At 63.5% G+C, this 57,671-nt stretch carries 47 protein-coding genes (2 of these 47 running past the window's edge); 19 read left to right on the forward strand and 28 right to left on the reverse strand.

Annotated elements, in window-relative coordinates; all coding sequences use genetic code 11:
- The 6 genes in view from SPH52_RS08870 to dapA are tightly spaced (at most 36 nt apart) and all read right to left on the reverse strand, a layout consistent with a single transcriptional unit that may run on beyond the window.
- Window positions 1-558, reverse strand: the 5' portion of a protein-coding gene (locus SPH52_RS08870; protein ID WP_411794656.1) for an SDR family NAD(P)-dependent oxidoreductase. Its footprint begins 114 nt before the window's first position; only the first 558 of its 672 coding nucleotides appear in the window; its start codon is at window positions 556-558; its stop codon lies off the left edge, out of view.
- Between the two features lie 25 nt (window positions 559-583).
- Entirely contained in the window at window positions 584-1,375 is a 792-nt protein-coding gene (locus tag SPH52_RS08875; protein WP_411794657.1) for a DeoR/GlpR family DNA-binding transcription regulator, read from the reverse strand.
- Between the two features lie 35 nt (window positions 1,376-1,410).
- A complete protein-coding gene (locus SPH52_RS08880; RefSeq protein WP_411794658.1) occupies window positions 1,411-2,304 on the reverse strand; it encodes an NAD(P)-dependent oxidoreductase in 894 nt (297 codons plus the stop codon).
- A 31-nt stretch (window positions 2,305-2,335) separates the two neighbouring features.
- Window positions 2,336-3,340, reverse strand: coding sequence for a 4-hydroxythreonine-4-phosphate dehydrogenase PdxA (gene pdxA, locus SPH52_RS08885; RefSeq protein WP_411794659.1), 1,005 nt, complete (start codon window positions 3,338-3,340; stop codon window positions 2,336-2,338).
- A gap of 36 nt (window positions 3,341-3,376) precedes the next feature.
- Window positions 3,377-4,657, reverse strand: a complete 1,281-nt coding sequence (locus SPH52_RS08890; RefSeq protein WP_411794660.1) for a four-carbon acid sugar kinase family protein — start codon at window positions 4,655-4,657, stop codon at window positions 3,377-3,379.
- Window positions 4,657-5,532 carry a 4-hydroxy-tetrahydrodipicolinate synthase gene (gene dapA, locus SPH52_RS08895; RefSeq protein WP_411794661.1) on the reverse strand — a complete coding sequence of 292 codons (876 nt, stop codon included), beginning with the start codon at window positions 5,530-5,532 and terminating at the stop codon, window positions 4,657-4,659. Before dapA ends, SPH52_RS08890 begins: the two co-directional genes overlap by 1 nt.
- Before the next feature lie 389 nt (window positions 5,533-5,921).
- Between dapA and SPH52_RS08900 the strand changes: the two genes are divergently transcribed.
- From SPH52_RS08900 to SPH52_RS08915, 4 genes are all read left to right on the forward strand, one after another.
- Complete coding sequence (locus SPH52_RS08900) at window positions 5,922-6,866, forward strand: Bug family tripartite tricarboxylate transporter substrate binding protein (RefSeq protein ID WP_411794662.1); 945 nt, start codon at window positions 5,922-5,924, stop codon at window positions 6,864-6,866.
- A gap of 71 nt (window positions 6,867-6,937) precedes the next feature.
- The gene (locus tag SPH52_RS08905; protein WP_411794663.1) at window positions 6,938-8,206 is read left to right on the forward strand and encodes a tripartite tricarboxylate transporter TctB family protein; all 1,269 of its coding nucleotides are present in this window, start codon (window positions 6,938-6,940) and stop codon (window positions 8,204-8,206) included.
- A 10-nt stretch (window positions 8,207-8,216) separates the two neighbouring features.
- Window positions 8,217-9,713, forward strand: coding sequence for a tripartite tricarboxylate transporter permease (locus SPH52_RS08910; protein ID WP_411794664.1), 1,497 nt, complete (start codon window positions 8,217-8,219; stop codon window positions 9,711-9,713).
- 53 nt (window positions 9,714-9,766) lie between these two features.
- Window positions 9,767-10,939, forward strand: a complete 1,173-nt coding sequence (locus SPH52_RS08915) for a sialidase family protein (protein WP_411794665.1) — start codon at window positions 9,767-9,769, stop codon at window positions 10,937-10,939.
- A 66-nt stretch (window positions 10,940-11,005) separates the two neighbouring features.
- Here SPH52_RS08915 and leuA read toward each other — a convergent pair whose 3' ends face one another.
- The 4 genes from leuA to SPH52_RS08935 all read right to left on the reverse strand — a co-directional run bounded on the left by leuA (window position 11,006) and on the right by SPH52_RS08935 (window position 15,316).
- On the reverse strand, window positions 11,006-12,721 hold the full coding sequence (gene leuA, locus SPH52_RS08920) for a 2-isopropylmalate synthase (protein WP_411794666.1): 1,716 nt from the start codon (window positions 12,719-12,721) through the stop codon (window positions 11,006-11,008).
- 321 nt (window positions 12,722-13,042) lie between these two features.
- Window positions 13,043-13,378: a protealysin inhibitor emfourin gene (locus tag SPH52_RS08925; RefSeq protein WP_411794667.1), complete on the reverse strand. Its 336-nt coding sequence runs from the start codon at window positions 13,376-13,378 to the stop codon at window positions 13,043-13,045.
- On the reverse strand, window positions 13,375-14,415 hold the full coding sequence (locus SPH52_RS08930) for a M4 family metallopeptidase (protein WP_411794668.1): 1,041 nt from the start codon (window positions 14,413-14,415) through the stop codon (window positions 13,375-13,377). The genes SPH52_RS08925 and SPH52_RS08930 overlap by 4 nt, the downstream gene beginning before the upstream one ends.
- 70 nt (window positions 14,416-14,485) lie before the next feature.
- Window positions 14,486-15,316 carry an ion transporter gene (locus SPH52_RS08935; RefSeq protein WP_411794669.1) on the reverse strand — a complete coding sequence of 277 codons (831 nt, stop codon included), beginning with the start codon at window positions 15,314-15,316 and terminating at the stop codon, window positions 14,486-14,488.
- A 256-nt stretch (window positions 15,317-15,572) separates the two neighbouring features.
- Between SPH52_RS08935 and SPH52_RS08940 the strand changes: the two genes are divergently transcribed.
- On the forward strand, window positions 15,573-16,427 hold the full coding sequence (locus SPH52_RS08940) for an SDR family oxidoreductase (protein ID WP_411794670.1): 855 nt from the start codon (window positions 15,573-15,575) through the stop codon (window positions 16,425-16,427).
- Between the two features lie 89 nt (window positions 16,428-16,516).
- On the opposite strand, the gene SPH52_RS08945 is transcribed toward SPH52_RS08940, so the two are convergent.
- The 6 genes from SPH52_RS08945 to pgi form a co-directional block, all read right to left on the reverse strand.
- The gene (locus SPH52_RS08945; protein ID WP_411794671.1) at window positions 16,517-16,777 is read right to left on the reverse strand and encodes a TIGR02647 family protein; all 261 of its coding nucleotides are present in this window, start codon (window positions 16,775-16,777) and stop codon (window positions 16,517-16,519) included.
- 81 nt (window positions 16,778-16,858) lie between these two features.
- Window positions 16,859-18,079, reverse strand: a complete 1,221-nt coding sequence (gene serB / locus SPH52_RS08950) for a phosphoserine phosphatase SerB (protein ID WP_411794672.1) — start codon at window positions 18,077-18,079, stop codon at window positions 16,859-16,861.
- Window positions 18,076-20,328, reverse strand: coding sequence for a DNA topoisomerase IV subunit A (parC, locus tag SPH52_RS08955; protein WP_411794673.1), 2,253 nt, complete (start codon window positions 20,326-20,328; stop codon window positions 18,076-18,078). The genes serB and parC overlap by 4 nt, the downstream gene beginning before the upstream one ends.
- A 7-nt stretch (window positions 20,329-20,335) precedes the next feature.
- Complete coding sequence (gene parE / locus SPH52_RS08960; RefSeq protein ID WP_411794674.1) at window positions 20,336-22,216, reverse strand: DNA topoisomerase IV subunit B; 1,881 nt, start codon at window positions 22,214-22,216, stop codon at window positions 20,336-20,338.
- Between the two features lie 85 nt (window positions 22,217-22,301).
- Window positions 22,302-22,934 carry a YqiA/YcfP family alpha/beta fold hydrolase gene (locus tag SPH52_RS08965; RefSeq protein ID WP_411794675.1) on the reverse strand — a complete coding sequence of 211 codons (633 nt, stop codon included), beginning with the start codon at window positions 22,932-22,934 and terminating at the stop codon, window positions 22,302-22,304.
- 55 nt (window positions 22,935-22,989) lie between these two features.
- Window positions 22,990-24,669, reverse strand: a complete 1,680-nt coding sequence (pgi, locus tag SPH52_RS08970) for a glucose-6-phosphate isomerase (protein ID WP_411794676.1) — start codon at window positions 24,667-24,669, stop codon at window positions 22,990-22,992.
- A 242-nt stretch (window positions 24,670-24,911) separates the two neighbouring features.
- On the opposite strand from pgi, the gene cmoA reads away from it, so the two are divergent.
- Together cmoA and cmoB are read left to right on the forward strand one after the other, a co-directional pair.
- Window positions 24,912-25,655: a carboxy-S-adenosyl-L-methionine synthase CmoA gene (gene cmoA / locus SPH52_RS08975; protein WP_411794677.1), complete on the forward strand. Its 744-nt coding sequence runs from the start codon at window positions 24,912-24,914 to the stop codon at window positions 25,653-25,655.
- A 1-nt stretch (window position 25,656) separates the two neighbouring features.
- A complete protein-coding gene (gene cmoB / locus SPH52_RS08980; protein WP_411794678.1) occupies window positions 25,657-26,649 on the forward strand; it encodes a tRNA 5-methoxyuridine(34)/uridine 5-oxyacetic acid(34) synthase CmoB in 993 nt (330 codons plus the stop codon).
- Window positions 26,650-26,664: 15 nt separating this feature from the next.
- On the opposite strand, the gene cueR is transcribed toward cmoB, so the two are convergent.
- Entirely contained in the window at window positions 26,665-27,093 is a 429-nt protein-coding gene (cueR, locus tag SPH52_RS08985; protein ID WP_411794679.1) for a Cu(I)-responsive transcriptional regulator, read from the reverse strand.
- A 278-nt stretch (window positions 27,094-27,371) separates the two neighbouring features.
- On the opposite strand from cueR, the gene SPH52_RS08990 reads away from it, so the two are divergent.
- Entirely contained in the window at window positions 27,372-27,569 is a 198-nt protein-coding gene (locus SPH52_RS08990; RefSeq protein ID WP_411794680.1) for a heavy-metal-associated domain-containing protein, read from the forward strand.
- A gap of 130 nt (window positions 27,570-27,699) precedes the next feature.
- On the opposite strand, the gene SPH52_RS08995 is transcribed toward SPH52_RS08990, so the two are convergent.
- Complete coding sequence (locus tag SPH52_RS08995; protein WP_411794681.1) at window positions 27,700-29,154, reverse strand: aldehyde dehydrogenase family protein; 1,455 nt, start codon at window positions 29,152-29,154, stop codon at window positions 27,700-27,702.
- Between the two features lie 351 nt (window positions 29,155-29,505).
- Here SPH52_RS08995 and SPH52_RS09000 point away from each other — a divergent pair, with 351 nt between their 5' ends.
- From SPH52_RS09000 to SPH52_RS09010, 3 genes are all read left to right on the forward strand, one after another.
- Window positions 29,506-30,666 (forward strand): M20 aminoacylase family protein, encoded by a 1,161-nt coding sequence (locus SPH52_RS09000; protein WP_411794682.1) that lies wholly within the window; start codon window positions 29,506-29,508, stop codon window positions 30,664-30,666.
- A gap of 342 nt (window positions 30,667-31,008) precedes the next feature.
- Window positions 31,009-33,573 (forward strand): heavy metal translocating P-type ATPase, encoded by a 2,565-nt coding sequence (locus tag SPH52_RS09005; protein WP_411794683.1) that lies wholly within the window; start codon window positions 31,009-31,011, stop codon window positions 33,571-33,573.
- Window positions 33,574-33,939: 366 nt separating this feature from the next.
- The gene (locus SPH52_RS09010; protein WP_411794684.1) at window positions 33,940-34,611 is read left to right on the forward strand and encodes a haloacid dehalogenase type II; all 672 of its coding nucleotides are present in this window, start codon (window positions 33,940-33,942) and stop codon (window positions 34,609-34,611) included.
- A gap of 353 nt (window positions 34,612-34,964) precedes the next feature.
- Here the strand turns inward: SPH52_RS09010 and SPH52_RS09015 are convergent, their stop codons facing one another.
- The 9 genes from SPH52_RS09015 to SPH52_RS09055 form a co-directional block, all read right to left on the reverse strand.
- Window positions 34,965-35,891 carry a 2-hydroxyacid dehydrogenase gene (locus tag SPH52_RS09015; RefSeq protein ID WP_411794685.1) on the reverse strand — a complete coding sequence of 309 codons (927 nt, stop codon included), beginning with the start codon at window positions 35,889-35,891 and terminating at the stop codon, window positions 34,965-34,967.
- A 9-nt stretch (window positions 35,892-35,900) separates the two neighbouring features.
- Entirely contained in the window at window positions 35,901-37,658 is a 1,758-nt protein-coding gene (locus SPH52_RS09020) for a dihydroxy-acid dehydratase (RefSeq protein WP_411794686.1), read from the reverse strand.
- A gap of 216 nt (window positions 37,659-37,874) precedes the next feature.
- Window positions 37,875-38,867 (reverse strand): ornithine cyclodeaminase family protein, encoded by a 993-nt coding sequence (locus tag SPH52_RS09025; RefSeq protein ID WP_411794687.1) that lies wholly within the window; start codon window positions 38,865-38,867, stop codon window positions 37,875-37,877.
- Between the two features lie 19 nt (window positions 38,868-38,886).
- Complete coding sequence (locus SPH52_RS09030; RefSeq protein ID WP_411794688.1) at window positions 38,887-39,876, reverse strand: threonine/serine dehydratase; 990 nt, start codon at window positions 39,874-39,876, stop codon at window positions 38,887-38,889.
- Between the two features lie 27 nt (window positions 39,877-39,903).
- Complete coding sequence (locus SPH52_RS09035; RefSeq protein ID WP_411794689.1) at window positions 39,904-40,314, reverse strand: helix-turn-helix transcriptional regulator; 411 nt, start codon at window positions 40,312-40,314, stop codon at window positions 39,904-39,906.
- Between the two features lie 64 nt (window positions 40,315-40,378).
- Entirely contained in the window at window positions 40,379-42,202 is a 1,824-nt protein-coding gene (locus SPH52_RS09040) for an ABC transporter ATP-binding protein (protein ID WP_411794690.1), read from the reverse strand.
- Between the two features lies 1 nt (window position 42,203).
- Window positions 42,204-43,127, reverse strand: a complete 924-nt coding sequence (locus SPH52_RS09045) for an ABC transporter permease (protein ID WP_411794691.1) — start codon at window positions 43,125-43,127, stop codon at window positions 42,204-42,206.
- On the reverse strand, window positions 43,124-44,077 hold the full coding sequence (locus SPH52_RS09050) for an ABC transporter permease (RefSeq protein ID WP_234253820.1): 954 nt from the start codon (window positions 44,075-44,077) through the stop codon (window positions 43,124-43,126). The genes SPH52_RS09045 and SPH52_RS09050 overlap by 4 nt, the downstream gene beginning before the upstream one ends.
- 81 nt (window positions 44,078-44,158) lie before the next feature.
- The gene (locus SPH52_RS09055; RefSeq protein WP_411794692.1) at window positions 44,159-45,772 is read right to left on the reverse strand and encodes an ABC transporter substrate-binding protein; all 1,614 of its coding nucleotides are present in this window, start codon (window positions 45,770-45,772) and stop codon (window positions 44,159-44,161) included.
- Window positions 45,773-46,195: 423 nt separating this feature from the next.
- Between SPH52_RS09055 and SPH52_RS09060 the strand changes: the two genes are divergently transcribed.
- The 5 genes from SPH52_RS09060 (at window position 46,196) to SPH52_RS09080 (ending at window position 52,086) form a co-directional block, all read left to right on the forward strand.
- Window positions 46,196-47,077 (forward strand): GNAT family N-acetyltransferase, encoded by an 882-nt coding sequence (locus tag SPH52_RS09060; RefSeq protein WP_411794693.1) that lies wholly within the window; start codon window positions 46,196-46,198, stop codon window positions 47,075-47,077.
- Between the two features lie 297 nt (window positions 47,078-47,374).
- On the forward strand, window positions 47,375-48,235 hold the full coding sequence (locus SPH52_RS09065; protein ID WP_411794694.1) for a GNAT family N-acetyltransferase: 861 nt from the start codon (window positions 47,375-47,377) through the stop codon (window positions 48,233-48,235).
- 316 nt (window positions 48,236-48,551) lie between these two features.
- Window positions 48,552-49,862 carry an NAD(P)/FAD-dependent oxidoreductase gene (locus SPH52_RS09070; protein ID WP_411794695.1) on the forward strand — a complete coding sequence of 437 codons (1,311 nt, stop codon included), beginning with the start codon at window positions 48,552-48,554 and terminating at the stop codon, window positions 49,860-49,862.
- A 99-nt stretch (window positions 49,863-49,961) separates the two neighbouring features.
- Window positions 49,962-51,239, forward strand: coding sequence for an NAD(P)/FAD-dependent oxidoreductase (locus SPH52_RS09075; protein WP_411794696.1), 1,278 nt, complete (start codon window positions 49,962-49,964; stop codon window positions 51,237-51,239).
- An 88-nt stretch (window positions 51,240-51,327) separates the two neighbouring features.
- Window positions 51,328-52,086, forward strand: coding sequence for a cupin domain-containing protein (locus SPH52_RS09080; protein WP_411794697.1), 759 nt, complete (start codon window positions 51,328-51,330; stop codon window positions 52,084-52,086).
- A 126-nt stretch (window positions 52,087-52,212) separates the two neighbouring features.
- Here the strand turns inward: SPH52_RS09080 and SPH52_RS09085 are convergent, their stop codons facing one another.
- Window positions 52,213-53,832, reverse strand: a complete 1,620-nt coding sequence (locus SPH52_RS09085; RefSeq protein ID WP_411794698.1) for an ABC transporter substrate-binding protein — start codon at window positions 53,830-53,832, stop codon at window positions 52,213-52,215.
- Window positions 53,833-54,246: 414 nt separating this feature from the next.
- On the opposite strand from SPH52_RS09085, the gene SPH52_RS09090 reads away from it, so the two are divergent.
- From SPH52_RS09090 to SPH52_RS09100, 3 genes are all read left to right on the forward strand, one after another.
- On the forward strand, window positions 54,247-55,173 hold the full coding sequence (locus tag SPH52_RS09090) for a 2-hydroxyacid dehydrogenase (protein ID WP_411794699.1): 927 nt from the start codon (window positions 54,247-54,249) through the stop codon (window positions 55,171-55,173).
- Window positions 55,174-55,406: 233 nt separating this feature from the next.
- A complete protein-coding gene (locus tag SPH52_RS09095; RefSeq protein WP_411794700.1) occupies window positions 55,407-56,471 on the forward strand; it encodes a phosphotransferase in 1,065 nt (354 codons plus the stop codon).
- Window positions 56,468-57,671 carry the 5' portion of an aspartate aminotransferase family protein gene (locus SPH52_RS09100; protein ID WP_411794701.1) on the forward strand. 143 nt of this gene lie beyond the right edge of the window, so 1,204 of the gene's 1,347 nt are visible here — the first part of the coding sequence; the start codon lies at window positions 56,468-56,470; its stop codon lies beyond the right edge, outside the window. The genes SPH52_RS09095 and SPH52_RS09100 overlap by 4 nt, the downstream gene beginning before the upstream one ends.

The following is a 57,671-nucleotide window of genomic DNA, read 5'->3' on the forward strand; positions in this document are numbered from 1 at the left end:
CATGGGAGGCAGCCTGGGCGCTACTCTGGCCCTGGCGGGATCCTCCAGCATCGGCGTTCTCGTCGCACCGGGTGCGACGAGATTGACTGTGGTGCCCGATGTCACGAGCTCCATTGCCCACGAACGAATCAGGCCTTGCTGTGCCGCCTTGGAGGCCGCATAGGAGCTCTTGCCGACGGCGCCTTGCTGGGTGCGGCTACCGATCAGCACGATACGTTGCAGCGGTGCCTGCGCTTCAAGCAACGCCTTGAGCAGGAAGGAAGGCGCGGCAACATGCAGTGCCCACATGCGTGCGGCCAAGGCATCGTCGTAGTCCGCCACGGCGCCGGTGTACATGACGCCGGCGGCATGCACCAAGGCGTTGAAAGCGCATCCTTCGGTCAGCCAGGCCGCCGCAGCATCGGGAGCCCCAAGATCGGCTTGAAGCCAGTGAAACCGTTCAGCGTCGCAAGGCGGCGCTCTTCGCGATACGCCCGTCACCTCGTGCCCTTGTGCGAGCAGATGGTGTGCAATGGCCAACCCGATACCGGAGCTGCAGCCGGTCAAGAGTATGTGCATCGAACAGGCTCCCTGGTATTGCCATCTAGGCCAGGACCAGCCGCGGGCTGGCAGGCACCACTTCCAGCGTAACGGCGCGCCGCCGCTGGAACGTTTGCAACACATCGTCGGGCGCCTGGTCGTCGGTGATCAGCGTCCAGTGGCTCAGCAGGGGCGTCCAATGCTGCTGCCGCGCACGGCCCAGTTTGGTCGAATCCGCCATCACGATCACCTCCGAAGCACGCCGGATCATCATCTCCTTGAGATAGGCCTGTTCGGCACTGGCTTCGCACAGACCGAGATCGGCGACGACTCCATCGGCACTCAGGAACAGCTTGTCGACGGATAGACGTTCGAGGGCGGCCTGTGCCGCCACACCGTAAGTGGTCATGCTGGCGGAACGCAGGTCACCACCCAACAGGGTGACCCTGCTGTGGCTCAGCGCCGCCAGCACCGGCAGTGCCGCCAGGTTATTGGTAAAAATATGCAGGTCGCGGCGCTGGCCCAACAGCTTGGCCAGTTCCGCCGTAGTCGTTCCGCCGTCCAGCAGCAGGGTGTCGCCGTTCTCCACGTGCTCCAGGGCCGCCCGGGCCAGGCGCGCTTTGACATCTTCCTGCTCATGCTGGCGCTGGGCCAGGGACAGCTCGGGTTCCCGCTTGCCGATGATCGCCGCCGCCCCGCCGTAGGTCCGCACGATCAGCCCTTCGTCCGCCAGGGCCGAGAGATCGCGCCTGACCGTCGCCTCGGAGACATTGAAACGCTCGCATAACGCCTCGACGTCGGAGATCCCGCTCAACACGGCCTCCAGCATGGCATGACGGCGTCTGGCAACTTTCATGGCGACTCCTCAAAGCACAAGACGAAAGCGGGGCCTCAAGACGACAGAGAGACGCCATGACGCCGGGCAACGATGTCCGACAGTTGGGGCACGAAGCTCTCGCCCTCGCCTTCGGCGATGGCGCTGGCATACAGCTCCTTGACCGCCTTGGCGACATCGGCCTGGACCCCCAGGTTCTCGGCCAGCTCCGCCAGATAACGGGTATCCTTGCCGGCATTATCCAGGGTAAAGCGATGCGCATCGCGATCTCGCTCCAGCACGTACTGGAAGAAGGTACGGTAGAAGCCACTGTCCATGCGGCTGCCACGGATGACGCTATCGAACACTTGAGGCGTGATACCCGCCTTGGCACCGATGGTCAAGGCTTCCGAGAAGATCGCCCCGTAGCCCATGGCCAGGAAGTTGTTGAGCAGCTTCATGGTGTGGCCTGCCCCTACCGGCCCCACATGCAGCACCTTGCTCGCCCAGGTCGCCAACACCGGGCGAAGTCGCTCTAGGATTGCCTCATCGGCACCGACGATGGCCTGCAGCTCTCCCGCCTCGGCCTGGGTCGGGGTGCCGCCGAGCGCCGCATCGACGAAGGTCACGCCGAGCGGTGCCAGTTCGGCATGCAGACGACGTGTCAGCGCCGGGTCCGAGGTCGAACAGTCGACGATCATCAGGCCTTCATGGGCGCCGGCCACCAGGCCGTTCTCGCCCTCGACCAACGCCGCCACCTGGGGAGCCCCGGTCACACACAGGAACACGATATCACTGGATTGCGCCAGCATCCGAGGCGATTCGGCCTCCTGAGCCCCCTTGGCCAGCAAGGCCTCCAGGGCATCGCGGCGTCGATGCGCCAACGCCGTCAGGGGGTGGCCTGCCGCCAGGATGTTGCTCGCGATACCGGCCCCCATCAGGCCAAGTCCAGCAAAACCGATTCGTTGCATGTTGCTTGCCTCCACTTCACAGTTGATAGACTCAGGCCCTGGCCCGATGACTGGCGAGCTCGATGGCCTGCTTCAAGGCCTCCAGCATGCTGCGCTCGTCGGCAATTCCCTTGCCAGCGATATCGAAGGCGGTACCGTGATCCACCGAGGTGCGAATCACCGGCAGTCCAACGGTGACATTGACCCCCGCCTCCAGCCCCATCACCTTGACCGGGCCGTGTCCCTGGTCATGGTACATGGCCACCACCACATCGAAGTCGCCACGTCCGGCGCGGTAGAAAAGGGTGTCCGCCGGCAAGGGGCCTTCCACGTCCCAGCCTCGCGCCACCAGTAACTCGACCGCCGGCATGATCTTCTCTTCCTCTTCCCCGTAGCCGAAGAGTCCATTCTCGCCGGCATGGGGGTTGATCCCGCATACGCCTATCCGCGGCTGCTCGATGCCGGCACGCACCAAGGTGTCGTGGGCACGTTCGATGGTACGCTGCACCAACCCGGGCTCGATGCGCCGGATAGCATCGAGCAAGCCGATGTGGGTGGTCACATGGATGACCCGGAGGTTCGGCGCCACCAGCATCATCGACACTTCGTCGATGCCGGTCAGGTGGGCCAGCATCTCCGTATGGCCAGGGAAGACATGCCCCCCCGCATGCAGCGCCTCCTTGTTGAGCGGCGCCGTACAGATGGCATCGAGCTTTCCCTGACGGGTCAACTCCACGGTCCGGGCGATAAAGTGGTAAGCCGCATCGCCGGCGATCGGCGAGACACGGCCGTAGGGCAGGTCATCAGGGATCAGGCCCAGGTCGATGCACTCCACGCATCCTGCCGTGAACCGGGCTTCGTCGACGCTTGCGACGGCATGCACCTCGAGGCGAGTACCCACGAGCCGGCCCGCTTTCCGCAGGCGTCCGGCATCGCCAATCACCAAGGGTCGACAGCTGGCATAGACCTGTTCATGAGCCAGGGCCTTCATGATGACCTCGGGACCAATCCCGGCGGCATCGCCCATGGTGATACCTATGATTGGAAGATAACTCATCAGCCGCTTGCTCCTGTGAAAGAGATTCGAGAGAACTCAGCCGTGCCGGGAAGATGCAACGACAGGAGAGTGACGCTGGCGATCGAGGTATCGCCAGGCATTGCAAAGTGTCTCGGGACGGCCGAAGCCACCGGCCTTGGTCACCACCGGCAGGCGCAGACATTCCGCCACCGACAGCACCACGCCTGGCTCCACTTCTCCTACTACGTCGAGATCGGCAAGCTGGCCGGCATCGAGCAGGGCGCGTGCGGTTTCGCCACCGGTGGCCACTAGCCCGCCCAGTCGGGCGAGCCGATCTCCCAAGCAGCTTGCCAGGCGGCGGCACAGAGCCCGGCCATCAAGGCCGGGGATTGGCTCATTGGAGCCGAGCGCGACCAGCACATCCTTGCCGGCATCCAGGGCCTGCTCGACGTCGGGGAGCCTGAACTCGCCCTCACCGCCAGCCATCAGCTGTCTGAGATCGACTTCACACGAGACGATGGCGGGCGCCGACATGTTTTTCAGGGCCTCGACCTGACGGCGCGATACCTGCGACATGCTCCCCACCACCGTGAGGATGGGTCCCGAGACAGCCACCCGATCCGCCTTGGGTGCACTGGCTTCGGCAGCCAGTGCCAGTACCCCAAACAGCTGATGAGCGAGACCTGCCGAGCCCACCCAGAACACTTCCCGCAAGCCGGCACCGATGCGGGCCACTCGTCGAAGATCCCGGTCGGTCTCGCTGTCGCAGACGATCGCTCCGACGCCCTCGTCCTGCTGGGTCCGACACCACTCGACGAGACGCGCCTCCTCCCAGTTACGCAGCGCCTCCAGGGGCAGGAGACGCGTCTCGACGCCCCCTTGGCTCAGCATGGCGCAAAGATCCGCCTGGCCGGTGAGCCGATCGTGTCGCCAGGCCTCCGTCCGCTCTACCGGCACCCCATCGAGATATTGCCGTCCCTCTCGCGTAGCGCGCCCCATCGCCGGCAGTGCCGGCGCTACGAGTGCCATGCCGGCGAGCGCAACTAGGGCCGCCACTTCACTGACGAAATTGCCCCGTAGCGTCGAATCAATTTTCTTGTAGAGCCATTGGGGCCGCCCCTCGACGGCCTGCCATGCCTCCAGACAGGCCCTGGCGGCAGCCTCGGGGGTCAGATGTCGCGAGTCAGCATCCATCGCCAGTACCTGGCACCCCGTCCCGCCACCGGGCGCCAGCCGGATCGAGGTCGACAACCCCCGGCTGGCATAGCCCACGGCACAGTCGGCAGCGCCCGACAAATCATCGGCGATGATCAGCAGCCCAGGCACGCCGGGAGCTTCCTCGCGACGCGCCCCCATCAGCGATACACCTCGAGCAGAGCATCCAGACGCTCACGCGTCGCTTCATCCAGCGGCATGGCTGGGGCACGGGCCGGCCCGGCGGGCATGCCCAGCAGCTCTGCGGCAGTCTTGAGCACCACCGGCATGGTGCCCATGCCGAAGGCGCCCCGCAGTACCCGCAGCTTTTCCTGGTTTTCCCGGGCGGTCTCGATATCGCCGGCCTGGAACGCCTGATAGATGGCCATGACGACATCGGGCACCGCATTGGTGGTGGCTGCCACGGCGCCATCGGCGCCGGCGATCAGGCTCCAGAGAATCAGCGAGTCGGTACCGGTGAACACGGCGAAGTCATCGCGCCTTAGACCAATCAGGTGGGTCAGTCGATCGAAGTCACCACCGCTGTCCTTGATGCCCTGAACCATGGGCAGCTCTGACAACGCTGCCACGGTATCGACCTGGATGGTGCCACCGGTCTTGGCCGGTATGTTGTAGAGCATGAACGGTAGCGGAGCGGCCTCGGCGATGGCGGTATAGTGGACGAGCAACTCCTTCTGCGAGACCGCATTGAAATAAGGGGTGATGATCGAGCAGGCATCGACCCCCACCTGGTGCATGCGCTCGTTCATGGCAATGACACCCCGCGTCGAGAAACCACCGGTACCGGCGATGACGGGCACACGGCCACGGGCCTGGTCAACGACAATGCCCGCCACCTCGGTCTTCTCGTCATCGGAGAGAGCAAAGAACTCTCCATTCGTACCCAGGGCGAACAGCCCGTGCACCCCCTTCTCGATCAGGGTCTCGACCAGTGCTCGCAGCCCGGCCTCGTCGACCTCTTCGGCGGCAGTCATGGGAGTGATGAGTGCTGGAATGATGCCTTTGAACAGGGCCATGGGGAGCGTCCTCGGTGATGCTGATCCAGGGGTCCATAACGATCGAAACAATCACAAAATGATCGATTCAACAAAACCTTGCAAGCTATTGAATAAAGAAAAATCTCTTCATTTTTAGACATTACACACATATCTTATTGTTTATAAAAAAATAAAATGGCGACTACACACTTTTCCTGTACGACTAAAGCATAAATGCGCCATTTTGATCGATCTGCTCATATTTAGATCAGCCAAGATGGAAAACCGCCCTAACTGGCGGCGGAAGCGCCAACGCGGCCCTGCGCAGCACCGTCAATGCCTTGCCACAGCCGGGGTAGTAAAGCGGCAAGGAGGTCAACGACCCCATGCCTTTAAAGTGCTAGATCCAATAAAAACTGGAGCCTGTCATGATGCCGAAGAAGACACTCAGTGCAGCAGTCGCCACCGCGGCCATCCTGTGTTCGCTGACAGTACAAGCCGACTATCCGCAACGCACCATCGAGCTCGTGATTCCCTTCGGCCAGGGAGGTGGAAACGACCTGGTCGGGCGGGCCTTTGCACAATCGCTGGCCAACCACAGCGGTATCGACGTCCTGCCGGTCAATCGCACCGGCGGTAGCGGCGCGGTAGGCTTCAATGCTCTCGCATCGGCCCGGCCGGATGGCTACACGATCGGGATGATCAACAGCTCCCTGGTCGGCAACCCCCATATCATCGATGGCTTCCCGGTCAGCATCGATGACGTCACGCCGATCTGTCTGCTCTCCGCCGAACCGGTGGGTATCGCCGTCAGGCACGACAGTGAGATCCAGACCCTTGAGGATTGGGTGACGATTGCACAGGAAGATCCCGATCGCCTGGCTCTGGGCTACGTCTCCATCGGCGAACTGATCGCCCTGTCGATCGGCAATGTCACTGATACCGATCCCACCCTCGTCCCATACTCTGGCACCGGTGACTCCATCACCGCCATCATCGGTGGACACATCGATGGCGCCATCGTCTCCGATGCGGAAGGGTACTCACAGATCCAGGCGGAGCAGCTGCGTATGCTCGCCTTCTTCAGCGAGGACCGCTCACCCAGCCTGCCTGACGTTCCGACATCCGCGGAGGAGGGTTACCCGCTGGACATCGGTCTGTTCAGGGCGATCGGAGCGCCCAAGAACATCCCCGAGGAGGTTGAGAGCTACTTGACGCAGACCTGCGAGCAGATCGCCGAGGATGATGCGTTCATCGAGCGCATGCGCAACATTGGTTTCAATGTGCAGCTTCGCACGGGCAGCGATTTCAGTGACTGGCTATCGCGCCAGAATGAAAACTACCGGGACGCAGCAGCCTTGCTGGACCACTAAAGCCCGACGGCAGTCGTCGACAGCCTGGAGGGGCAAGACCGCCCCTCCAGCCACCTTCGGGGAATGGTGAAATGAACTACCTGGCAATCAAGTACAAGCTCAGGACCGTAGAATGCTGGGTCCTGTTGTCGCTTCTTACGATTGGCATCTACTTCCTTATCCAGGCTCTCGGCATGCCCTTCGGCATGCGAAGAACGATAGGTCCAGGTTTCTTTCCAACCATCGTCCTGTCTGCTCTGGTGCTGTATGTCGTACTGGCTCTGACCAACTTTATTCGCAACGATGCGGAAAACGTCTATGCCAACTTCCCCGAAGGCACTGAGGATGACACGACGCTCAAGGCGCTGATCAAGGCCATGAGCAACCAGGGAGGGGCCTCTTTCGCGATCACCACGTGCGCTGGGCTTGGCCGATTTTCGGCCGCCACCATCGCCGCAAGGGGTAACCCCGAAAAAAGCCTGGTAGCGATCTCCTCTCGCGCATCTCAAATGACTGCCGAGCAATCCGCTTGGGAGCACATGCAGCGATTCACCCCCCTGTCGCTTCTCTATTTCGACCCCTATGTACTGATTACCTCCCGCGGCAACTCGATCGACTCGCTCGGTACCATCGGTTTCGATGATGAACTCGATGACACCACTTTTATCGGCCGGGTCGCCAGTTCCAAGGGGATGGGAGCTCAAGCGCAGATGGTGGGAATGGAGGCAAAAACCCTTCTCGCCGCCTTGAAAAACCGGAATATCGATACTGCCATCATAGCTCGCTCCGACTTGGTAGAAGCAGAGATCGGTGGAGAGGTAACCCTCCTTCACACCTATGATGGCTCCGGCACCGCAGGCGGAAACCAAGACGATCCTCCCGTTTATGGCCGATGGGCTGCACTGTTCCTGTCCAAGTCAGCATCGCAGGAACAGCTCGACATGCTGGCATCCAGCCTGGGCCGGGCCACCACGGATAGTGAGCTTCAGGCTCAGCTCGAACACGTTGAAGAGCCCTGGAACCCAACCGACTCACAGGAAGCAGGCCGGATTCTCGAAAAACTCGCCAGCCAATGGCAAGCGGGCCCCCACAGCCATGCTACCCAGGCACCTCGCGGCAGGGCCTACGCCATACCCGTTGCCATAGCCGCCATTGCCGCTTTCCCCTTCCTGATGGAGATCTTCGGCTTCATGGCAACGTCAGTCGCCGTCACTTCTCTCATCATGGCGCTGCTCTGGGCAGAGTTCGGCGTCAAGGTTTTGCTGAAGATTGTCCTCATCAATGTCCTGATTGCAGTGACAACCTACCTGGTTTTCTACCATGTCTTCGGCATCCCCCTTCCCACTGGGTCACTCTGGTAAGGAGTAAGGTATGTTAGAGCTACTCTTACAGGGATTCGCGTCTCTGCTCGACCCCCTGCTCTTGCTCATGCTGGTCGCCTCAGTGGCTATCGGCATCATGGTCGGCGCCTTGCCGGGCATCTCCCCATCGCTGGGTGTGGCGATCGCCAGCCCCCTGACCTTCGTCCTTGACCCTTTCACTGGCATCAGCTGCTTGATCGGTATCTACGTCGGCGCCATCTATGGCGGGGCCATCCCGGCAACGGTCATTGGCATTCCAGGTTCCGCCACAGCGGTCACCACCGTACTCGACGGGTATGCCATGGGACGCAAGGGCAAGGCCGGACTGGCCCTTGGTCTGAGTACCATCTCCTCTTGCGTCGGCGGGATACTCGCCTCGATCGTCCTGATCCTGCTGGCCTATCCGATCTCTCAGTTTGCCCTTTCACTGGGGCCGCGTGAGTACTGCGCCATCGCCGTGCTCGCCTTGACCGCCGTCGCCTCGCTGTCCGGAGACTCTTTCCTCAAGGGCAGCCTTGCCTGTCTCATTGGACTATTTCTCGCCACGATCGGACTCGACGCCATCCACGGACAGCCTCGCTTCACCATGGGCAGCCCCTATCTCATGGGGGGCGTACCGTTCATCGCCGTGATCATCGGCCTCTTCGCCATCCCGGAAATCATGCAGCGCTTCGAGAAGATCTCCCAACGCAGCCAGCCGACGATGCAAGTCTCTAAGGTGCTGCCCGACTGGCCTCTCATGAGACGCTTGATTCCCACCCAAGTGCGCTCCAGCGCCATCGGTGTCGTGGTGGGCGCCGTACCCGGCGCCGGTGGTGATGTCGCCTCCATCATCTCTTACAGCCAGGGGCGCAACCTTTCCAAGAACCGTGATCGCTACGGCACGGGGGAGCCAGAGGGCATCGTTTGCTCGGAAGCGGCAAACAGCGCCTCTGCGGTGGGGGCCCTGATTCCGCTGCTGACCCTTGGCCTTCCCGGCGGCGCCGTGACGGCCGTTATCATCGGTAGCTTCATGATTCATGGACTGCAGCCTGGCCCATTGCTGATGCAGGACCATGCCCCACTGGTCTACCAGTTCTTTGCCACGACCGTGCTCGTCAACGTCATGCTATTGCTGGTTGGCCTGCCTGGTGCCAAGCTCTTCTCCCGCGCCCTGCAGGTCAAGGAGTACATCCTCCTGCCCATCATCCTGCTGATCTGCATCATCGGAGCCTATGCCCTGCGCAATAACGCCTTCGACATCCTGGTGATGCTCGGTATCGGCGTCTTCGGCTATTGCATGGCCAAGGCCGGGATACCCCGTCCCCCGGTGATCATCGGGATGATTCTGGGACCGATGATCGAGAATGAAGTCGCTCGCGGCCTCCTGGTAACCCGCGGCAATCCTTGGGATTTCATTACTCCCGTGAGTGCCGTCATCTGGGCCATTGCCTTGCTGCCCTTCTATCTGCCGTTGATCAAGTTGCTGTTCCGCAAAATGAAACGAAGTCCGCTCGGAGCCCACTGAACACTGCAGCGAAGTAACGGTTACGCAACGACAACATCAGACGAGATATCGATATGACCCACCCACTCCACGATACGGTGTCTGGCAGCCTGCACACCTCATGTTTGGATGGCGCACGCATCGAAGCCTATCTGCCAACGCCCTGTATCCAGAACCATGCTGCCTTCCTGCATCAGCTGCATAACGACGACCTGCTGTGCGCCTGGTTCGGGGGTACCCAGGAAGGTATCCCCGATGTCTCGATCTACATGGCAAGGCTCGAGGCAGGTGCCAGTGCCTGGTCACAGCCGAGCAAGCTCTCCCATGACGACAGTCGTTCGGAACAGAACCCGGTACTGTTCGACGCCCCCGATGGTAGCCTGTGGCTGCTCTATACGGCCCAGCTCTCAGGTCATCAGAACACCGCGATCGTTAAACGCAGAATCTCCCGCGACGCTGGCCGGAGCTGGGATGAGCCAGCCCCGCTCGTCGAGACGTCGGGCCTGTTCATCCGCCAGCCTCCCGTCATCCTCGATGATGGCCGCTGGCTGCTGCCCGTCTTCCTGTGCCAGGCGGCACCCGGTGAGCGCTGGACCGGCAACGATGACATCAGCGCGGTGATGGTTTCCAGCGATGCGGGCCAGAGCTGGACGCAGCACGAGGTGCCGGAGAGCCGCGGCTGCGTGCACATGAACATCCAGAAGCTTGAGGATGGCTCCCTGCTGGCTCTCTTCCGCAGTCGCTGGGCCGACCACATCTATCTCAGCCGCTCACGGGATGGCGTGGAGTGGACGCCTCCCCGGCCAACCTCGCTGCCCAACAACAATTCTTCGATCCAGTTCACCCGCCTGGCCAATGGCCACCTGGCACTGGTCTACAACCACAGCAGTGCCAAGCCTGGCGCTGAACGCAGGACTTCTCTCTACGACGATATCGAGGACTCCGAGGATCATGGCGAGCTGGCCGAGCAGTCTGCCAAAGCCGGCAAGGCGGCTTTCTGGGGCGCACCGCGAGCCCCCATGACGCTGGCCATTTCCGAGGACGGGGGAGAGACCTGGCCGATCCGCCGTGACCTGGAGATCGGCGACGGCTACTGCATGACCAACAATTCGGCCGACAAGAAGAACCGGGAATACTCCTATCCCACCATCATCCGGGGCCAGGATGGAGCGCTGCACATTGCCTTCACCTATTTCCGCCAGCGCATCAAGTACGTACGCCTTGAGGAGAGCTGGGCTTCCTATTGACAGCCCACTTCCCAAACGCGACAGGCCCCGCCATGCGGGGCCTGTCGCGGTCGTTGCCAAGATGTCTTACTTCACCTCTTCCAGCGTCGCCGCGGTCACGTTGGCCGCTGCCGGCTCGTTGGAAACGTGACGGTTGATGGCGCTCATCACCGCTTTCATCGAGGCGCTGGTGATACTCTCGTCGGTACCCACGCCGAACACCGCCTTGCCGTCGATGCGCACCTCCACGTAGGCGATCGCCTCGGCATCGGCGCCCTGGCCGCGGGAGTGCTCATGGTAGTCAATGATCTCGACGTCGTGACCGGCAGCGGCCAATGCCTTGATGAAAGCCGCCAGCGGGCCATTGCCTTCGCCCTGGATGCTGCGCCGCTCGCCGCGCTCTTCGATGCTGGCTTCGAGCTTCACCTTCGGGCTGTCGGGCTCCGATGAGAGTCGATGGTTGAGCATCGTATAGGGTGAGGTGCGTGCCAGGTATTCGTCGGCGAAGGCCTGGTAGATCATCTGCGAGGTGATTTCGCGCCCGGTGCGGTCGGCGACTTCCTGCACCACCTGGCTGAACTCGATGGAGAGCCGGCGCGGCAGCTCGATGCCGTGCTCCTGCTCGAGCAGGTAGGAGACTCCCCCTTTGCCCGACTGGCTGTTGACGCGGATCACCGCCTCGTAGCTGCGGCCCACGTCCAGCGGGTCGATGGGCAGGTAGGGCACTTCCCACATGGCATCCGGATTGGCGCGGCGCTCGGCCATGCCCTTCTTGATGGCATCCTGGTGGGAGCCAGAGAAAGCGGTGAAGACCAGGTCACCCACGTAGGGATGGCGCGGGTGCACCGGCAGTTGGTTGCAGTACTCCACCTCGCGCATGATCGGCGTGATGTTGGAGAAATCGAGCCCCGGATGCACACCCTGGGTATAGAGGTTCATGGCCAGGGTCACGATATCGACGTTACCGGTGCGCTCGCCGTTGCCGAACAGCGTGCCCTCGACGCGATCGGCACCGGCCATCACGGTGAGCTCGGCAGCCGCCACGCCGGTACCGCGGTCGTTGTGCGGGTGTACGCTGACGATCAGGTGGTCGCGATTCTTCACGTTGCGGCAGAACCACTCCACCTGGTCGGCATAGTTGTTGGGCGTGGCCGCCTCCACCGTGGCCGGCAGGTTGACGATCATCGGCTTCTCGGCCGTCGCCCCGTAGGCTTCCATTACCGCCTCGACAATGTCCTTGGCGAAATCCATCTCGGTGGTGGTGAACAGCTCCGGCGAGTACTGGAAGGTCCAGTTCGTCTCCGGCGCCGCCGCCATCAGCTCACGAATCTGGGTGGTGGCGTCCACTGCGATACCGATGCACTCCTCCCTGCTGACGTTGAACACCACACGGCGGAACACAGGGTCGGTGGCGTTGTAGACGTGGACGATGGCGTTCTTCGCTCCCTGCAGCGCCTCGAAGGTACGCTCGATCAGATGCGGACGCGCCTGGGTCAGCACCTGAATGGTGACGTCGTCGGGAATCTTGTTCTGCTCGATCAGCGCCCGCACGAAATCGAAATCGGTCTGCGACGCCGAGGGGAAACCGACTTCGATTTCCTTGAAGCCGATCTTGACCAGCAGATCGAAGAAGCGCTGCTTGCGTTCCTGATCCATGGGGTCGATCAGCGCCTGGTTGCCATCGCGCAGGTCGACGCTGCACCACAACGGCGGGGTTTCGATGCGTCGGTTCGGCCATTGACGGTCGGGCAGGTCGACGGCGACGAAGGGGTGATACTTGGCGGCGGGGTTGTCGAGCATCATGGTGGCTTTCTCCCTGGGCTGGCGGCATTCAGAAACGACGACGCCCCGGCTGCATCGAGCATACCGGGGCGTCGTGGCAATAGGCGGAACATTCTACGCAACCGATGACGGCGCGACCGATGATGGTCACGGCGGAACGATGTACGTGGCAGAAAACACTTCGGGTAGTAGACATTTCTCGGTACCTCGACTGACCTGGACAAAATGCGATGCGCAACGCATCGCCCGACGCTCAAAGGCCGGCTAGTAGTCGTAGGTTCAGGCTGAGGTAGCGGAATGTCGTGTTCATACCCCCTAGAAAATCAGCATGCGTTCCTCTTGTCAAGGCACGTTCCCGTTTTCCGCTGACACATCGGCCCGGCGCCACCACTCGATCAAGCCTTGAGGGACCGCCTCCTCGGCTACCGTCAGCATCCAGACCGAGGTGCCACTCGGCTCTTCCACGCTTACGCAGAAGCGCCGCCGGTCGGCACCTGGCGCTTCTGCAGGCGCCGCTTCCGCACAAGACAGCAGTTGCCAGAGTTCTTCACGCTGCGCCTCGCTGTAGCGGTCGCAATGGATGCAGCGCGGGCGCGCCAGGCCGGGGAAATGCGCCATCCCACCTTCGCGCCGCAGCCGGACCACACTGGCCGGCGTCAAGGTAGGTGGCAGGCTCACGGCAACACCCCGACGCGACGCCAGCCTTCGCGCACCGCCGTTGCTTCCTGGCTCATGGCACCATGGCGGCGCTCGGCGTTGTCCAGGGTCAACGTGGCGAAGGTGACAAAATCGCTCTCCTGCCCCAAGCGCCGGTCAACGAGGGTGTCGTACCAGATGCGACCGGCTCGCTCCCAGGCATGGCCGCCCAGTGCCATGGACGCCAGATAGAAGGCTCGATTGGGGATGCCCGAGTTGATGTGCACCCCACCGCTGTCCGCTTCGGTGACCACGAAGGCCTCCATATGGTCGGGCTGCGGGTCGCGTCCCAACAGAGGATCGTCATAGGCGGTGCCCGGCCTGGCCATGGAGCGCAGCGCCCGGCCGGCAACCTGCTCGGTGAACAGCCCCTTGCCGATCAACCAGTCCGCCTCATCGACGCTCTGTCCCAGTTGGCGCTGCCTGACCAGGCTGCCGAACACGTCGCACAGCGACTCGTTGAGCGCCCCGGACTGGCCAACGTAGGCCAGTGCCGCTTCGTGCTGGATGACGCCATGGGTCAGTTCGTGGGCAATGATGTCCAGCGCGATGGTGAAACGATTGAACAGTTCGCCGTCACCGTCGCCGAAGACCATCTGCTGGCCGTCCCAGAAGGCGTTCTCGTAATCTCGGCCGTAGTGAACCGTTGCCAGCAGCGCCATGCCTTCGTCATCGATGGAGTGCCGCTCGTAGACTTCCCAAAACAGCTGGTAGGTCGCTCCCAGGCCCAGGTAGGCCTCGTCGACGGCGGGATTGCCGCTGTCGCCCTCTCCTTCGCGCCTCACCAGCCTGCCGGGCAGAACCTGACGCTGCTCGGCAGAATGCACGTAGCGTGCCGGCTCGCCGCGCCGGCTGCTGCCTGCGGGCAGAGTGGCCGCCCCTGCGCGGGCGCGGAACTGCTGATCGACCAGCAGGGTATGCCGGGCGCACTCGCGCAAGTGAGTAGAGCCGGCGCTGGCGATGCGCTCGAGCAGGTAGGGTGGCAGAAAGTGCTTCGCTCCGGCAGGTGCATCGGTCATCCTTTTCCTCTCCTTCATGCCATGCAGCTCGCCCATCGAGCCCTGTCGATTAATCAGCATAGCGGAAGACTTACTTTTCACGCCGCTCCAGCATCGCCTCCATGCGCGCCAGTTGGTCATGCAGTGCGCGCACGTCGTTGCGCAGGCCGTGCAGCTCGGCGGCCTCCCCTTCGCCACTCTCGAGCTCGATCTGGATGCTCTCCTTCTGCATCACGTCAAGCACGATGCCGATCATCATGTTGAGGAAGATGAAGGCGTTGAGAAAGATGAAGGTGAGGAAGAAGATCCAGGCATAGGGGTAGTGCTCCATGGTGGGATAAAGCACCGCCGTGGCCCAGCTCTCGAAGGTGGCGACCTGGAACAGGGTCAGCATGGCCAGCGATATGTTGCCCCAAAGCCGCTCGTCGACGTCGTTGAACAGGAAACTGCCGATCGCCGCGTAGATATAGAAAATGATGAACATCAGCAGCGCCACGTAGCCCATGCGCGGTATCGACTTGAATAGCGCCGCCATCAGCATGCGCAGCTCGGGAATCATCGAAACCAGGCGCAACACACGGAAGATGCGCAGCAGGCGTGCCAGCAGCACCATCTCGGAGTCGTCCATGGGAATCAGGCTGGCGGTAACGATCAGGAAGTCGAAGACGTTCCAGCCCTTCTTGAAGAAATCGAGCAGCCGCCGCTCAGCGGCCATGCGGATCAGGATCTCCACCAGGAAGAACACCGTTACCGCCACGTCGAGCACCCGTAGCCACTGCTGAAAACGCGAGACCTCCTCGTAGGTCCGCGCCCCGATCAACAACGCCGATAGCACGATGATCGCTATCACCGTGAGTTCGAAGAACTTGTTGGCCCGCAGCCGCTCGAAGCGGTCGCGCCAGGTCTCGAAGGAAGCACTCATGGGCATTCTCGCAAGCACTCCATGACAGGATCCGAAAGGACAGGAACCGAAGAACCGCCGGAAACAGATTACCGGGCCGTTCGAGGCGGCGTGATGGTATCACGGGTGTGAAACGAAGAGCGCACCTTCACGGCGCCGCCGGTTTCACCACACATTACGACAGCGAAACCTTTATTCACGCTCCCCGCCTTGTCCTGGTGGTGGCGGCCTGCCTACCTTCAAATCATCACGTGCACAAGGAAAAGGAGTCCGGCACATGAGCGAAGAGAAGCAACCACCTCAGGAGCAGTCCCACCAGCCCGGCGCCGAGTACAAGATGGACCCTCAGCCGGAGTACATCCGTAAGAGCTACCGTGGCGCCGACAAGCTCAAGGACAAGGTCGCCATCATCACCGGCGGCGACAGCGGCATCGGTCGCGCCGTGGCGGTGCACTATGCGCGCGAGGGCGCCGACTGCGTCATCGTACACCTGGAAGAGGATATCGATGCCCGCGATACCCAGCGTCTGGTCGAAAAGGAAGGGCGTCGCTGTGTCGTACTCAAGGGCGACGTGGGCGAGCCGTCGTTTTGCGACGAAATCGTCGACAGAACGCTTCAGGAGTTCGGCAAGCTGAACATCGTGGTACACAATGCCGCCGAGCAGTACGACTGGGACGATATCACCGATATCCCGCCCGACCAGCTCCAGCGCACCTTTCAGACCAACGTGTTCAGCCACTTCTACCTGACCAAGGCGGCCCTTCCCCACATGGGCGATGGTGACAGCATCATCTGCACCTCGTCGATCAACGCTTTCAAGGGCAATCCTACACTGATCGACTACACCGCCACCAAGGGGGCGATTCAGGGGCTGGTGCGTTCGCTGGCGGTGCCACTGGCCGAGAAAGGCATCCGCGTCAATGCGGTGGCGCCGGGGCCGGTGTGGACGCCGCTGATCCCGGCCAGCTTCCCAGCCGACAAGGTCGCCTCCTTCGGCGGCCAGGTGCCGATGAACCGCGCCGGCCAGCCCTCCGAGATGGGCCCAGCGTATGTCTACCTGGCCTGTGAGGAATCTTCCTACATGAGCGGTCAGACGCTGCATCTTAACGGCGGCGTGGTGCTCAATACCTGATCGCCACCATACGAGAGCGCCCGCCTGGAGCCTCCAGGCGGGCGCACGAGTTCGGGCAGTTCGAAGCGTGCTCCAGGTAGCGCGTGGCTTCAGGTCGTGAGTTCTGCCGGGGCCAGCAGGCCCGCCAGCTCCTGGGCGTGAAGGGCAGCCTCGCGCCCGCGTGGCGTCAGGTAGCCGCCGTCGGCCTGGGTTACCAGGCCCTTGTCATGCAATCGTGATGCGGCGGCCACGGCCCCGGTAGCAGCGCTACTGGCGTGGACCTTCAGACCTTCATGGGTGGTGTCGAGATTGTAAAGACAGAGCAGGTTCAGTTCGTCCAGCAGTTCCGCGGAGAAATGCGCTTGGGCCATGGCGACCTCCGATGTGATGGTCCTTCGAAATAGGAGCCCTTCGAAGGTACGCCACTTCGCCTGAGTTAACCAGTCAGGCCGTCAACCCGCGCGGCTTTCGTCCTCCAGATCGACTTCGCGATACCCCATCAGGTAGAGCACGGCATCGATGCCCAGGGTCGAGATCGACTGGCGTGCCTGGCTGCGCACCAGCGGCTTGGCGCGGAAGGCAATCCCCAGTCCCGCAGCGGCGAGCATCTTGAGGTCATTGGCACCGTCGCCCACGGCGATGGTCTGCTCCATGGTCAGTCCCTCGCGTGCGGCGATCTCGCGCAGCAGTTCGGCCTTGCGGCTGGCGTCGAGGATCGGTTCGCGCACTTCGCCGGTTACCTTGCCATTCTCGATCACCAGCTCGTTGGCGTGGATCTCGTCGAAGCCGAGCTTCTCTTGCAGGTGCCGTGCGAAGTAGGTAAAGCCGCCGGAGAGAATGGCAGTGCGGTAGCCCAGCCGCTTGAGATGCTTCATCAGCCGCTCGACGCCGTCCATTAGCGGTAGTTCCTCGGCGATCTCGGCGAGTACCGATTCATCGAGCCCCTTGAGCTTGGCCATGCGCTCGCGAAAACTCTGCTGGAAGTCGAGTTCGCCGCGCATGGCGCGTTCGGTGACAGCCGAAACCTCATCGAAGACCCCATGCCGACGCGCCAGCTCGTCGATCACCTCGGCCTGGATGAGGGTCGAGTCCATGTCGAAACAGACCAGCCGGCGATGGCGGCGCCAGATGGAATCCTCCTGCAGGGCGATGTCAACGCCATACATGGCGCCCAGCGCCAGCGCCTTCTCGCGCAGGTTATCGAGATCGACCTCCTCGCCGCGCAGCCAGCACTCGACGCAGGAACCGAACCTCGGCACGCCTCCGTCCAGCGCCTCGCGGCCCGAAAGGCGGTGGATCAGCTCCACGGTGAGGCCGCGCTCGGCGGTGAGCGCGCCGACTTCGGCGAGGATGCCGGCAGGCAGGTGCGGTGCAAGCAGGGTCAGAATCAGCCGCGGCTCGCTGTCATGCGCACTCCAGCGCTGGTAGTCCTCGGCGCTGACCTGAATGGCCTGAACGTCGAGGCCCAGGGTGTCGCCGGCCTCGTTGAGCGCCCCCTCCAGGTCGCTGTCGCGGTCGAGCCCGACCAAGGCTTCGAGCGAGACCATGCCGAAGGTCACGCTCTGGTTGATGTCGAGCAGCCGTGCGCCGCTGCGCGCCATCGCCTGGCCCAGGCCGGCCAGTTGGCCGGGTCGTGCCGCGCCGGTGGCGCGAATCAGCAGTCGTCGTGTCATTCCCCACACTCCAAGCGGTCGACTTTCTGCAGGCCGCGGGGCAGCTTGCTGCCGCGGCGGCCACGCTCGCCGCGATAATAGTCCAGTTCAGCGTCCTTGAGGGTCAGGTGACGCTTGCCGGCATGAATGACCAGCGACGCGCCGGCAGGCACCAGGGCAATATCGCGTACCAGCTCTTCACGCCGCGCGGCACGGGCCCCGGGGATATCGATCATCTTGTTGCCCTTGCCCTTGGCCATTTCGGGTAACTGCTCCAGCGGGAACAGCAGCAGGCGCCCTTCGTTGGAGACCGAGGCCACCCAGATGTCTTCACCTTCCGGCACGCGCACCGGGGCCATGACCCGGCACCCCTTGGGCACCGAGAGTACCGCCTTGCCCGACTTGTTCTTACCGATCAACTCCTCCAGCTTGGCCACGAAACCGTAGCCGCCGTCGCTGGCGAGCAGGTAGCGGGTCTCGGGCGGGGCCAGCATCAGCCCGGCCATGTGCGCACCGGCCACCACGTTGACCCGGCCGGTGACCGGCTCGCCCTGGCTGCGAGCGCTGGGCAGGTTGTGAGCGGCCAAGGTGTAGGCGCGGCCGGTATCGTCGAGCAGCACCAGCGGCTGGTTGGTCTTGCCCCGGGCCGCCAGGGCGAAGCGGTCACCGGACTTGTAGGAGAGCCCTTCCGGCTCAATGTCGTGGCCCTTGGCGGCGCGAATCCAGCCCTTCTCGGAGAGCACCACGGTGATGGGGTCGGCCCCCATCAGTTCGACCTCGGAGAGCGCCTTGGCCTCCTCGCGCTCGACGATCGGCGAACGGCGCTCATCGCCGTGTTCGCGGGCCGCCTCGCGCAGCTCCTCCTCGATCAGGTCGGTGAGCTTGGCCTCGCTGCCGAGCAGCGCCTTCAGGCGCTTGCGCTCGGCCTCCAGCGCATCCTGCTCGCCGCGGATCTTCATCTCCTCGAGCTTGGCCAGGTGGCGCAGGCGCAGCTCGAGGATCGCCTCGGCCTGGCGGTCGGAGAGGCCGAAGGCGTCCATCAGCGCACTCTTGGGCTCATCCTCCTCGCGGATGATGCGGATCACCTCGTCGATATTGAGGTAGGCGACCAGCAGACCTTCGAGTATATGAAGGCGGTCCTCGACCTTGCCCAGCCGGTACTCGAGACGGCGGCGCACCGTCTTGCGCCGGAAGGTGAGCCATTCACCCAGCATGTCCGGCAGCGGCATCACCCGCGGGCGGCCATCGAGGCCGATCACGTTGAGATTGACGCGAATGTTCTTCTCTAGGTCGGTGGTGGCGAACAGGTGCGCCATCATCGCCTCGATGTCGACGCGGTTGGAGCGCGGCTCGATCACCAGCCGGGTCGGCTCCTCGTGGGTCGACTCGTCGCGCAGGTCGTCCACCATGGGCAGCTTCTTGGCCTGCATCTGGGCGGCGATCTGTTCAAGCACCTTGGACCCGCTGACCTGGTAGGGCAGCGCGGTGACCACCACCTTACCCTCCTCCATCATGTAGCGGGCGCGCAGCTTCACCGAGCCGCGGCCGCTCTCGTAGAGTTTCTGCAGATCGTCGCGGGAGGTGATGATCTCCGCCGCAGTGGGAAAATCAGGCGCCGGCAGATACTGCATCAGCTCGCCGGTAGTGGCGTCTGGATGGCGCAGCAGGTGACAGGTCGCCTCGACCACCTCGTGCACATTGTGCGGTGGGATGTCGGTGGCCATGCCTACGGCAATGCCGGTGCCGCCGTTGAGCAGCACGTGGGGCAGGCGCGCCGGCAGAACCACCGGCTCGTTCATGGTGCCGTCGAAGTTGGGGGTCCAGTCGACGGTGCCCTGGCCCAGCTCGGCGAGCAGTACCTCGGCAAACTTCGACAGCCGCGATTCGGTGTAGCGCATCGCCGCGAACGACTTGGGATCGTCGGGGCTGCCCCAGTTGCCCTGGCCGTCCACCAGCGGATAGCGGTAGCTGAACGGCTGAGCCATCAGCACCATCGCCTCGTAGCAGGCGCTGTCGCCATGAGGGTGGAACTTGCCCAGCACGTCGCCGACGGTACGCGCCGACTTCTTGTACTTGGCGCTGGCGTTCAGCGCCAGCTCGCGCATGGCGTAGACGATGCGCCGCTGTACTGGCTTCATGCCGTCGCCGATGTGCGGCAGCGCCCGGTCGAGAATGACGTACATCGAGTAGTCGAGGTACGCCTTCTCGGTGTATTCGCGCAAAGAGAGACGTTCGACGTCGCCCTCCGCCACCTGGATATCCATGGTCATAAGGGGGTCAGACCTCTATGTCAGCGAGGTTGCCGTAATCTTCGAGCCAGCTCTTGCGGTCTGCAGCACGCTTCTTGGCCAGCAACATGTCCATCATCTCCATGGTGCCGTCGCCGACCTCGCGAGTGAGCTGCACCAGGCGACGGGTTTCCACCGCCATGGTGGTTTCGCGCAGCTGCAGCGGGCTCATCTCGCCCAGGCCCTTGAAGCGCTGCACGTTGGGCGTGCCGCGCTTGCCCTCGAGTTGGCGCAGGATCGCCGCCTTCTCGCTCTCGTCCAGGGCGTAGTGCACCTCCTTGCCCAGGTCGATGCGGTAGAGCGGCGGCATGGCGACATAGACGTGGCCGGCATCGACCAGCGCCGGGAAGTGGCGCACGAACAGCGCGCACAGCAGCGTGGCGATGTGCAGACCGTCGGAGTCGGCGTCGGCGAGTATGCAGATCTTGTGATAGCGCAGTTGGCTGAGATCGTCGCTGCCCGGGTCCATGCCCACCGCCACGGCGATGTCGTGAACCTCCTGGGAGCCGTAGATGTCGTGGCTGTCGACCTCCCAGGTGTTGAGGATCTTGCCGCGCAGCGGCAGGATCGCCTGGGTCTCGCGGTTGCGCGCCTGCTTGGCACTGCCGCCGGCGGAGTCGCCCTCTACCAGGAACAGCTCGCCCTGGGCCGGGTCCTGGCCAGAGCAGTCGGCCAGCTTGCCGGGCAGCGCGGGGCCGGCGGTAACTTTCTTGCGCGCCACCTTCTTGGCGCTCTTCTGGCGCCGCTGGGCGGCACTGATGACCAGCTCGGCCAGCGCCTCGGCCTGGTCGACGTGATGATTGAGCCACAGCGAGAAGGCGTCCTTCACCACGCTGGAAACGAAGGCCGCCACGGTGCGCGACGAGAGTCGTTCCTTGGTCTGACCGGCGAACTGCGGGTCGAGCATCTTCACTGAGAGCACGTAGGCGACCCGCTCCCACAGGTCCTCGGGAGTGAGCTTGACACCCCGCGGCAGCAGGCTGCGGTATTCGCAGAACTCGCGCAGGGCTTCGAGCAGGCCCGAACGCAGGCCGTTGACGTGGGTGCCGCCCTGGGTCGTGGGGATCAGGTTGACGTAGCTCTCCATCAGCGTTTCACCGCCCTCCGGGAGCCACTGCACCGCCCAGTCCACCGCCTGTTCATCGTCGGCGAAGTGGCCTATCAAAGGTGAGGCTGGCAGCACCTCGAAGCCATCGGTGGCCTGGGCCAGGTAGTCGCGCAGGCCATCCTCGTACTGCCATACGTTCTCGGCGCCGTCGGTCTCCACCAGAGTGACCTTGAGCCCCGGGCAGAGTACCGCCTTGGCCCGCAGCAGGTGCTTTAGCCGACCCATGGCCAACCGCGGGCTGTCGAAGTAGGACTCGTCCGGCCAGAAGCGCACCAGCGTACCGGTGGTACGCTTGGCCACGCTGCCGATCTCGGCCAGCTCCGACACCTTGTCGCCGTGCTCGAAGGCCATGGCGTGGCGGGCGCCGTCGCGCATCACCTCGACCTCCAGGCGCCGCGACAGGGCGTTCACCACCGACACCCCCACGCCGTGTAGGCCGCCGGAGAAGCGATAGCTGGACTGCGAGAACTTGCCGCCGGCGTGGAGTCGGGTGAGGATCAGCTCGATGCCCGAGACGCCGTGCTCGGGGTGGATGTCGATGGGCATGCCGCGGCCATCGTCGGAGACCTCGATGCCGCCATCCTCGAGCAGTCGCACGGTGACTTCCCGAGCGTGGCCGGCCAGTGCCTCGTCGACGCTGTTGTCGATGACCTCCTGGACCAGGTGGTTGGGCCGGGTGGTGTCGGTGTACATGCCGGGGCGCTTGCGCACCGGGTCGAGACCGGAGAGAACTTCGATTGAGCTGGCACTGTACTGTGTCATGCGTGTCCCAAAGCCGTTACGAATTCGATGGCGCTCCCAGCAGGGTTCCCGCTCCTTCCCTGAAGCCCGTCCCGCACGATCGGAATCAACCCGGTGCCACGGCAGTCACGCGCCCTGGCTCCAGGCAATGCCCACCGTGCGCCAATATTGCCGGCAGGTACGTCTCGAGCATGCTGAAAACGTGATCCCCCCCGGGATGCAGGAGAGTTCTGGCACCCCGATAGAGCGCGAAAGCATCGGCCGGATCCAGCGTCTCGTCGGACGTCCCGAGCAGCAGCAGATAGCGCTCGGGGGAGACACCCCGCGGCGTCAGCGCTTCCAGCTCCTCACCGTGGGCCGTCTCGATGACGAAACGCTCGCCGGTGTGCTCATTGACGAAGTCTTTGCCAACCCACTCCGACACCAGCCGCGCCGGCCGCACCGCCGGGTTGACCAATGCCGCCGACAGGTCGTGACGCTCGGCCAGGCAGGAGACCAGAAAGCCGCCCATGGAGCTGCCGACCAGCAGCGGATTCGACCCCAGCCCGTCCAACAGCGCTTCGGCCTGCTCCAGGGCCGCAGCGGGGCGATGCGGCAACTGCGGCGTCTCGCAGGGCAACGCCAGTGCAGCACAGGCGGCCCGCATCAGCACCGCCTTAGGCGAACCATGGCCGCTATTGAAGCCGTGCAGGTATAGCAGTCCGCTGGCCGGCTGCGGCGCCAAGGGCGCGTTCAGCATACCGAATCCACTGTATACATTACCAGCCCTTCCGCACTCTCCCGAATTCCTTGCTTCAACGGTCGCGCTCCTTCTCGGCGTGCCAGACCGCCTCGATCAGCGCACGGGTGGAAGCGTCCATCTTGGCAAGGCCTTCATGCTCGGCCAGGATGCGCTCTGTTTCACCGGCGATCTGCTTGCCCAGTTCCACGCCCCACTGATCGAAGGGATTGACGCCCCAGATGGTGGCCTGGACGAAGACCTTGTGTTCGTAAAGTGCAATCAAGGCGCCCAAGGTGGCCGGCGTCAGACGATCGAGCAGCAGCGTGGTAGAGGGCTGGTTGCCACGGTAGCGCTTGTGCCCCGGCCGTTCGCCGGGCTCGTCGATGGCGTCGTCGCCGAGCATCAGCAGACGCGACTGGGCAAAGCAGTTGGCCAGCGTGAGGCGATGCTGGGCCATCAAATGCTTGCGGGTCGCCATATCTTCCACGTCGTCGTAGCGCTTGAGCGGAGCGATGAAATCGCATACTACGGGCTGGGTGCCCTGGTGCAGCAGCTGATAGAAGGCGTGCTGGGCGTTGGGTCCGAGCTGCCCCCATAGCACCGGGCAGGTCGAGTAGGTGACTTGGCGGCCATCGTGGGTCGCCGACTTGCCGTTGGACTCCATCTCGAGCTGCTCGAGGTAGGCGGCGAAGTGCTCCAGGCGACCATCGTAAGGCAGGATCGAGTGGGCGCGGATGTCGAGGAAGTTGACGTTCCAGATGCCCGCCAGCGCCAGCAGCACCGGCAGGTTGTCGCCGAGAGGCGCCTTGGAGAAATGCTCATCCATGGCATGGGCGCCGGCCAGCAGCTCGCGAAAGTTGGCCATGCCGATCACCAGGGCAATGGGTAGCCCAATGGCACCCCACAGCGAGTAACGCCCGCCGACCCACTCCCAGAACAGCAGCTGGTTGGCCTCGGCAATGCCCCACTCGCTCATCTTCTCGGGCTTGGCCGAGACCCCGACGAAGTGCTGGCGCATCACCAATTCCGCGTCCACTCCCTGGGGGCCGTCCTCGACCAGCCTTGCCATCAGCCAATCTCGAGCTGTGAGTGCATTCGACAGGGTATCGATGGTGGTGAACGACTTCGACGAGATCACGAACAGCGTGGTCTCGGGATTGAAGCGGTTGAGGTAGTCGGCCAGCTGCGAGCCGTCCATGGTGGAGGCGAAATGCACCTCGACATGGTGGGCATCGGCGGGTCGATAGTCTGCCAGGGCATGGGTCACCATCAGTGGGCCGAGATCGGAGCCGCCCACACCCAGGTTGACCACGTCGTAAATTGGCCGACCGGTGGCGCCACGCCATTGCCGGGCATGCAGGCGCTCGACCATGATGGCCATGCGGTCCAGCGAGGCGTGCACGCCGGGCACGACATCCTCGCCGTTGACGAGAAGTGACGCCTCCGCGGGCAGGCGCAGGGCCGTATGCAACGCGGGGCGATCTTCGCTGACGTTGACGTGCGCGCCGCCCAGCAGGGCCTGGATGCCTTCCGGCACCGCGGCTGCGCGGGCCAGATCGAGCAGCAGTGCAAGCGTCGTATCGCTCCAGCGCTGCTTCGACAGGTCGAGGATCAGCCCCGCGGCCTGCCGCATGAAGGCGCTGCCTCGCTCCTGGTCGATGAACAGCTCGCGCAGATGGGTCGGGCGCATCTCCTCGGCATGCTCCATCAGCCGCTGCCAAGCGCCAGTCTGGTCGATCGGGGCGTGGTTCATAGCAATCCTCCTTGACCTCTTGCGGGAGCAACCGCGTCGTTGACGGCCAGCGTAAGTGAGACGAGCGAATCCTTCGCTGACAGGCTAGCCCTGTATCCGCCTGTAAATCCACAGTGCGTGCCCAACAGGATGTAGACGCGATTCGGCTTGAGCGCATCACGCCGTCGATACGGCGCGCCATCCGTGCAGCCGGCCGACAGCCGGCGTAGAATACCGGCCTGTTCCACGTTACCGGCCTGCTCATGAGTGACGCATCTTATCGCGACGCGATCTTTTCCACACCCCTGGACCGGGTCGCACGCTTCTCCTTCGACGAACGGGTGGTGGCCTGCTTCCCCGACATGATCCGCCGCTCGGTACCGGGCTACGGCCAGATCCTGGGGATGCTGGGACTGATCGCCGCCCGCCACCTGCGCCACGGCGCCCACGTCTACGACCTGGGCTGTTCGCTGGGAGCTGCCAGCCTGGCTCTGGCCGGCCAGCTGCCTGCGGACGCCTTCCGCCTCACCGCGGTGGATATCTCACCGGCCATGGTTACCCGCGCCCGGGAGACCCTCGCCGCCGAATGCCCCCGGCACGCCATCGAGGTGGTCGAAGGCGATATCCGTACCCTGAACTACCAGCCCTCGGGCATGGTGATCCTCAACTTCACCCTGCAGTTCCTGCCGCCGGAGGATCGGGACGCCGTCATCGCCCGGCTCTATGAGGCACTGGAGCCAGGCGGAGTACTGGTACTCTCGGAAAAGGTGGTCGACCCCGACGAGCGCGACAACGCCTGGCGGGTGGAGCGTTACCACGACTTCAAGCGCGCCAACGGCTACAGCGACCTTGAGATCAGCCAGAAGCGCACGGCGCTGGAGAACGTGCTGGTGCCGGACACCCTCGAGGCACACCACGCTCGCCTGGCCCGGATCGGCTTCCCGCGCTCGCTGACCTGGTTCCAGTATCTCAACTTCGCCTCGATGATTGCGTTCAAGGAGGCCTGAGGTGGCGATACCCGCTGATCAGCGCCCGCTTTACCGCGCCTTCATCGACCAGGGCCTGGAGCGCTGGCTCGTTCGCTTGCCGGAACAGCTGGCCCGCGGGCTCGACCGCAAGCGCTACGGCGACCTGCCGGCCTGGGAGAAGGCGGTAGCCAAGCTGCCTGCGCTGCCCGAGGTGCGTGATGTCCAGTTGGATGCCGATACGGTGACGGTGGATTGCACCCTCGACGATAGCCGGCGCCGCCAGTGCGAGAACCTGTTGAAGAAGCTCGCGCCGTGGCGCAAGGGGCCCTACCGGCTTGCCGGCATCCACATCGACACCGAGTGGCGCTCCGACTGGAAGTGGCGGCGGGTAGCGCCGCATCTCACCGACCTGCGCGGCAGGCGAGTACTCGACGTCGGCGGCGGCAGCGGCTACCACGCCTGGCGCATGGCCGGCGCCGGTGCTGCCTTCGTACTGGTGATCGACCCCTCGCCGCGCTTCTACTACCAGTTCCAGACCTTGCGCCACTTCGTCGGCGATGCCGACGGAGGGCGTACCCACTTCCTGCCGGTGGGCATCGAGGAGGTGCCGGAGAAGCTCGCCTTCTTCGACACGGTGTTCTCCATGGGCGTGCTCTACCACCGTCCCTCGCCGCTGGAGCACCTGCTGCAATTGAAGGACGCCCTGCGCCCCGGCGGTGAGCTGGTGCTGGAAACGCTGGTAGTGGAAGGCGACGCTACCACCGTGCTGCTGCCCGGCGAGCGCTACGCCGCCATGCCCAACGTCTACTTCCTGCCCTCCTCGAAGGCGCTGTGCCAGTGGCTCGAGCGTTGCGGCTTCAGCAATGTGCGCGTGGTGGATGAAGCCACCACCTCACTGGAGGAGCAGCGCTCCACCGAGTGGATGACCTTCCAGTCGCTGGCCGACTTCCTCGACCCCAGCGATCCGAGCAAGACCCGCGAGGGCTATCCGGCGCCAAGGCGCGCCGTGGTGATAGCGGAGAAACCCAGGTAACGCGCAGACCACATGCTAGGAGGTCTCGGATTCCAGTTCGATACTTTCTGCAACACCCTCTGCCGCCAGACCGCTCAGGATCGGGCAATCCGGCCGTTCGTCCCCGTGGCAATGGTTCACCAAGTGTTCCAGGGTCTGGCGCATGTCCTGCAACTTCTTGATCTTGCCATCCAGCTCCTCGATATGCGCCTGGGCGACGGCCTTGACGTCGGCACTGGCCCGATGTCGGTCCTGCCACAGGGCGAGCAGGTTACCCATCTGCTCCACCGAGAAGCCCAGGTCACGGGCCCGAGAGATGAAACGAAGCGCGTGGACGTCCTTCTCGCTGAAGATCCGGTATCCCGACTCCGTGCGTCGCACCGGAGAAATCAGGCCGATGCTCTCGTAGTAGCGAATCATCTTTTCCGAGATGCCGGATGCCTTCGCCGCTTGTCCGATATTCATCGGGTACCTCCAAGTCATGGGACACGCAGGGATACCCCATTTCGAACCATTGAGGGGTGCCTGCCTTGACCCCCGGACGGTGGGGCCAACTCTCCAAGAATAGGAAACTTCGGGGGAGGCGTCCTCTTCCCTTGCGCCGCCACGCGCCCGAAGCTGCCATTGAGGACATGCCGGTACCCAGCACGCCGAGGGCGGCTGACAGTCTTGCTGTCCCGCTTGACCTTCCAATGGCTGGAAGCCTTAGGCTGAAAACTCACCAAACCCGATGAGGAAAAGACATGCCGACGTTCAATGTTCCCCAGATGACCTGTGGCCACTGCGCCTCAACCGTCACCACCGCGATCAAGGCTGTCGATGCCAATGCCAGCGTGGACATCGACCTTGAGCAGCGCCAAGTGACCGTCGAGAGCAGCGCCGATACGGCGGCCCTGGCTGCTGTCCTCGAGAAAGCCGGCTATCCCAACGAGCTGGCGTAACACTGAGGGGGCCGCAGGTACGGCGCGCCGTGGCCCCCTGATTCGCCACCGACCTCATCACGAGCCGGAGGATGGCTCTATCCGGCGCGTTGCGTCCCATTCCCGGCATGTAATGATGCTTCGCCGGGGCTCACGAGAATCCGAGTACGGATTTCGTCTCCAGATACTCCTCCATGCCCTCGATGCCGTATTCGCGGCCGTTTCCCGAGCGCTTGTAGCCGCCGAAGGGTGCGTTGGGGTCCCAGGCCGGATAATTGATGTGCACCTGGCCGGAGCGGATCCGAGCCGCCACGGCCCGCGCCGCCTCGAGATCCTCGCCCTGAACATGGGCGCCGAGACCGTAGACAGTGTCGTTGGCAATCGCCACGGCTTCGTCAACGGTGTCATAGGGAATGACGCAGAGGACCGGCCCGAAGATTTCCTCCTGAGCGATCCTCATTCCAGACTGCACCTCGGAGAAAACGGTGGGGCGGACATAAAAGCCCCGGTTCAGGCCTTCAGGCCGGCCAGCCCCCCCGCACACGAGCCGTGCGCCCTCGCCGATCCCGACGTCGATCATCTGCCGCACGCGCTCGAACTGGGCGCGGTTCGCCACCGGACCATGGGTCGTCGCCTCCGCACGCGGCTCGCCGACCACCATGCCGGATACCGCCTCGCTCGCGAGACGCTCGACCTCCCGGAGGTGCCGGCGGGGCACGATCATACGCGTAGGAGCGCTGCAGGACTGCCCGAGGTTGCGGAACGCGGCCGCCACACCGGGTGCGACGGCACGAGCCAGGTTCGCATCCGGCAGGATGACGTTGGGTGACTTGCCGCCGAGTTCCAGGGCCACGCGCTTCACCGTCGGCGCTGCCGCCTGGCTCACCAGGACGCCGGCCCGGGTCGAGCCGGTCAGCGAGATCATGTCCACCTCGGGGTGGGCCGACAGGGCCGCACCGACCCCGGGGCCATCGCCGTTCACCAGGTTGAAGACACCCGGCGGGAACCCGGCGTCCTGCACCACTTCGGCGAAGAGCAAGGCGCTAAGGGGCGACAGCTCGCTGGGCTTCAGCACGATCGTACACCCCGCCGCCAGGGCAGCCCCCACCTTGGCGGTGATCTGGTAGAGCGGCCAGTTCCAGGGCGTGATCAGGCCGCACACGCCGATCGGCTCGCGCAGGATGGCCGTGGTGCCACGATGGGTGATGAAGGGATAGGTGGCCAGGTTGTCCCGCGCCACGCGAATGTGCTCCGCCGCCAGCGGCACCTGAGCGCTGCGCGCATAGCCGATGGCCGCCCCCATTTCCAGCGAGATCGCCTGGGCGAACCATTCCGCGCGCTCGAGGATCAGGGCGTGGACGCGATCAAGAAACTGAGCCCGGCTCTCGGGCGAGGTGGCGGCCCAACCCGCAAAGGCGCGCCTCGCCGCGGCCACCGCCGTATCGACATCCGCACTACTGCCCAGGGCGATCTCGGCGACGGACTCCTCCGTCGAGGGGTCGACGACAGCACTTCGGGTCGAGCGCTCGGGCAAGGTCCACTCGCCGTCGATGAACATGCGATCGAGACGGCCTGCGTTGTTGAGATGTGCGATGGGCGAGGTCATGGAAATCGATCCTTGTGACGACAATGGGCTCCCGGAATGGGCAAGAAAATTCGGGCTCGAAGTGGCCGGGCTCAGAAAAACGCCTGGCTGGCGATCGCGAACTGCTGGATGCCGGATCGACACGGAGAGCCGCGGTAAAGCGCGAACAAAGTCAGTGTGTTCCGTTGCCGTCCACTTTAGCGCCAGCCATGCGGTACGGGCTGCTCATTTCGCAGAGTGAACGGTAGGAAATGCCATAAACCCACCCGGTATTGGCAAGATACTGTCGCTGCTCTCGTGCATGATATGAGCACGCCCTTACGGCAACCCGAGGGGGCGGGACATGGCTGAGCTGCTCGACGGAGGCTGAAAATGTCAGACAAGGGATCGGAAATCGATGATCTGGTAGCGCCGCTGGTATCGTTTCGCCGCGACCTGCATGCCCACCCCGAACTTGCCTACGAAGAACGCCGTACGTCGCGCAAGATAGAAGAGGCGCTGCGCCAGCTCGGGCTGGAAGTTCATACGGGCATCGGCGGAACCGGTGTCGTCGCCTCCCTGAAGGTAGGCAGTTCCGAACGCGCTATCGGCTTGCGTGCCGACATGGATGCGCTGCCTTTCCATGAGGAGACCGGCCTGCCTTACGCCAGCCGCACTCCGGGTGTCTTCCATGGCTGCGGCCACGATGGCCATGTGGCGATGCTGCTCGGCGCCGCCCAGCAGTTGGCGCGCACCCGTCGCTTCGACGGCACCGTCCATTTCATTTTTCAGCCAGCCGAGGAAGGACACGCCGGCGCCCGGGCCATGGTCGAGGATGGGTTGTTCGAACGGTTTCCCTGCGACCGGGTTTTCGCCCTCCACAACTGGCCGGACCTTCCGGCCGGGACGGTTTCGACGCGGCCGGGGCCCATCATGGCGGCGGCCGACAAGTTCGACATCCTGGTTGAAGGGCGCGGCGCCCATGCCGCGATGCCGCACAAGACGCCCGACGCGATCCTGGCAGCCAGCGACCTCGTCACCCAACTCAACGGGCTGGTGTCTCGTCGCATTCCGCCGATGTCCACGGCGGTGCTCTCGGTCACCCGGATTGAAGGAGGAAGTTCGCACAATGTCCTGCCCGCCTCGGTCCGTGTCGTCGGCACGGTGCGTACCTTCGACATCGCGGTGCAGGACAAGATCGAGGAAGCCCTGCGGCAGGTCGCCGCGGGCGTCGCCCTCGCCAGCGGCACATGCGTGAGCGTGACCTACCAGCGCTACTACCCGGCGACGGTCAATGACGCGGCTGCCGCCGACGAGGCGTTGGCCGCCGCTGCCAGCGTGGCCCGCGCCGAACTCGCCGCGGAACCGGCCTTCACCTCGGAGGATTTCGCGTTCATGCTGCAGACGTGCAAGGGCGCTTATCTCTGGTTGGGTCAGGGGCGCGGCGACGCAGAGGTACCGCTGCACCACCCCCGTTACGACTTCAACGACGACGTGCTGGCGACCGGGATTCGCCTGCACGTCGCACTCGCCGAACGCCACCTGGCGAGCTGAGCGGTAGCGCAAGGAGACTCGCTGGCCGACCGATATCGAAGCCTGACCGGCAGCCAGGGACATCACCACAGATCGAGTTCCTCTACAGGCGCCCCACTCGGCCCCCCGGGGCTGGCCAGCTGTCATGCAGCGTGTCGCCCTCCCTGGGCATCCTGCCTCTCTTGTTGTTGGTGATCTCGTCAGTCGTTGCGCAATCACGGCACCTGCCATTGGCCAGGTTGACTGGTCATGAGCATTCCGCCAGCTGACCGGCAAGTTTTCAGAAAGGCTCTTGACCTTCCCAAGATGGCAAGGTTTAGGCTCCACACTACTCCCCACACGACACACCAGAGGAGCTGGACCATGCCGGACAACAACATCACCGAGATAAAGCAGGCAAAGGGCAGGAGCCCTGACACCGCCAATGCGTATTCCCTGGCCATCGAAGGCATGACCTGTGCCTCCTGCGTCGGCCGGGTCGAGAAGGCGATCCGCGGCGTGCCAGGGGTGGTCGACGCTTCCGTCAACCTGGCCACGCAGCGCGCCCAGGTGGCATTCGCTTCCGACCGGACAGACCTCGCCGGTGTCGTACAGGCGGTGGGCAGCGCCGGCTACCCCGCCGTTAGCGATACCATCGAATTGACAGTCAAGGGCATGACCTGTGCCTCCTGCGTCGGCCGCGTGGAGCGCAAGCTCGCCGACGTGCCCGGGGTACTCGAGGCCAGCGTCAACCTGGCCACGGCGACGGCCACCGTGAAAGTGGTGGCCGAGGCCGTGACCGCGCCGCGCCTGATCGAGGCCGTGAAGGCGGCAGGCTACGACGCCGAGGCCGCCAGCGACGCACCGGATCGCAGTGACCGAGAACGCGAGGCCCGCGAACGGGAGATCGCCGAGCTGAAGCACGCGGTCGCCATCGCCGGGATCTTCACCCTGCCCCTCTTCGTGCTGGACATGGGTTCGCATGTCATTCCAGCGCTGCATCACTGGCTGCACATGAGCCTGGGCCAGCAGAACCTGTTCTACCTGTTCTTCGTGCTGGCCTCGATCGTACAGTTCGGCCCCGGCCTGCGCTTCTACCAGAAGGGCTGGCCCGCCCTGATGCGCGGCGGCCCGGACATGAACTCGCTGGTGATGCTGGGTACTACCGCGGCCTGGGGCTATTCGGTGGTGGCCACCTTCCTGCCCCAAGTGCTGCCGGCCGGCACCGTGAACGTCTACTTCGAGGCCTCGGCGGTGATCATCACGCTGATCCTCGTCGGCCGCTATTTCGAGGCCATCGCCAAGGGCCGCACCAGCGAGGCCATCAAGGCGCTGATGAAGCTCCAGGCCAAGACGGCCCGCGTCGTTCGTGACGGCGAGGAAATGGAGATCGCCATCGAGGAAGTGCGCCGGGGCGATATGGTGCTGGTACGGCCCGGCGAGAAGGTCCCGGTGGACGGCCAGGTGATCGACGGTAGTTCCTTCGTGGATGAGTCCATGATCACCGGCGAGCCCGTCCCCGTGCGCAAGGAGGCCGGAGCCGAGGTAGTGGGCGGAACCATCAACAAGGTCGGCAGCTTTACCTTCCGCGCCACCAAGGTCGGCGCCGACACCCTGCTCGCCCAGATCGTGCGCATGGTCGAGCAGGCCCAGGGCTCGAAGCTGCCCATCCAGGCCATGGTGGACAAGGTCACCAACTACTTCGTGCCGGCGGTGATCGCCGCGGCCCTGGCCACCATCGCCATCTGGCTGATCTTCGGCCCCGCCCCGGCGCTGACCTTCGCCCTGGTCAACGGTGTGGCGGTGTTGATCATCGCCTGTCCGTGTGCCATGGGCCTGGCCACCCCTACATCTATCATGGTGGGCACCGGCAAGGCCGCAAAAATGGGCGTACTGTTCCGCAAGGGCGAAGCCCTGCAGTCGTTGCGCGACGCCAAGGTGATTGCGCTGGACAAGACCGGGACCCTGACCAAGGGCCGGCCCGAGCTCACCGACCTGGCCGTGGCCGATGGTTTCGAGGAGTCCGATACCCTGCGTCTGGTGGCCTCCGTCGAGCGCCAGTCGGAACATCCCATCGCCGAGGCGATCGTCAACGCGGCCAAGGCGCGCGGGCTGGATCCCGCCGCCATCCAGGACTTCGAGGCCATCCCCGGCTTTGGGGTCGCGGCCCGGGTCGATGGCCATCGGGTGGACGTCGGCGCCGACCGCTACATGCGCAAACTGGGCCTGGACGTGGAAGCCTTCGCCCAGATCGCGTACCGGCTCGCCGACGAGGGCAAGTCACCGCTCTATGCCGCCATCGACGGCCGCCTGGCCGCCATCATCGCCGTCGCCGACCCCATCAAGGAGTCCACGCCGGCCGCCATCCGCGCACTGCACGCCGAGGGCCTGCAGGTCGCAATGATCACCGGCGACAACCGGCGCACCGCCGACGCCATCGCCCGCCGCCTCGGCATCGACAAGGTGGTGGCCGAGGTGCTGCCCGACGGCAAGGTGGATGCAGTTAAAAGCTTGCAGGCCGAAGGCGGCCTGGTGGCCTTCGTCGGCGACGGCATCAACGATGCGCCGGCACTGGCCCAGGCCGACGTGGGTATCGCCATCGGCACCGGCACCGATATCGCCATCGAGTCCGCCGAGGTGGTGCTGATGTCCGGCGACCTGCGCAACGTACCCAATGCCATTGCACTGTCCCGGGCCACCATCCGCAACATCAAGCAGAATCTGTTCTGGGCCTTCGCCTACAACACCCTGCTGATCCCGGTGGCCGCCGGCGTGCTGTTTCCCGCCTTCGGCATCCTGCTCTCGCCGATCTTCGCCGCCGTGGCCATGGCTGCCTCGAGCATCTGCGTGCTCACCAATGCGCTGCGCCTCAAGGGCTTCCGGCCGCCGATCGCGATCGAGGCGGATGACCACGACGCGCAGAATCTGCCCAGCACGCAGGCGGCCTGAATATCCCAGGCCATGCGATAGGAGAGCAACCTATCGGCCCAAAGGTCCCTATCGGATGGCGCCATCACAGCCACTCATATATCCGCCATGAGTCTGGGGCCAGCTTGACGCTGGCTTCGCCTGCAAGAAATGGACGGGGTGAGCCCTCTCTACAAGGCGAAGCGCATATCTGCCGTGTGCGCTCGAGAAATCAACGTTTTCAGCCGTCTCGCCCCCATGCATCGAAACCATCTGTTTGCAACCCCATGGTGTAATGGGTTTACGGCGCAAAGTGAACGACCCCATTCGTGAGGCATGCCTCGGGATACCGCTGACGACGCCGAAGGGCTTTTATTCACCATCGCAAAAAAACAGGAAACCCAACTCATGAGTACATTCAAGCCGAAGTACATCACCTTCGATTGCTATGGCACGATGACGAACTTCCAGATGGGCCCGTCGGCGCGCCGGATCTTCGCGGATCGCATCCGCCCGGAGCAAATGGAAGCCTTCGTAGAAGATTTCCGTGTCTATCGCCTCGACGAAGTCCTGGGCGACTGGAAACCGTTCAAGGAAGTCGTTCACAACTCGGTCGAGCGCACTTGCCGCAAGTGGAAGCTCGAGTTCCGCGAGGAGGAAGCGCTGGAAATCTACCACTCCGTGCCGACCTGGGGCCCGCACCCGGACGTGCCGGAAGGCCTGCTCAAGGTCGCCCACGAAATTCCGCTGGTGATCCTCTCCAACGCCGACAACGACCAGATCTACCAGAACGTCGAAAAACTCGGCGCCCCATTCGCCCATGTCTTCACCGCCGAGCAGGCCCGCGCCTACAAGCCGCGCCTCCAGGCCTTCGAATACATGTTCGACCAGCTCGGCTGCTCACCGGAAGAGTGCATGCACGTCTCCAGCAGCTTCCGCTACGACCATATGTCCGCCTCCGACCTGGGCTACGGCGCTCGCGTGTTGGTCGATCGCAACCATGAGCCGAACCTGGCGCCGAATTACGTGACTCACGTGATCAAGGACATGGGCGGCCTGGCTTCCGTGGTCGGGCTCTAAGCGCAAAAGCCTCCTCTCGTCACGACCGCACTCTTCGCCGCCGAGCAAAGAGTGCGGTCGTCGATTGACGCTCTCCCCTCCTCCGCTTGACACCACACCCTCCTTTCGCCTTGTCGAGTTCCATTTCCTGGAATTGCAACAACTGCCGCAGCGCCCTAGCTGCCCCCCTCGAGTTACGTTCACATGGTTTAGCAGATCACCGCTTGGGCAGTTCGCCGGCTTTGCTCTGCTGAGCTAGATAGCAAACCCGACGTCGGCTGTGACCGTGCGGCACGCCGGCAACGCATCGGGAACGGAAAAAACCAGGGATGCTACCCTGGTTGCAATGATCTCCGCAGGTTGCGGCAGGGGATTCAGTAGCCGCGGGACCGATCGATGACGTTCATGAGCGCCTCGCCGCCTTGATGCCGGCGAAGGTTCTCGAGCAGGATGGGCGCAGCCGATTCGGGCTGGGTCATGCTCGCCACGTGGGGCGTCAGGAACACCCGCGGATGCACCCAGAAGGGGTGTTCGGGTGGCAGGGGCTCGGGATCGGTCACGTCGAGGATGGCACGCGACAGCTGACCCGAATCCAACGCCTCGAGGAGATCGGCATCCACCAGGTGCGGACCGCGGCCGACGTTGATCAACGAGGCCCCGGCGGGCAGCGCCGAGAAGAGTTCGCGGTTCAGGATCCCCTGGGTGGCCGAGGTGAGCGGCAACAGGCAAATCAGGACATCGCAACCCTCGAGGAACGGCTGCAATTGCTCGGGGCCGGCGAAACTCTCCACGCCATCCAGGTGACGCAGCGAACGATTCCAGCCGCGCAGCCGGAAGCCGTAGGTCGCCAGCCGCTCCAGAACGGCGCAGCCGAGGGAGCCCATGCCCATGACTCCGATCGTACGGGACGACGCAGGCGGCACCTCGATGGGGTGCCAGGTACGCGATTGCTTCGCCTCGACATAGTCAAAGAAGTCGCGATGGAGATTCAGGACGGAAAGGGACACGTATTCCACCATGCCATCGATGATGCCAGGCTCGACCATCCTGACGATGGGAATGTGCTCGGGCACGGCGGAAAAGTCGACATGATCGACCCCGGCTCCCGAGGAGAAGAACACCTTGAGCCGGGGCAACTGGGCAATGAACTCGGCCGGCGCCTGCCAGGCGATCAGGTATTCGACTTCGTCGAGGTTGCCAGCGTCAGGCCAGACACGGAAATCGAGGTCGGGGGCATGTTCGGCAAAATAGCTTGCCCAAGCTGCCGCACGTGGCGGATCTGATCGATAGAGAATACACATATTAATGTCCTACCAGCCTCCTACCCAGCCATCGAAGAGGCCTTCGGGGAGAGTCTCTTCGTTGGCGCCGCGGAGAAAGTCGAAGTCGCAGCCGCGATGCGCCTGCTCGATGTGTTGATTGTAGAGATTGCGATAGCCGCGCACGTGCCGGGACAGCGGCGGCTGCCACGCCTGGCGCCGACGCTCGAGCTCTTCCGGCTCGACGCAGAGCTGCAGACGGCGCTCCGCCACGTCCAGCTCGATGATGTCGCCATCCTGCACCAGGGCGAGCGGACCACCGATGGCCGCCTCGGGGGAAACGTGCAGCACCGCGGCGCCGTAGGCGGTACCGCTCATTCGCGCGTCCGAGATGCGGAGCATATCGCGGACGCCGCGCTCCATCAGGTGGCGCGGCAGGGGCAGCATGCCCCACTCCGGCATCGCCGCGCCCACGGGACCGGCGTTGCGCAGGATGAGCACGCTGCTCTCGTCGATGCCGAGCTCGGGATCGTCAATCCGGTCGGCGATCGTCTGGACGTCCTCGAAAACCACCGCAGGGCCGCGATGACTGAACAGTTTCGGGTCTGCGGCGCAGGTCTTCATCACCGCCCCATCCGGCGCCAGGTTGCCCTTCACCACGACCAGTGTCTCGCCCGGCTTCACCGGCTTGTCCAGCGGGCGAATGACATCCTCATCGATGACCTCGGCGGTCTCGATGACCTCGCCGATCGTGCGCCCGTCGACCGTCCGTGCGTCCAGGTGCAACAGCGGCTTGAGTGTCTTGAGCAGGGCCGGCACGCCGCCCGCGGTCATCAGCCGTTCGGTCAGATGTTCGCCGGCGGGCTGAACGTTGGCAATCAGCGGCACGCGGCGGGCGATCTCGTCGAAGCGCTCCAAGGTCAACGGCACACCGACGCGGCCGGCGAGCGCCAGCAGGTGGATGATGACGTTGGTCGAACCGCCCACCGCACACAGGAGGGTGATGGCGTTGTCGAAGGCCCGTGCGTCGAGTATCTCATTCGGACGCGGACTTCCCTCGGCAGCCATGCGGACGCTGCGACGGCCCACCTCGCGGGCGAACTGATTACGACGTCGGTCGACCGCCGGCACCAGGCTACTGCCGGGAAGGGACACGCCCAACGCCTCACAGATGGTCGCCATGGAGGAAGCCGTCCCCATCTCGGCACAGTGGCCCACCGTTCCCATGACGCTGCGCTCGAACGCCGCGAAGTCGCCTTGGGAAACCTCGCCGGCACGCAGCTCGTCGACCAGGCGCCAGACGCCGGTGGCATTCGCCAGATTTCCGCCAGTCGACGAACGGGGCGTTGTCGGGCCGCTGGCCAGGAAGATACAGGGAACCCCGGCGCTCGCGGCCCCCATCAGCAGTGCTGGTTGCGTCTTGTCGCAGCCCCCAAGCAGCACCACCGCGTCGAACGGGTAGGCGCGGATGGACTCCTCGGCCTCCATCGCCAGCAGGTTTCGAAACGGAAACGAGGTCGGCTTGATGATGTTCTCGCTGATCGACATCAGCGGCGCCTCGAGCGGGATGCCGCCCGCCTCGAGAATCCCGGTCTTCACCTCCTCCGCCAGGTCACGCAGGTTGAGGTTACAGGGATTGATATCGGACCAGGTGTTCAGGATGCCCACGACGGGGCGCTCCATCAGGTCCTCGCGGCTCCATCCGGCGGCCGCCAGGGTCGAACGGTGCACGAAGCCCGGCAGATCATCCTTGCGGAACCAGCGCGCGCTACGCAACGGCCGGTTGAGTTTAGTCTTGTGATCGCTCATTGGTTCACCTTGCAGTCACTATGCTCGGAAGCAAGTGTAATCTGGCAACGCAAAGATCATCTGCCGTTTATACCGAGTATTCGGCATGATGGCATGGAGCTGGTCATTCAATTGGCACGTTCCATCGATCACCTCTAACCGAGGTCGACACGGTGATAACGAGATATAAAATTGCTGACGGAACTACCTGAATAGGCTTGAATCCAACACGGCCTACTATTTGAAAAATGCGTAGGGTGTGCCCAGCCCCTTGTCGAGGGCCGCCTCGTACAGCATGGCAACCGTCACGGTGTCTTGAATGGCCATGCCGACCGAATCGAAGATCGTGATTTCTTTCGGATTTTCACGACCGGCCTTTTTTCCCAGCAGGATCTCACCGATTTCCGCATGGATATCTTCCGGCTTGATGATGCCTTCTTTAACGGGATGCTGTGTATCGCCGTACTTGATGCAGAGATCGACAGAATCGTTGACCACCTTGGCCTCTTTGAATATATCGGCGCCAAGCTCCTGCTTGCCCGGCATATCGGAGCCAATGGCAACGATATGCGTGCCGGGTCTCAGCCACTCCTTCTTGACGATAGGTCCCCGGTGGGCCCGCGTGGTAGTGACGACGACGTCGGCTGCGCGAACTGCTTCCTCCGCAGTTTCGCATTTTCGGATATTGAGACCTGTCTCCTCGGACATTTCCCGAACGTACTCATCGAGCGCTTGCGGGGAAGCGTTCCATACGAGAACCTCGGAGAAATCCCTCACCCGGATAATCGCCCGAAGCTGTCTGCGCGCCTGGTTTCCCGCCCCTATGATACAAAGCGTCCTGGCATCCTCGCGTGCCAGGTATTTTACCGATATGGCACCCGCGGCGGCGGTACGGCAGCCGGTGATCCAGGTTCCATCCATGACGCACCTGAGAGCGCCGGTGCTTGCCTCGAAGAGCATCACGGTGTTCATGCCCGTCGGCAGGCCCAACTCGGGATTTCCTTTGTATCCACCGGCGGAGGACTTGATGGTGATATATCCCCCAGCAAGATCAAGGCCGCCCTTGAAATCGATACACGCATGTGAACCAGGGAGCTCTATGCTCATGAAATCCGGCTGAACGACTTTTCCGCTATTGAAAGATTTGTAGCCATTTTCAACGGCTTCTAGCACTGCATCCAGATCGATGAGCGACCCCACCTCATCCTTGTTCAACAACAGAGTCTTCATGCTCGCTCCTTTTTACTTGTTAAAAAATACCTGCCACACGCTCCCCTTTGAGGAGCCTGCCGATCATGTCGATGCCCCAGTTCCCGGAGGTAAGGACCACACAGACTTTTTCATCCGGGCGAGTCGTCACGGCACCTGACTGCAAGGCGGCGATTCCTACGCAGGCTGAAGGCTCCGCGACGAGCTTGGCATCGTTTGCCACCATTCTTACCGCCTCTTCGATGGCTTCTTCCGAGACGGTAACGATGTCATCCACATACTTCTCGATGATGGGATAGGTGTTGTTGCCGGGCCAGTCGCAGGCCAGGCCGTCGGCTAGGGTCTGCTTCACTGTCGCCCTGGTTCGCTCGCCGTTTTGGCGGCTCAAATAGTAGGGGCAGCAGGCCTCGGCCTGGACGCCAATCACCCTTATCTCGGGATTGGTCTCTTTGATGGCGGTGGAAATACCCGAGATGAGCCCGCCGCCACCGATCGGAACGAGCACGGTTTCCACATCGGCTAGATCCTCCATGATCTCCAGGGCAATCGTGCCTTGACCGGCCATGACGTCAAAGTCTTCATAGTTGTGCACGATGGTGTAGCCATGTTCCTCGACCTCGGCATGCACCTTTTTCCAGCGCTCTGTATAGGCACGGTCCCACAGGATCACATCCGCCCCCATCGATCTGGCATTGTCGACCTTCAGCTTGGGCGTGTCTTCCGGAACGATGACGGTCGCATGAATGCCGAGCACTTTCCCTGCATACGCACATGCCTGACCATGGTTACCCGATGAGCTGGTAATGATGCCCTTGTCCCGTTCGGCCTGCGTCAAGGACAGGATCTTGCTCAACGCCCCCCTGATCTTGAACGCACCTGTCACTTGGAGCATCTCGGGCTTGACATAGACCTGACAGCCCAAAGCCCTGTCCATCTTGCTTTCCCGAAGCAGTGGTGTACGGCACACATAAGGCCGGATACGCACTGCCGCTTGCTTTACATCCTCGAGCGTTACCTTCGTCTTTTCCATAACCACCCCCTTGATCTGCCGCCGGGTTCACTGACCTGCGGACTGTGTACAGCGCGTTCTGTACTGACGTGGCGTCATCCCGCAAAGGCGCTTGAAATGCCTCGCCAGGTGGCTCTGGTCGAAAAAGCCGGTCTCGCTGGCAATGTCCGTCGGCCGCAGCCCCTGCTCCATCATCGCTTGTGCCTGCCGGACCCGCACCTGACAGACGTAGCGATAGGGGGAAATGCCGAATCGCTTGCGGAAGCGCTTGGCCAGACTGAAACGTGTCATGCCGACGAGCTCGGCCAGATCGTCGAGATTGATCGGCTCGCAGAAGTGCTCATCGATGTATTGCTTGGCCGTTGCCATCGCCATGGCCGTTTCGTCAGCGTCTCGCCTCCCGTCAGGGTCAGGCTCACCCGCCTGCCACATCGGAGGAATGCCGCTCTTGTCGTTCATGTTCCACACTCCCTACGCCGGCACCACCGCAAGCCCGGTGCGACCGGCATGACAGAATGCAACGTCAGTTGCTGGCCGCCATGGCGGGTACAGGCTCGTCGAGCTGCCGCAGTTCGCTATCGCTGTGGTGACAGAGGATTTCGTTGCCCTTGTCGAGCCGCACCCGCGGTGGCGAGACCTTGTTGCACTTGCCGTCGATCCTGACCGGACAGCGCGACAGGAACGGACAGAGCGGCGTCAACGCGGCCGGCATGACGATCTGCGGCAGTGCACCGCGGCCGGCCCGCGTCTCCTCGAGCCAGCCCTGGTGCATCTCCGGCACCGAGTCGATCAGCAGATGGGTGTACGGATGATACGGCGGTGCCTGGAAGGTCGCTCGATTGCCCTGCTCCACCTTGGCGCCGGCATACATCACCACCACCTCGTCGCAGATCGCGCGTACCGTGCTGATGTCGTGGCTGATGAACAGATAGGAAACGTTCAGTTCCCGCCGCAGCTCCGCCATGAGTTCGAGGATCGCGGCACCCACCACCGTATCCAGCGCCGAGGTAACTTCGTCGCAAAGGATCAGATCCGGCTCGGCCGCCAGCGCTCGTGCCAGGTTGATGCGCTGCTTCTGGCCGCCGGAAAGCTCACTTGGGCGACGCGTCGCCAGGCTTGCCGGCAGTTGCACCAGCTCCAGCAGCTCGGCCACCCGGCGACGGCGCTGCGCGCTGCGCATGCCGTGGTAGAAACGCAGGGGGCGCGCCAGGATCTCTTCAATGGTGTGCTGCGGATTCAGCGCCGTGTCGGCATTCTGGAACACGTACTGCACGCGCCGGAACTGCTCGCGGGTTCGTCCGGCGAGCGTGCCGCTAAGCGGCTGGCCATCCAGCAGGACCTGCCCGGCCGAGGGTGCCACCAGGCCGGCAATGGCTCGCGCGACGGTGGTCTTGCCCGACCCGGATTCACCGATGATCCCGACCGTTGCTCCGCGGCGGACCTTCAGGTCGATATCCTGCACGACCCGCTTGCTGCCATAGCAGATCTCGAGACCCCGTACGTCGAGCAGCAGATCCTCATCGATTCCGGAGATTGCTGGCACCGCTTCAGCCGCGTGTTCCGCCGGTTTCATCGCCGCCAGCAGGCTGCGGGTATAGGGGTGCTCAGGCTCCACCAGGATCTGCTCGGTGCGGCTGTTCTCCTGGATCTCGCCGTTGCGCAGCACCACGATGCGGTCGGCCATCTGCGCCACCACCGCCAGATCGTGCGAGACGTACACCGCCGTCGTATCGAGCTCGCGCACCACCTTCTTGAACGCCCGCAGTACCTCGATCTGGGTGGTGACGTCCAACGCGGTGGTCGGCTCGTCTAGGATGACCAGCGCCGGATCGGTGATCAGCGCCATCGCCGCCATCAGCCGTTGCAGTTGCCCGCCCGACACCTGGTGGGGATAGCGCGCACCGATGTTCTCGGGGTCCGGCAGCGCCAGCGCCCGAAACAACTCGACCGCCTTGGCCCGCGCCGCTCGCCGCGACATCACGCCATGGATCAGCGCACTCTCGATCACCTGCTGCATGATGGTCTTGGCGGGATTGAACGCCGCCGCCGCACTTTGGGCGATATAGGCCACGGTGCGTCCACGCAGCTTCGCCAGTTCGGAATCCGGCTGTTCGAGTACCTCGACATCACCGATGCGCACCGATCCCCCGACGATACGACAGCCGGCGCGGGCATAGCCCATCAGCGCCAGGGCAATGGTGGTCTTGCCGGAGCCGGACTCACCGATCAGTGCCAACACCTCGCCCTTCTTCAGAGTGAAATCGGCACCGTGCACGATCGGCACATCGACGCCGGCATCATTACGCGCCGCTACGCGCAGACCGCTGACCTTGACGATATCGTTCATCTCAGTTCTCCATCTCGCGCTTGGCCCGTGCACCGAAGCTGTCGATGATCAGGTTGACCCCGACGGTCAGGGTGGCGATGGCAATCGCCGGCGCCAATACGGCCGAAGCACCTTCACCCAGACCCTGGATGTTTTCCCGTACCAGAGAGCCCCAGTCCGCATCCGGCGGCTGCACGCCCAGGCCGAGAAAGCTCATCGCGCTCAGCAGCAGCACGACGTAGACGAAACGCAGGCCGAAGTCGGTCAGCACCGGACGGAGCATGTTCGGCAACACCTCGATGAACATGATGTACGGCATGGCCTCACCCCGCGCTCGCGCGACCTGGACGAAGTCCATCGTCATGACGTTGACCGCGACAGCACGCGCGATGCGGTAGGAGCCGGGCATATAGGCAAAGGCGGCCATGACCAGCAGCAGCGGCACCGAAGAGCCGAAAGAGGCCACCATGATCAGCGCAAAGATCTTGTTGGGAATGGCGATCAGGGCGTCCTGAGTGCGACTGATGGCAGCATCGAGCCAGCCACCGGAGGCCGCCGCCACCAGGCCCAGTACCACGCCGAACAGGCAGGCCAGTACCGTTGCCGCCAGTGCCACGCCGATCGTGTAGGGCGCACCGTGCAACAAGCGGCTGAGGATGTCCCGCCCCAGGAAGTCCGTGCCAAGCGGGTATTCCAGGCTGATTGGGCCGAATACCTCGAAGCTGACCAGTGCGTTGGCACCATGGGGCGCCAACCAGGGGCCGACCAGGGCCATCAGCAGCCAGAATCCGACGATCAGCAGCCCCAGGGCACCGCTGATGGGCCGCTTGGCACGGCGGCGCACGACCTTTGGCGCCTTGTCGCCGAACGCCACATCGATCGCGGCCTCGGCTCGAGCACCCGACGTGCTCAATTTCGGTGACGGCGGAAGAGTGTTCGGGTTCATGTGCGCAGCCTCGGGTTGGATAGGATGGCAATGATGTCGGCGATCAGCACCAGCAACAGAAAGCCCAGGGAGAACAGCATCACGCACGCCTGCACCAGCGGCATGTCGCGAGTCACCACGGCATTCACCATCAGCGTCGCAATGCCCGGATAGTTGAAGATCGTCTCGACGATGACCACACCGCCAAGCAGGTACGACAGGCTCAGCGCCACGGCATTGGCGATCGGCCCGATGGCATTTGGCAGCGCATGGCGCAGCACCACCCGCATCGGCCGCGCGCCCTTGAGTACCGCCATTTCAACGTAGGGAGAACTGAGCTGGTCGATGACGGCCGCCCGAGTCATACGCGCCATCTGCGCGACCAATACGCAGCACAGGGTCAGCACCGGCATGGCATAGACACTGAGCAGCTGCAGGAAAGAGTCGACTTCTACCGAGCGCGACAGCGCCGAGAGCCAACCCAGCTTGACCGCGAAAATCAGCACCGCGACGGTGGCAATCAGAAACTCGGGAACCGATACCAGGAATACCGCCAGCATGTTGGTATAGCGGTCGAAGATCGATCCGCGATACATCGCCGAGAGGATGCCGATGGACAGCGCCAGGGGCACGGCAATCAGAGCGGTGGCCGCTGCCAGCTTCAGAGAGTTGGGCAGCCGGCTCGCGATCAGATCGTCGACCGGCATGCCGTTGACCAGTGAAACACCGGGGTTGCCTGTCACCAGGCCACCCAGCCAGCTCAGGTAGCGCATGTATACGGGCAGGTCCAGACCCAGCTTCGCACGCAGTGCCGCCACCGCTTCCGGTGTCGCCTCCTGGCCAAGCTGTTCCTGGGCCGCGTCGCCCGGCAATAGGCTGGTGAGAATGAAGACCACCAGCGAGACGATGAGCAGGGTGAGCACGCCGATACCCAGCCGGCCGATGATGAGCCGTGGAATGCTGCTGTTCATGGTTTGCCCTTCTTATTATGGCGTCACCTTATTCCCGCCAAGGTGACGCCTTCATGGTTGAGTTGTCGTCAGAGTGATTGCTCAGGCGTCCAGCCAGACGTGCTCGGCGAACATGTAGCCCATCAGGCCGCCCAGCGGATGGGGGCTCAGCCCTCTCAGCTTGGTGTTGTGGCCGTCGATGCTGCTCCTGAACTGCGGAATGCCGATGCCGCCGTGCTCGTGGATCAGCACCTGCATGTCGCCGTACATCTGCTTGCGCTTGTCTTCGTCGGTCTCGCCGCGCGCCGCCAGCAGCAGCTGGTCGAACTGGGCGTTGCGCCAGCCCGACTCGTTCCAGGCGGCATCGGAGTGAAAGAACAGGCTGAACATCAGGTCGGCCGTCGGCCGCGCACTGATGGCACCAAAGCCCAGCGGATGCTTCATCCAGTGGTTGGACCAGTAGCCGTCCGACGGCACCCGCCGGATCTCGAGCTTGAGCCCGATCTGCTGCGCCGAAAGCTGCATCAACTGAGCCATGTCCACCGAGCCGGTGGCGGCCTCGGAGGCCACCAGGGGAATCGAACGGTTCCCTACGCCGGCACGCTCCAGGTGGTACTTCGCCCGGTCCAGATCGAACTCGCGCTGGGGCAGGTCGGCGAGGTGGTAGCGGTGGTTGGGCGCGATCGGCTGGTCGTTGCCGAGGGTGCCGAAGCCGCCGAAGGCGAGCCGCTGGATCTGCTCGCGATCGAGCATGTGCTTCATCGCCAGCACGAAGTCCGGGTTGTTGACCGGCCCCAGCTCATCGCGCATCACCAGGTTGGTGTAAGCGCCGGTCGGGGACTCCATCACCGTGGCGTCGGCACTGTTCAGGATGCGCGGGATCGAGCGCGCATTGACCGGATTGATGAGGTCGACGTCCCCGGCGAGCAGGGCATTGATGCGCGCGGCCTCATCGGGAATCGCGAAGAACTCGATCTCGTCGAGGTAGGGCTGGCCCGGCTTCCAGTAGCCGTCGTTGCGCACGGCGACCGAGCGCACCCCCGCCTGGAACTCCGCGCACTCGAAGGGCCCGGTGCCGTTGGCGAGGCTGAAGTCCGTGGTGCCGTCGCGCACGATGAGGAAGTGAGAGGTGGCGAGGATCGCCGGCAGGTCGGCGTTGGGGCTGATAAGCCGGATATGCACTTCATGCGGCCCGGCGGCCCTGACCTCCTCGAGCTGCTCAGCGACGCTGAGGGCGCGGGAGGCGGTGTCCGGATCCTTGTGGCGGTTCAGCGAGTAGACCACGTCGGCCGAGGTGAACGGCTGACCATCGTGGAAGACGACGTCCCGGCGCAGCTTGACGACCCAGGTAAGGGCGTCGTCGGTGTCGAACGACTCCGCCAGCGACATCTGCGGCACCAGCGCCTCGTCCAGCGTGGTCAGGCCGTTGTAGAACATGAAGTGGCGGCAGTAGTCGGTGTAGTTCGCCCCCTTGGCCGGATCCAGCGTATCGGCGGTCGAGCTGGTCGCACTCGCGACCTTGATGCGTCCGCCGCGCTGGGGCGTCTCGGCGAAGGCGGACGACGCGCCGGTCATCAAGCCGCCGGCGGTGGCGGCCAACACGGTACCGGCGGCCATGCCGCGCAGCACATCGCGCCGCGAGATGCCGTGGCCGGCCGTGCGCGCCAGCTCAGCCATGATCCGTCGGTCTTGATTGGGGAAGTTCCTGTTTTTCATGTTCTGCCTCCGTCTATCCGCTTATCATTGCTTGTCTGTTGTTATGTCGGCGCACCGTTCTCAAGGGGCCCACCTCAGCAATCCGGGGTCTTCATCGAATGTGAACAAGCCGTTGAAACAATTACAGCACCAATGCACAACGCTTTTGGTTCGTTTTGGCCCCACTCGCACATACAATCGTTGGCATTGGCCGCACCATACGGCAGAAGCTGCCGCACACCCCGAGCCGTCCCGGCGACAAGTCCGTCATACCGACTACTCAGTTTGGAAGAGGAATTTTCACTGACTCTGGCTATACACACGATATGATTCGCCTGGCTTTGCGGTGCCGCCAACCTACAGGTGCGGCAAGAACGTCCTAGTCATGGCGGCTATCAGCTGCCAAACTGCCATTGCCAGGGAAAGCTACTTATGGAGAGCCAGGTGTCCAAAGAGACGTCAAAGCGCCTGCAGACTTATGAGCTGACGCTGCGAGACCTTGAGGAGAACGATATCGGCAAGCTGCATCAGCTGTCGGTGGGTGTCGGCTGGCCACACCGGCCCGACGATTGGCGCATGCTGCTCAAGGTCGGACAGGGATTTGCCGGCTGTGACAAGATCGGCCGGATCGTCGGCTCGGCAATGTGGTTTCCGATGGGCAACGATTTCGCCACCATCGGCATGGTCATCACCACGCCACAGCTGCAGGCCCAGGGCGGTGGCGGCTGGCTGATGGATCACGTGATGCAGCAGTGTCACGGCCGTCGTCTTCAGATCATCGCTCCCCGGGTCGCCTATCGTCTCGCCCACGCCCTTGGCTTCAAGGCCGTGAGCGTCGTGCATCAGCACCAGGGCACGGCAGTCGATCCAGGCGAGATCTCGCTGCCGGCCGACAGCCGGGTTCGCCCATTGAAAGCCACGGATTTCACCGACATCGCCCGCCTCGACCAGGCCGCCTTCGGCGCCGATAGAACGGCCATCCTGGAAGAACTGGTCGGACGCTCCACCGGCACGGTGCTGGAGCGGGAGGGCCATATCGCCGGCTTTGCCCTGTGTCGCAGATTCGGCCGGGGGCATATCGTAGGACCGGTTGTCGCAAAAAAACCCTCCGATGCCATCGCCCTGGTCGCTCCTCATGTGCAAAAACATGCAGGAAGATTTCTCCGGCTCGATACCACCCAACCCGAGGGCGACTTCACCGAGTTTCTCGAACGCTGCGGAATGCAGGAGTACGAACAGGTGTCGGTCATGACCCTACCCACCTCTACGGAACCGGTGGATACCGAGGTCCACACGTTCGCACTCGTGAACCAATCCCTGGGTTAGGCTTTGTACGAAAACTGCCTGCACACATCATCCTCGATCGCACATCGCTCCATCTGAAAAGACGGAGAGCATAAGCACATCACCATTCCATCGGCAGTCTCAGCGGCAAGAAAAAGCATACCCATATCATGCTAAAAACGCGGCTCAGGGCGGCACTATCATTCGCTCCGACTTCTCCCTCCGAACATTACTACCGAATTTTCCCGCCACCATAATCAGCCCTCCATATTGGCAAGAACATCCTAGTAATGCCCCTCGGCAGACGCCAGAGTACAAAAAGCTATGGAGGAACTTCTTATGGCAGTTCAGAACCTTGATACCGACATTACCTATCGGCCCATGCTGGGGAGCGACCTACCTGCCGCTCATCGACTCTCGCAAGCGGTACGCTGGCCGCATCGCCTGGAAGATTGGCAGCTCGTGCATCGTCTCGGCAGCGGTTTCGTTGCCGAGCGCAATGGCGAGGTCATCGGCACTGCCATGTGCTGGAGTCATGGCAGCGATCATGCAACGCTCGGCATGATCATCGTATCGCCCGAAGCCCAGGGCAAAGGCATCGGGCGCGCATTGATGGAGTCGATTCTCGACTTGATCGGCGAACGCAATACGCTCTTGCTCGCCACCCCTGAGGGTCAGCCGCTTTACGAGCGACTCGGCTTCAAGCCCATCGGCGCGGTCCACCAACACCAGGGCACCGTCGTGCAACCCGAAATCGTTGCGCCACCGCCCGGGGAGCGCATACGGCCGGCCGGCGCCAACGATCGCGCCAAGCTGATCGAGCTGGCGACAGCCGGCACCGGCATGCCTCGGGCAGCGGCGCTGCACGAACTGCTTCAGGTCGCCGATGGCGTGGTGCTCGACAACCAGGGAGAGCTCACCGGATTCGCACTGATGCGGCGCTTCGGTCACGGCTACGTGATCGGACCGGTAGTGGCCTCCTCTGCCGAGCGGGCCAAGGCCATGATCAGCTATTGGATGGGGGCACGTGTCGACTCCTTCATCCGTATCGACGTCCACGACTCCGGTCACTTGAGCCCCTGGCTGCAGGAGCTTGGCCTCTTGCAGGTCGATTCCGTCGTTGCCATGGTCAAGGGCGAAGCACCGGTACCGCTTCCCGGCCTGCAGCAGTTCGCCATCATCAACCAGGCACTGGGCTGATCCCGGAACGTCATCACTCATCACGGTCAACACAAGAGGAGGTGGCGAATGCCCCCTCCTCTCCTTTTCTCCACACGGGTAAAAGTCAATGGCAACAGTGCTGCACGGATAGGCCATGACAGCGCAAGGACCTCTTGCATGCGCGCGGATCGATATACCAACATCGGCGCCGTTTTCGGTGTTTCCTGCCGCCTACCCCTCGAGTTTCGGCGACTCTAAAGAAGACTAAAGCGCCATACTTCTTATTATGACGGGCCGCTGGCCCGGCAAACTCTCAATATCAATCCTCGCCTGATACTCGACGTGAGGCCTTCCCATGCACGAGCGCAACATCGCCGAACAGAGCACTCCCTTTTGGTGGGAAGCGGCACCCGTCAAACCACTGCCGCAGCAGCCGCTGGCCAAGGAACTCGATGTGTTGATCGTGGGCGCCGGTTACGCCGGGCTTGCGGCGGGGCTTGCACTGGCACGGGCTGGACGGTCGGTTGCCGCATTCGATGCCATGAGTCCGGGCGAAGGCGCCTCATCGCGCAACGGCGGGATCACCAGTGGCAGCATTCGCCCGGACTATGCCACGCTCAGCCGCCGCTTCGGCGAGAAGAAGGCGCTGGCCATCGAGGCGGAAGGCAAGCTCGCCCGGGAGTTTCTCTACGATTTCATCGAAACAGAAAGGCTCGACTGCGACCTCCAGCTCAGCGGCCTGTTCCGCGGTGCCATCGGCCATGAGCAGTACGAGAGCATGGCCCGTGGCGCCGAGGCGCTGGCGAAGAGACTGGGAATCGAGTCCTATGCCGTTCCGCATACCGAACAGCGCAATTATATCGGCACCGACTTCTACCGCGGCGGCACGGTCAGGATGGACATCGGCGGACTGAACCCCGCCAAGCTCCACGCCGAGCTGTTGCGCGTGGCCTTGGCTGCAGGAGTGACGGTCCACTCGAACACACCCGTTAGCTCGATAGCGCGGGACGGCTCTGGATTCCGCGTCACGACCGTGGCCGGAACGGTTCAGGCGCGGCAGGTTCTGGTCTGCACCAACGGCTATACCGATGGCGCCGCTCCCTACCTGCGCCGTCGCCTGGTGCCGGTGCGCAGCCGCATCATCGCCACCGAGGAACTCGCCCCCGAGGTGATGGCGCGTCTGATGCCCAGGCGAATGATGATGGGCGAAGGCCTACAGTTGGGCTTCTATTACCGCCCCTCGCCCGACGGCAGGCGGATCCTGCTGGGCGGCCGCGACAGCTCCCGGGTCGGCGACCCCGCGGCACCGACGCTGCGGCTGCGCAAGGGGCTGGTGACGCGCTTTCCCGAGCTCGAGAACGTGCGCCTCTCGCACAGCTGGTTCGGCAACGTGGCGATGAACCGCGACATGCTACCCCGCATCTTCGAGAAGGATGGCGTGCTCTACGCCACCGGCTTCTGCGGTTCGGGCGTGGTCTGGGCGCCGTGGGTCGGTACGCGCGCAGCCCACAAACTGCTGCGAGGCAGCGAACACCCCTGCTCGGCCTTCGACTTCCGGCCGCCCGCCTGCATCCCGTTCTATCGTGGCAACCCGTGGTTCATGCCGGCCGTCATACAGGGCTATGGAATGCAGGACCGAATCGCAATGTGGCGCGCCAGCCGATGAGCCGGGTCGATGCGGCCATCCGCCTGGCCTGCCAGCCATGCCTCAGGCTTCGTACGCCGCCGGCTCACCCCATGTCGACTTCTCGCAGGAGATGCAGCAATGAAATTCGTTTCCTATTGGCACGATAGCTCGGCTCCGTTCGACGAGGCTGCAGACGATCCCGTCTCGGGGGAGTTCGAGGTAGCGGTGATCGGCGCAGGCTTCACTGGCCTCAATGCTGCCCGGCAGCTGGCAAAATCCGGCCTCAAGGTCGCCCTGCTCGAGGCCGAACATGTCGGCTATGGCGCATCGGGACGCAACGGCGGGCACCTCAATAGCGGTCATTTCGCCAGCTTCGGCGCCATCAAGGCCCGCTTCGGAGATGCCCAGGCACGCCGCCTGTGGCAAGCCTATGACGACTCGATCGACATGATCGAAGCGATCATCGACGAAGAGAAGATCGACTGCGGCTTCCGACGCGGCGGCAAGCTCAAGCTGGCCTCCAAGCCCTCCCACGTGAAGAAGCTGCAGGCCATGTGCGATGAGATCCGCCGCGAGGTCGATCCCACGGTGGAGTGGCTGTCGCGCGAGGACGTGCGCAGGGAGCTGGGATCGGACGCCTTCCACGGCGGTGTGCTGTCGCCGAAATCCGCGATGATGCACATGGGGCAATACGTCGTCGGCGTGGCCCATGCCGCCCATCGCCATGGCGCGACCATCTGGGAGCACAATCCCGTCATCGCCCGCGAGCGGGTACCGCAGGGCTGGCGACTGACCACGCCGACCGGCTCCCTGGTCGCCCGGCAGGTCATCCTGGCAACCGACGCCTACACCACGGAGACCTTCGGCTATTTCCGCCGGCGGATGATGCCGGTCGCCTCCTTCATTATCGCCACGCGCCCGCTCACCGCGGAAGAAGTGGCGGCGACGATGCCGGGCAACCGGAACTATACGAACTCGCTCAATATCGCCAACTATTTCCGTCTCACTCCGGACAACCGGGTTCTGTTCGGCGGCAGGGCCCGCTTCTCCTCTGCTTCGAATCAGAAGACGGACGTCAGCTCCGGGCAACTGCTGCGCAAGCAGTTGATCGAGGTCTTTCCGCAGCTTGCCGACGTGGAGATCGACTACTGCTGGGGCGGTCTCGTCGGCTGCACCCAGGATCGCTACCCGCGCGCCGGCACCGCCGATGGGGTGATCTACGGCATGGGTTATTCGGGGCATGGCGCGCAGGTCTCGACCCTGATCGGCAGCGTGCTCGCCGATATCGCCATGGGCCGCAAGGGCACCAATCCGCTTGAGGGCCTGTCCTGGCGAGCCGTTCCCATGCACACGGGAAAACCCTGGTTCCTGCCCATCGTGGGGGCCTATTACCGAATGAAAGACATGCTGCCCTGATTGGCCCATTCCTCTCGGAGCGAAGCAGCCGATCACGACCGAACTCTACCCACTGGTGGCTTCCACCAATCATCGATGCGAGGTTCTCATGCTGCAATCTCTTGACCCGCGCCAGGCTTCCAGCCGGCCAGCCCACCCTTCCATCATCGACCTGCGCCAGTTCGCCAGGGAAGTCGTTGCCGCCGCGGCCAGCCAAGCCGATGGCCAAACGGATGCCTTCCTGGCGAACCGCCACCCTCTGGCAATCCCCCCTGGCCCGCTCGAGATCGGCGCCATCCGGCTGGAAGCGGGCACGGGCAGCGTGGCCGGGCTGCCGGCCGACGAGTTCATCATCCTGTGCGATGGCAGCCTGACGCTGAACCAGCAGGGCCAGACCCTCGAGCTGGCCGACAGTGCCAGCGCGGTGCTGAGTGCCGGCGCCGGCTTCGACTGGCACTGCCCGGCCCCCGCCACCCTCCTTTATATTCGCTACAAAGGGGAAAGTGCGGGAAAGGGTCGACTGATCGCCATCGACGAAGCGGCTGCCCTGGAGCCCTCCGGCACTCCCTTGGTGGAGCTGCTGGTCGGCCCGACGCCCTCTTGCCGCAACCATACCGACTACCGCTCCGTCGACGAGGAATTCATGTGCGGCACCTGGGATTCGACTCCCTATCATCGTCGTGCCATGGAATCGCGGCAGTACGAACTGATGCACCTGCTGGCGGGGGCCGTCACGGTCGTGGAGCAGAGCGGTGCCACTCGCACCTACACCAAGGGCGACATCTGCCTGGTCGAGAAAGGGGCGGTATGGAGCTGGGAAAGCCGCGAGGATGTGAAGAAGGTGTACGCGATTTACCGCCCGGCATAAGCTGCGCTCTAGTAATAAAGCCAGCAATCAAGAAGGGAGCGGCCAGTGTGGCCGCTCCCTTCTCCTTTCTCACTTCTCACGTTCCGCGTTTCACCGGGATGCATTACCCCTCAGGCAGTTGGCTCCTCAGGCTTCCAGCCAGACGTGTTCGGCGAACATGTAGCCCATCAGGCCACCCATAGGGTGAGGACTGAGCCCTCTCAGCTTGGCGTTGTGGCCATCGATGCTGCTCCTGAACATTGGGATGCCGATGCCGCACTGCTCGTGCACCAGCACCTGCATGTCGGCATACATCTGCCGGCGCTTGGCTTCGTCGGTCTCGCCGCGCGCCGCCAGCAGCAGCTGGTCGAACTGGGCGTTGCTCCAGCCCGATTCGTTCGTGGCGGCGTCGGAGTGGTAGAACAGGCTGAACATCAGGTCGGCGGTCGGCCGGGCACTGATGGCGCCGAAGCCCAGCGGATGCTTCATCCAGTGGTTGGACCAGTAGCCGTCCGACGGCACCCGCCGAAGCTCGAGCCCGAGCCCGATCTGCTGCGCCGAAAGCTGCAGCAGTTGGGCGATGTCCACCGAGCCGGTGGCGGCTTCGGAGGCCACCAGGGGAATCGTCTTCCCCGCCATGCCGGAGCGCTCCAGGTGATGCTTCGCCCGGTCCGGGTCGTACGCGCGCTGCGGCAGCTCGTTGAAGTAGTAGCGGTGGTTGGGCGCGATCGGCTGGTCGTTGGCAAGCACGCCGAAGCCGCCGAAGGCGAGCCGCTGGATCTGCTCGCGATCGAGCAGGTACTTCATCGCCAGCACGAAGTCCGGGTTCTGAACCGGCCCCAGGGCGTCACGCATCACCAGGTTGGTGAAGCCTCCGGTCGGGGTTTCCATTACCGAGGCATTGGCACTGTCCAGCACGCGCGGGATCGAGCGCGCATTGACCGGGTTGATGAGATCGACGTCGCCGGCAAGCAGGGCATTGATGCGCGCGGCCTCGTCCGGGATCGAGAAGAACTCGATCTCGTCGAGATACGGCTGGCCCGGCTTCCAGTAGTTGTCGTTGCGCACCCCGATCGAGCGCACGCCCGGCTGGAACTCCGCGCATTCGAAGGGCCCGGTGCCGTTGGCGAGGCTGAAGTCCGTGGTGCCGTCGCGCACGATAAGAAAGTGGGAAGTGGCGAGGATCGCCGGCAGGTCGGCGTTGGGGCTGGTGAGCCGGATATGCACTTCATGCGGCCCAGCGGCCCTGACCTCTTCGATCTGCTGGGCGACGCTAAGTGCCTTGGAGGCGGTTTCAGGATCCTTGTGGCGATTCAGCGAGTAGACCACGTCGGCCGCGGTGAACGGCTGGCCGTCGTGGAAGACGACGTCGCGGCGCAGCTTGACGACCCAGGACTGGGCGTCGTCGGTGTCGAACGACTCCGCCAGCGACATCTGCGGCACCAGCGTGTCGTTCAGCGTCGTCAGGCCGTTGTAGAACATGAAGTGCCGACAATAGTCGGTGTAGTTCCCGCCCTTGGCAGGATCCAGGGTATCGGCGGTCGAGCTGGTCGCGCTCGCCACCTTGATGCGTCCGCCGCGCTGGGGCGTCTGGGCGAATGCGGACGATGCGCCGGTCATCAAGCCGCCGGCGGTGGCGGCCAGCACGGTACCAGCGGCCATGCCGCGCAGCACATCGCGCCGCGTGAAACCATGACCGCCGCCTTGGCCGGCTGTGCGAATCAGGTCCGAAGCAGCCTGAGCAAAGGGCAGTTTGTTGTTTTTCATCTGATTGCCTCCAAGTGTTTTTTCGTTGCACTGCTAACGTTCACTACCATCATTTCGCTTCTGGCGTTTCGCTTTTTCTTTTTATTACTTCATTGCACCCTTTCGTTACATCCTGCCTGGCTCCAGAAGAACTCGTGTTGCCTGTGGCAATGGAAAGCAGCTCGAAAACATTCCAATCGCTCCGCCATTACAGCACCCACCTTCTTCATGACTACCCCGTTTTCAATAGGCTCAATCACATAATCCACGGTATTTCTGCCATTTTCCGGCACATCATGCCGCCAATATCCACTGAGCTTCGGCCAGCCGTGCCATACGAAACCGCAGGCAAGATTGTCCTAGTCTTGGTCATTCGATGTTGTCAGAGTTGATCAATTCATCACTTCTGACCCAGATTGCATTGGAGGAAAATGCATGAGCTTTCTCTACAAGTCCGAACCGGTTCGCGGCGCACGGTGGGCCGAGCTGTTCGCCGCACGTGAACCAGACATCGACTTTCATATATGGCCGCATATCGGTGACCCCCAGCAGGTGCGCTATCTCGCCGCCTGGCAACCACCCGAGGACATTGCGCAGACCTTCCCCAATCTGGAACTAGTATTTTCGGTGGGAGCCGGTGTCGACCAGTTCGACCTGTCTCGGATACCGGAGCACATCCCGGTCGTAAGGATGATAGAGAGTGGCCTGGTCGCGGGCATGGTCGAATATGCCACGCTTGCCGTGCTGGCTGCCCACCGTGACTGGCTCGCCTATGCCAGCCAGCAACGCGAGGAGATATGGAAGCCGATGCCGGTACGCACGGCGAACACGCGCCGCGTCGGGGTGCTCGGCATGGGCGTCCTGGGCCAAGCAGTGCTCGAGAAGCTGCGCGACTTCGGTTTCCAATGCGCCGGTTGGAGTCGCTCGGAGCGCAGCCTACCCGGCATCGAATGCTTCGCCGGCGAGCAGGGGTTGGCAGACTTCCTTACACGCACCGAGATCCTGGTCTGCCTGCTGCCGTTGACCGACGAGACGCGTGGCATCCTGTCGCGGGAATTGTTCCGGCAGTTGCCGCAAGGGGCCGTATTGATCAACCTGGGACGCGGCGATCACCTGGTCGAAGACGACCTGCTGGATGCCCTGGATCACAACCATCTCTCGACGGCAATTCTCGACGTCTGCAGCGTCGAACCACTGTCGGAAGGGCACCCTTTTTGGCATCACCCGCGCATCATGCTGACCCCTCATATCGCCAGCATGACGCAGCCGGACACATCTGCCGAGGCCGTGCTCGACAACCTGCGGCGCCACCGGGAAGGGCTTCCATTGAAGGGGTTGATCGATCGTACTCGCGGCTATTAGAGGCACGCCGCAGAAAATGTCACGCATGATTCAGATCGAAAAGGAAACTGCTCGAGTCTTGCGGCAATAAAGCATCGCCTTGGATCTGGCCGCCATAAACTTGTCAGTGCTTACACACCGACACGGGCCCAGGCACTCGAATACGCGTTCAGGTTGACCGGAAGACTCCAACCTCCCGGCTTGCTTGAATCCGGATGCCTGCCCCAGACCACCACGATGAAACGAGGTATGTGATGGTGGAGAATCTTGCGATTGCGACAGCGGCACTGAGCACGGCGGTGCCCAATCTGGCCCCAGACGAGGTGAAAGCCCTGGTCTGCCGTCTCTACGGTATCACTGGCAGCGTCAAATCACTGGCGGGCGAGCGTGACCAGAATTGTCGTATAGAGACCGCAGACGGCAGGCGTTACGTCTTCAAGATCAGCAATCCATCCGAGCCGGTTTCGGTCATCGATTTTCAGATCGCAGCACTCGACCACATCGCCCGTGTAGCGCCGGACCAGCCGGTGCCTCGCGTCGTGCGGACCCTCGATGGACGTTCACGCGACACGGTGACCTTGCCCGACGGGGTCGAGACCTTCGTGCGGATGCTGACCTATCTCGACGGCGTCCAGATCCGCGAGACTCCCCGAACCGCTACGCAGCGCCAAGCCATGGGGGCCATGCTCGCCGAATTGAACCTCGCGCTGCGCGATTTCTCGCATCCTGGGGCAACACATGACCTACTGTGGAACGTCTCCACTGCGCACCGGCTGGCCGACAAGCTCGATGCCATCGTGGACGCCCCGCGTCGTGCGCTCGCCGAGTCGTTCATGACGCGCTTCACCGACCACGTGCTGCCCCGCCTTGCCTCGGTACGGGCTCAGGTCATCCACAACGATTTTCACCTCTACAACGTGCTGGTCGCACCCGACGATCATGAGCGCATCGTGGGGATCATCGACTTCGGCGACATGCTGCATGCGCCACTGGTCGGCGAGGTCGCGACGGCGGCTGCCTTCCACACCACGGGCAATGCCGACCCGTTCGAGGGAGCGGCGCAGTTCGTCGGGGCCTATCACGCGACGTTGCCGCTTACCGACATCGAGCAGGAGATCGTTGCCGATCTCATGGCGACACGCCACCTCATCACCGTATTGATTTCGGAATGGCGCGCCAAGCGCTATCCCGAGAACCATGACTACATCATGCGCCACAATCCTGCGTCCTGGGCGGCGCTGGCGATGATGAACGCTCTTTCCCGCGATGAAGCGCGCGACCGCTTGCTGGCCGAAGTACGAAAAGGAGAAAGCCGATGAACAGCACCACTGACCTCAACATGGTCAACGCCTATATCCCCGGTCGCGTCGACGTGGGCCCCGTCACCGCGGCGATGATCGAGCGGCGCGATGCCTTGCTCGGCCCGGCCTACCGACTGATGTACGAACATCCGCTGCACATCGTGCGCGGCGAAGGCGTATGGCTGATCGATCCGGAAGGTCGCCGCTACCTCGACATCTACAACAATGTCGCCTCGCTCGGGCACTGCCACCCGGCGGTGACCGAGGCGATCTGCCAGCAGGTGAAGGTCCTCGCGACCAACACCCGCTACCTGCACGACACGATTCTCGAACTTGCCGAGCGCCTGCTCGCCACCGTGCCCGAGACCGAGCTTGCCCATCTCATGTTGACCTGTACCGGCAGCGAGGCGAACGATGTCGCCTATCGCATCGCGCAGGTCCGCACCGGCGGCACCGGTGTGATCGTGACCGAAACCGCCTACCACGGTTTCACCGATGCGGTGTCGAAATTCTCACCATCGCTCGGTACGACGGTCGATCTCGGCGCTCACGTACGCACGGTCCCTGCACCGTGCCGCTATCATGCCGAAGGGGTCGATCTCGCCGAGCGCTTTACCCGCGACGTCGAGGCGGCAATCGCCGATCTGAAGCGCCACGGCATCAAGCCGGCAATGCTCCTGGTCGATTCCGTCTTCACCAGCGACGGCATCCTCCCCGAGCCCGCGGGCTTCCTGAAGGGCGCGGTCGATGCCATCAAGCGGGCCGGCGGCCTGTTCATTGCAGACGAAGTGCAGCCCGGCTTCGGCCGCACGGGCGAGCACATGTGGGGCTTCCAGCGTCACGGCGTCTCCCCGGATATCGTCACCATGGGCAAGCCGATGGGCAACGGACAACCCATCGCGGGACTGCTGGCCACCGCCGATGCGCTGGCGGAGTTCGGCAAGAACTCCAGGTACTTCAACACCTTCGCCGGCAACACCGTGTCCTGCGCGGCGGCGCTGGCGGTGCTGGATACGATCGAAAAGGAAGGCCTGATACAGCATGCCGCCAGGGTCGGGAAACTCCTGCGCGACGGCATTGCCGAGCTTGCCAGCCGCCACGAAGCCATCGGCGACGTCCGCGGCGTGGGCATGTTCGTCGGCGTGGAGCTCGTCTCGGACCGCGCCACGCGCGCTCCCGACCGCGAGCTTACTACCCGGGTCGTCAATCGCATGCGCG

Origin of the sequence: Halomonas sp. A29 (assembly GCF_046723295.1) — a bacterium.
Taxonomy (GTDB): Bacteria; Pseudomonadota; Gammaproteobacteria; order Pseudomonadales; family Halomonadaceae; genus Halomonas.

Excerpts from the sequence above, each read along its gene's own strand:
- SPH52_RS08875 (WP_411794657.1), bottom strand. The coding sequence starts at position 1,375 with ATGAAAGTTGCCAGACGCCGTCATGCCATGCTGGAGGCCGTGTTGAGC.
- SPH52_RS08880 (WP_411794658.1), bottom strand. The coding sequence starts at position 2,304 with ATGCAACGAATCGGTTTTGCTGGACTTGGCCTGATGGGGGCCGGTATC.
- pdxA (WP_411794659.1), bottom strand. The coding sequence starts at position 3,340 with ATGAGTTATCTTCCAATCATAGGTATCACCATGGGCGATGCCGCCGGG.
- SPH52_RS08890 (WP_411794660.1), bottom strand. The coding sequence starts at position 4,657 with ATGGGGGCGCGTCGCGAGGAAGCTCCCGGCGTGCCTGGGCTGCTGATC.
- dapA (WP_411794661.1), bottom strand. The coding sequence starts at position 5,532 with ATGGCCCTGTTCAAAGGCATCATTCCAGCACTCATCACTCCCATGACT.
- SPH52_RS08900 (WP_411794662.1), top strand. The coding sequence starts at position 5,922 with ATGATGCCGAAGAAGACACTCAGTGCAGCAGTCGCCACCGCGGCCATC.
- SPH52_RS08905 (WP_411794663.1), top strand. The coding sequence starts at position 6,938 with ATGAACTACCTGGCAATCAAGTACAAGCTCAGGACCGTAGAATGCTGG.
- SPH52_RS08910 (WP_411794664.1), top strand. The coding sequence starts at position 8,217 with ATGTTAGAGCTACTCTTACAGGGATTCGCGTCTCTGCTCGACCCCCTG.
- SPH52_RS08915 (WP_411794665.1), top strand. The coding sequence starts at position 9,767 with ATGACCCACCCACTCCACGATACGGTGTCTGGCAGCCTGCACACCTCA.
- leuA (WP_411794666.1), bottom strand. The coding sequence starts at position 12,721 with ATGATGCTCGACAACCCCGCCGCCAAGTATCACCCCTTCGTCGCCGTC.
- SPH52_RS08930 (WP_411794668.1), bottom strand. The coding sequence starts at position 14,415 with ATGACCGATGCACCTGCCGGAGCGAAGCACTTTCTGCCACCCTACCTG.
- SPH52_RS08935 (WP_411794669.1), bottom strand. The coding sequence starts at position 15,316 with ATGAGTGCTTCCTTCGAGACCTGGCGCGACCGCTTCGAGCGGCTGCGG.
- SPH52_RS08940 (WP_411794670.1), top strand. The coding sequence starts at position 15,573 with ATGAGCGAAGAGAAGCAACCACCTCAGGAGCAGTCCCACCAGCCCGGC.
- SPH52_RS08945 (WP_411794671.1), bottom strand. The coding sequence starts at position 16,777 with ATGGCCCAAGCGCATTTCTCCGCGGAACTGCTGGACGAACTGAACCTG.
- serB (WP_411794672.1), bottom strand. The coding sequence starts at position 18,079 with ATGACACGACGACTGCTGATTCGCGCCACCGGCGCGGCACGACCCGGC.
- parC (WP_411794673.1), bottom strand. The coding sequence starts at position 20,328 with ATGACCATGGATATCCAGGTGGCGGAGGGCGACGTCGAACGTCTCTCT.
- parE (WP_411794674.1), bottom strand. The coding sequence starts at position 22,216 with ATGACACAGTACAGTGCCAGCTCAATCGAAGTTCTCTCCGGTCTCGAC.
- SPH52_RS08965 (WP_411794675.1), bottom strand. The coding sequence starts at position 22,934 with ATGCTGAACGCGCCCTTGGCGCCGCAGCCGGCCAGCGGACTGCTATAC.
- pgi (WP_411794676.1), bottom strand. The coding sequence starts at position 24,669 with ATGAACCACGCCCCGATCGACCAGACTGGCGCTTGGCAGCGGCTGATG.
- cmoA (WP_411794677.1), top strand. The coding sequence starts at position 24,912 with ATGAGTGACGCATCTTATCGCGACGCGATCTTTTCCACACCCCTGGAC.
- cueR (WP_411794679.1), bottom strand. The coding sequence starts at position 27,093 with ATGAATATCGGACAAGCGGCGAAGGCATCCGGCATCTCGGAAAAGATG.
- SPH52_RS08990 (WP_411794680.1), top strand. The coding sequence starts at position 27,372 with ATGCCGACGTTCAATGTTCCCCAGATGACCTGTGGCCACTGCGCCTCA.
- SPH52_RS08995 (WP_411794681.1), bottom strand. The coding sequence starts at position 29,154 with ATGACCTCGCCCATCGCACATCTCAACAACGCAGGCCGTCTCGATCGC.
- SPH52_RS09000 (WP_411794682.1), top strand. The coding sequence starts at position 29,506 with ATGTCAGACAAGGGATCGGAAATCGATGATCTGGTAGCGCCGCTGGTA.
- SPH52_RS09005 (WP_411794683.1), top strand. The coding sequence starts at position 31,009 with ATGCCGGACAACAACATCACCGAGATAAAGCAGGCAAAGGGCAGGAGC.
- SPH52_RS09010 (WP_411794684.1), top strand. The coding sequence starts at position 33,940 with ATGAGTACATTCAAGCCGAAGTACATCACCTTCGATTGCTATGGCACG.
- SPH52_RS09015 (WP_411794685.1), bottom strand. The coding sequence starts at position 35,891 with ATGTGTATTCTCTATCGATCAGATCCGCCACGTGCGGCAGCTTGGGCA.
- SPH52_RS09020 (WP_411794686.1), bottom strand. The coding sequence starts at position 37,658 with ATGAGCGATCACAAGACTAAACTCAACCGGCCGTTGCGTAGCGCGCGC.
- SPH52_RS09025 (WP_411794687.1), bottom strand. The coding sequence starts at position 38,867 with ATGAAGACTCTGTTGTTGAACAAGGATGAGGTGGGGTCGCTCATCGAT.
- SPH52_RS09030 (WP_411794688.1), bottom strand. The coding sequence starts at position 39,876 with ATGGAAAAGACGAAGGTAACGCTCGAGGATGTAAAGCAAGCGGCAGTG.
- SPH52_RS09035 (WP_411794689.1), bottom strand. The coding sequence starts at position 40,314 with ATGAACGACAAGAGCGGCATTCCTCCGATGTGGCAGGCGGGTGAGCCT.
- SPH52_RS09040 (WP_411794690.1), bottom strand. The coding sequence starts at position 42,202 with ATGAACGATATCGTCAAGGTCAGCGGTCTGCGCGTAGCGGCGCGTAAT.
- SPH52_RS09045 (WP_411794691.1), bottom strand. The coding sequence starts at position 43,127 with ATGAACCCGAACACTCTTCCGCCGTCACCGAAATTGAGCACGTCGGGT.
- SPH52_RS09050 (WP_234253820.1), bottom strand. The coding sequence starts at position 44,077 with ATGAACAGCAGCATTCCACGGCTCATCATCGGCCGGCTGGGTATCGGC.
- SPH52_RS09055 (WP_411794692.1), bottom strand. The coding sequence starts at position 45,772 with ATGAAAAACAGGAACTTCCCCAATCAAGACCGACGGATCATGGCTGAG.
- SPH52_RS09065 (WP_411794694.1), top strand. The coding sequence starts at position 47,375 with ATGGCAGTTCAGAACCTTGATACCGACATTACCTATCGGCCCATGCTG.
- SPH52_RS09070 (WP_411794695.1), top strand. The coding sequence starts at position 48,552 with ATGCACGAGCGCAACATCGCCGAACAGAGCACTCCCTTTTGGTGGGAA.
- SPH52_RS09075 (WP_411794696.1), top strand. The coding sequence starts at position 49,962 with ATGAAATTCGTTTCCTATTGGCACGATAGCTCGGCTCCGTTCGACGAG.
- SPH52_RS09080 (WP_411794697.1), top strand. The coding sequence starts at position 51,328 with ATGCTGCAATCTCTTGACCCGCGCCAGGCTTCCAGCCGGCCAGCCCAC.
- SPH52_RS09085 (WP_411794698.1), bottom strand. The coding sequence starts at position 53,832 with ATGAAAAACAACAAACTGCCCTTTGCTCAGGCTGCTTCGGACCTGATT.
- SPH52_RS09090 (WP_411794699.1), top strand. The coding sequence starts at position 54,247 with ATGAGCTTTCTCTACAAGTCCGAACCGGTTCGCGGCGCACGGTGGGCC.
- SPH52_RS09095 (WP_411794700.1), top strand. The coding sequence starts at position 55,407 with ATGGTGGAGAATCTTGCGATTGCGACAGCGGCACTGAGCACGGCGGTG.